Origin of the sequence: Candidatus Phyllobacterium onerii (genome assembly GCF_028331445.1) — a bacterium.
Lineage (GTDB): Bacteria > Pseudomonadota > Alphaproteobacteria > Rhizobiales > Rhizobiaceae > Phyllobacterium > Phyllobacterium onerii.
Map to the genome: position 1 here is coordinate 229325 of NZ_JAQMHX010000002.1, position 57088 is coordinate 286412.

The 57088-nt window shown below is 55.6% G+C and carries 56 protein-coding genes and 1 pseudogene (2 of these 57 cut by a window edge); 35 read left to right on the top strand and 22 right to left on the bottom strand.

Annotated features, from left to right (window positions below):
• A protein-coding gene (locus tag PHA01_RS06695; RefSeq protein ID WP_271894155.1) for an acetyltransferase crosses the window boundary here: on the bottom strand, positions 1–389 show its 5' portion. The gene continues 244 nt to the left of window position 1, outside the view; the window shows 389 of its 633 coding nt (coding positions 1–389); it begins with the start codon at positions 387–389; its stop codon lies off the left edge, out of view.
• Between the two features lie 382 nt (positions 390–771).
• Between PHA01_RS06695 and PHA01_RS06700 the strand changes: the two genes are divergently transcribed.
• Positions 772–918, top strand: coding sequence for a helix-turn-helix domain-containing protein (locus tag PHA01_RS06700; protein ID WP_271894156.1), 147 nt, complete (start codon positions 772–774; stop codon positions 916–918).
• Between the two features lie 505 nt (positions 919–1423).
• Here the strand turns inward: PHA01_RS06700 and PHA01_RS06705 are convergent.
• Positions 1424–3505 (bottom strand): TgpA N-terminal domain-containing protein, encoded by a 2082-nt coding sequence (locus PHA01_RS06705; protein WP_271894158.1) that lies wholly within the window; start codon positions 3503–3505, stop codon positions 1424–1426.
• Between the two features lie 557 nt (positions 3506–4062).
• Positions 4063–5145, bottom strand: coding sequence for a class I SAM-dependent methyltransferase (locus tag PHA01_RS06710; protein WP_271894159.1), 1083 nt, complete (start codon positions 5143–5145; stop codon positions 4063–4065).
• Between the two features lie 920 nt (positions 5146–6065).
• Here PHA01_RS06710 and PHA01_RS06715 point away from each other — a divergent pair.
• The 3 genes from PHA01_RS06715 to PHA01_RS06725 all read left to right on the top strand — a co-directional run bounded on the left by PHA01_RS06715 (position 6066) and on the right by PHA01_RS06725 (position 8939).
• Positions 6066–7106: a hypothetical protein gene (locus tag PHA01_RS06715; protein ID WP_271894160.1), complete on the top strand. Its 1041-nt coding sequence runs from the start codon at positions 6066–6068 to the stop codon at positions 7104–7106.
• A gap of 13 nt (positions 7107–7119) precedes the next feature.
• On the top strand, positions 7120–8244 hold the full coding sequence (locus PHA01_RS06720) for a hypothetical protein (RefSeq protein WP_271894161.1): 1125 nt from the start codon (positions 7120–7122) through the stop codon (positions 8242–8244).
• Positions 8245–8342: 98 nt separating this feature from the next.
• Positions 8343–8939 carry a hypothetical protein gene (locus tag PHA01_RS06725; RefSeq protein ID WP_271894162.1) on the top strand — a complete coding sequence of 199 codons (597 nt, stop codon included), beginning with the start codon at positions 8343–8345 and terminating at the stop codon, positions 8937–8939.
• 268 nt (positions 8940–9207) lie between these two features.
• Here the strand turns inward: PHA01_RS06725 and PHA01_RS06730 are convergent, their stop codons facing one another.
• Positions 9208–9630 carry a putative metallopeptidase gene (locus PHA01_RS06730; RefSeq protein WP_334312006.1) on the bottom strand — a complete coding sequence of 141 codons (423 nt, stop codon included), beginning with the start codon at positions 9628–9630 and terminating at the stop codon, positions 9208–9210.
• Positions 9631–10454: 824 nt separating this feature from the next.
• Between PHA01_RS06730 and PHA01_RS06735 the strand changes: the two genes are divergently transcribed.
• A complete protein-coding gene (locus tag PHA01_RS06735; RefSeq protein WP_271894163.1) occupies positions 10455–10943 on the top strand; it encodes a BA14K family protein in 489 nt (162 codons plus the stop codon).
• Positions 10944–10955: 12 nt separating this feature from the next.
• Entirely contained in the window at positions 10956–11270 is a 315-nt protein-coding gene (locus PHA01_RS06740; RefSeq protein ID WP_271894164.1) for a hypothetical protein, read from the top strand.
• Between the two features lie 42 nt (positions 11271–11312).
• Here PHA01_RS06740 and PHA01_RS06745 read toward each other — a convergent pair whose 3' ends face one another.
• From PHA01_RS06745 to PHA01_RS06755, 3 genes are all read right to left on the bottom strand, one after another.
• Positions 11313–11588, bottom strand: coding sequence for a hypothetical protein (locus tag PHA01_RS06745; RefSeq protein WP_271894165.1), 276 nt, complete (start codon positions 11586–11588; stop codon positions 11313–11315).
• 18 nt (positions 11589–11606) lie between these two features.
• Positions 11607–12794, bottom strand: coding sequence for an MFS transporter (locus tag PHA01_RS06750; protein ID WP_271894166.1), 1188 nt, complete (start codon positions 12792–12794; stop codon positions 11607–11609).
• Positions 12795–12907: 113 nt separating this feature from the next.
• Positions 12908–13789, bottom strand: coding sequence for an AraC family transcriptional regulator (locus PHA01_RS06755; protein WP_271894167.1), 882 nt, complete (start codon positions 13787–13789; stop codon positions 12908–12910).
• 261 nt (positions 13790–14050) lie between these two features.
• On the opposite strand from PHA01_RS06755, the gene PHA01_RS06760 reads away from it, so the two are divergent.
• Entirely contained in the window at positions 14051–15037 is a 987-nt protein-coding gene (locus PHA01_RS06760) for a class I SAM-dependent methyltransferase (protein WP_271894168.1), read from the top strand.
• Between the two features lie 431 nt (positions 15038–15468).
• Here the strand turns inward: PHA01_RS06760 and PHA01_RS06765 are convergent, their stop codons facing one another.
• The 4 genes from PHA01_RS06765 to PHA01_RS06780 form a co-directional block, all read right to left on the bottom strand.
• Positions 15469–15942 carry a helix-turn-helix domain-containing protein gene (locus tag PHA01_RS06765; protein WP_271894169.1) on the bottom strand — a complete coding sequence of 158 codons (474 nt, stop codon included), beginning with the start codon at positions 15940–15942 and terminating at the stop codon, positions 15469–15471.
• Positions 15943–16643: 701 nt separating this feature from the next.
• Positions 16644–17309 carry a thermonuclease family protein gene (locus PHA01_RS06770; RefSeq protein ID WP_271894170.1) on the bottom strand — a complete coding sequence of 222 codons (666 nt, stop codon included), beginning with the start codon at positions 17307–17309 and terminating at the stop codon, positions 16644–16646.
• Between the two features lie 247 nt (positions 17310–17556).
• Positions 17557–18183, bottom strand: a complete 627-nt coding sequence (locus tag PHA01_RS06775) for a hypothetical protein (protein WP_271894172.1) — start codon at positions 18181–18183, stop codon at positions 17557–17559.
• A complete protein-coding gene (locus PHA01_RS06780) occupies positions 18180–18632 on the bottom strand; it encodes a hypothetical protein (protein ID WP_271894456.1) in 453 nt (150 codons plus the stop codon). The genes PHA01_RS06775 and PHA01_RS06780 overlap by 4 nt, the downstream gene beginning before the upstream one ends.
• A gap of 85 nt (positions 18633–18717) precedes the next feature.
• Here PHA01_RS06780 and PHA01_RS06785 point away from each other — a divergent pair, with 85 nt between their 5' ends.
• Genes PHA01_RS06785 through PHA01_RS06845 form a run of 13 tightly spaced genes read left to right on the top strand, consistent with a single transcriptional unit; the run spans position 18718 to position 31137 of the window.
• Entirely contained in the window at positions 18718–19230 is a 513-nt protein-coding gene (locus PHA01_RS06785) for a lytic transglycosylase domain-containing protein (protein ID WP_334312001.1), read from the top strand.
• A gap of 16 nt (positions 19231–19246) precedes the next feature.
• On the top strand, positions 19247–19585 hold the full coding sequence (locus PHA01_RS06790; protein WP_271894173.1) for a TrbC/VirB2 family type IV secretion system protein: 339 nt from the start codon (positions 19247–19249) through the stop codon (positions 19583–19585).
• Positions 19586–19588: 3 nt separating this feature from the next.
• On the top strand, positions 19589–19888 hold the full coding sequence (locus PHA01_RS06795; protein WP_271894174.1) for a VirB3 family type IV secretion system protein: 300 nt from the start codon (positions 19589–19591) through the stop codon (positions 19886–19888).
• 5 nt (positions 19889–19893) lie between these two features.
• Positions 19894–22308 (top strand): VirB4 family type IV secretion/conjugal transfer ATPase, encoded by a 2415-nt coding sequence (locus PHA01_RS06800; protein ID WP_271894175.1) that lies wholly within the window; start codon positions 19894–19896, stop codon positions 22306–22308.
• On the top strand, positions 22305–23387 hold the full coding sequence (locus tag PHA01_RS06805) for a lytic transglycosylase domain-containing protein (RefSeq protein ID WP_271894176.1): 1083 nt from the start codon (positions 22305–22307) through the stop codon (positions 23385–23387). The genes PHA01_RS06800 and PHA01_RS06805 overlap by 4 nt, the downstream gene beginning before the upstream one ends.
• 10 nt (positions 23388–23397) lie before the next feature.
• Entirely contained in the window at positions 23398–24099 is a 702-nt protein-coding gene (locus PHA01_RS06810; protein ID WP_271894177.1) for a type IV secretion system protein, read from the top strand.
• Positions 24089–24301 carry a hypothetical protein gene (locus tag PHA01_RS06815; protein WP_271894179.1) on the top strand — a complete coding sequence of 71 codons (213 nt, stop codon included), beginning with the start codon at positions 24089–24091 and terminating at the stop codon, positions 24299–24301. The genes PHA01_RS06810 and PHA01_RS06815 overlap by 11 nt, the downstream gene beginning before the upstream one ends.
• Positions 24302–24310: 9 nt before the next feature.
• Positions 24311–25336, top strand: a complete 1026-nt coding sequence (locus PHA01_RS06820; protein ID WP_271894180.1) for a TrbL/VirB6 family protein — start codon at positions 24311–24313, stop codon at positions 25334–25336.
• A gap of 34 nt (positions 25337–25370) precedes the next feature.
• A complete protein-coding gene (locus tag PHA01_RS06825) occupies positions 25371–26063 on the top strand; it encodes a VirB8 family type IV secretion system protein (protein ID WP_271894181.1) in 693 nt (230 codons plus the stop codon).
• Positions 26063–26875: a P-type conjugative transfer protein VirB9 gene (virB9, locus tag PHA01_RS06830; RefSeq protein ID WP_271894182.1), complete on the top strand. Its 813-nt coding sequence runs from the start codon at positions 26063–26065 to the stop codon at positions 26873–26875. Before PHA01_RS06825 ends, virB9 begins: the two co-directional genes overlap by 1 nt.
• A complete protein-coding gene (gene virB10, locus PHA01_RS06835) occupies positions 26875–28134 on the top strand; it encodes a type IV secretion system protein VirB10 (protein ID WP_271894183.1) in 1260 nt (419 codons plus the stop codon). The genes virB9 and virB10 overlap by 1 nt, the downstream gene beginning before the upstream one ends.
• A complete protein-coding gene (virB11, locus tag PHA01_RS06840) occupies positions 28097–29122 on the top strand; it encodes a P-type DNA transfer ATPase VirB11 (RefSeq protein WP_271894184.1) in 1026 nt (341 codons plus the stop codon). The genes virB10 and virB11 overlap by 38 nt, the downstream gene beginning before the upstream one ends.
• Positions 29119–31137, top strand: coding sequence for a type IV secretory system conjugative DNA transfer family protein (locus tag PHA01_RS06845; RefSeq protein WP_271894185.1), 2019 nt, complete (start codon positions 29119–29121; stop codon positions 31135–31137). Before virB11 ends, PHA01_RS06845 begins: the two co-directional genes overlap by 4 nt.
• Before the next feature lie 435 nt (positions 31138–31572).
• On the opposite strand, the gene PHA01_RS06850 is transcribed toward PHA01_RS06845, so the two are convergent.
• From PHA01_RS06850 to PHA01_RS06860, 3 genes are read right to left on the bottom strand one after another with little or no spacing between them, the layout of a single operon-like run.
• A complete protein-coding gene (locus PHA01_RS06850; RefSeq protein ID WP_271894186.1) occupies positions 31573–31734 on the bottom strand; it encodes a hypothetical protein in 162 nt (53 codons plus the stop codon).
• An 11-nt stretch (positions 31735–31745) separates the two neighbouring features.
• Complete coding sequence (locus PHA01_RS06855) at positions 31746–34103, bottom strand: conjugal transfer protein TraA (RefSeq protein WP_271894187.1); 2358 nt, start codon at positions 34101–34103, stop codon at positions 31746–31748.
• Positions 34103–34501 carry a plasmid mobilization protein gene (locus tag PHA01_RS06860; protein ID WP_271894188.1) on the bottom strand — a complete coding sequence of 133 codons (399 nt, stop codon included), beginning with the start codon at positions 34499–34501 and terminating at the stop codon, positions 34103–34105. The genes PHA01_RS06855 and PHA01_RS06860 overlap by 1 nt, the downstream gene beginning before the upstream one ends.
• Before the next feature lie 487 nt (positions 34502–34988).
• On the opposite strand from PHA01_RS06860, the gene PHA01_RS06865 reads away from it, so the two are divergent.
• The 3 genes from PHA01_RS06865 to PHA01_RS06875 all read left to right on the top strand — a co-directional run bounded on the left by PHA01_RS06865 (position 34989) and on the right by PHA01_RS06875 (position 37741).
• A complete protein-coding gene (locus PHA01_RS06865) occupies positions 34989–35699 on the top strand; it encodes a ParA family protein (protein ID WP_271894189.1) in 711 nt (236 codons plus the stop codon).
• Positions 35696–36076 (top strand): hypothetical protein, encoded by a 381-nt coding sequence (locus PHA01_RS06870; protein WP_271894191.1) that lies wholly within the window; start codon positions 35696–35698, stop codon positions 36074–36076. The genes PHA01_RS06865 and PHA01_RS06870 overlap by 4 nt, the downstream gene beginning before the upstream one ends.
• Positions 36077–36538: 462 nt before the next feature.
• Positions 36539–37741, top strand: a complete 1203-nt coding sequence (locus tag PHA01_RS06875; protein ID WP_271894192.1) for a DUF1173 domain-containing protein — start codon at positions 36539–36541, stop codon at positions 37739–37741.
• A gap of 599 nt (positions 37742–38340) precedes the next feature.
• On the opposite strand, the gene PHA01_RS06880 is transcribed toward PHA01_RS06875, so the two are convergent.
• Complete coding sequence (locus PHA01_RS06880; protein WP_224510503.1) at positions 38341–38652, bottom strand: DUF736 domain-containing protein; 312 nt, start codon at positions 38650–38652, stop codon at positions 38341–38343.
• 465 nt (positions 38653–39117) lie between these two features.
• Between PHA01_RS06880 and PHA01_RS06885 the strand changes: the two genes are divergently transcribed.
• Positions 39118–39303, top strand: a complete 186-nt coding sequence (locus PHA01_RS06885; RefSeq protein ID WP_271894193.1) for a hypothetical protein — start codon at positions 39118–39120, stop codon at positions 39301–39303.
• A 59-nt stretch (positions 39304–39362) separates the two neighbouring features.
• On the opposite strand, the gene PHA01_RS06890 is transcribed toward PHA01_RS06885, so the two are convergent.
• Positions 39363–39656, bottom strand: coding sequence for a hypothetical protein (locus tag PHA01_RS06890; protein WP_271894194.1), 294 nt, complete (start codon positions 39654–39656; stop codon positions 39363–39365).
• Positions 39657–39730: 74 nt separating this feature from the next.
• On the opposite strand from PHA01_RS06890, the gene PHA01_RS06895 reads away from it, so the two are divergent.
• Positions 39731–40531 (top strand): DUF1194 domain-containing protein, encoded by an 801-nt coding sequence (locus PHA01_RS06895; protein ID WP_271894195.1) that lies wholly within the window; start codon positions 39731–39733, stop codon positions 40529–40531.
• 34 nt (positions 40532–40565) lie between these two features.
• Positions 40566–40915, top strand: a pseudogene (locus tag PHA01_RS06900) (IS66 family transposase); the annotation flags it as partial.
• Positions 40916–40924: 9 nt separating this feature from the next.
• Here PHA01_RS06900 and PHA01_RS06905 read toward each other — a convergent pair.
• Positions 40925–41227 carry a putative quinol monooxygenase gene (locus PHA01_RS06905; protein WP_271894196.1) on the bottom strand — a complete coding sequence of 101 codons (303 nt, stop codon included), beginning with the start codon at positions 41225–41227 and terminating at the stop codon, positions 40925–40927.
• A 547-nt stretch (positions 41228–41774) separates the two neighbouring features.
• The gene (locus PHA01_RS06910; RefSeq protein ID WP_271894197.1) at positions 41775–42527 is read right to left on the bottom strand and encodes a Crp/Fnr family transcriptional regulator; all 753 of its coding nucleotides are present in this window, start codon (positions 42525–42527) and stop codon (positions 41775–41777) included.
• A gap of 145 nt (positions 42528–42672) precedes the next feature.
• Between PHA01_RS06910 and PHA01_RS06915 the strand changes: the two genes are divergently transcribed.
• The 3 genes from PHA01_RS06915 to PHA01_RS06925 all read left to right on the top strand — a co-directional run bounded on the left by PHA01_RS06915 (position 42673) and on the right by PHA01_RS06925 (position 45438).
• Positions 42673–42951, top strand: a complete 279-nt coding sequence (locus PHA01_RS06915) for a hypothetical protein (protein ID WP_271894198.1) — start codon at positions 42673–42675, stop codon at positions 42949–42951.
• 339 nt (positions 42952–43290) lie between these two features.
• The gene (locus PHA01_RS06920) at positions 43291–44481 is read left to right on the top strand and encodes an epoxide hydrolase family protein (protein ID WP_271894199.1); all 1191 of its coding nucleotides are present in this window, start codon (positions 43291–43293) and stop codon (positions 44479–44481) included.
• A 594-nt stretch (positions 44482–45075) separates the two neighbouring features.
• Positions 45076–45438, top strand: coding sequence for a hypothetical protein (locus PHA01_RS06925; RefSeq protein WP_271894200.1), 363 nt, complete (start codon positions 45076–45078; stop codon positions 45436–45438).
• Between the two features lie 240 nt (positions 45439–45678).
• On the opposite strand, the gene PHA01_RS06930 is transcribed toward PHA01_RS06925, so the two are convergent.
• Positions 45679–45993 carry a YnfA family protein gene (locus tag PHA01_RS06930; RefSeq protein WP_271894201.1) on the bottom strand — a complete coding sequence of 105 codons (315 nt, stop codon included), beginning with the start codon at positions 45991–45993 and terminating at the stop codon, positions 45679–45681.
• Between the two features lie 389 nt (positions 45994–46382).
• On the opposite strand from PHA01_RS06930, the gene PHA01_RS06935 reads away from it, so the two are divergent.
• From PHA01_RS06935 to PHA01_RS06945, 3 genes are all read left to right on the top strand, one after another.
• Positions 46383–46859 (top strand): Hsp20 family protein, encoded by a 477-nt coding sequence (locus tag PHA01_RS06935; protein ID WP_271894202.1) that lies wholly within the window; start codon positions 46383–46385, stop codon positions 46857–46859.
• A 120-nt stretch (positions 46860–46979) separates the two neighbouring features.
• Positions 46980–47174: a hypothetical protein gene (locus tag PHA01_RS06940; protein WP_271894203.1), complete on the top strand. Its 195-nt coding sequence runs from the start codon at positions 46980–46982 to the stop codon at positions 47172–47174.
• A gap of 937 nt (positions 47175–48111) precedes the next feature.
• Positions 48112–48702, top strand: a complete 591-nt coding sequence (locus PHA01_RS06945; RefSeq protein ID WP_271894205.1) for an SOS response-associated peptidase family protein — start codon at positions 48112–48114, stop codon at positions 48700–48702.
• 297 nt (positions 48703–48999) lie between these two features.
• Here the strand turns inward: PHA01_RS06945 and PHA01_RS06950 are convergent, their stop codons facing one another.
• From PHA01_RS06950 to PHA01_RS06960, 3 genes are read right to left on the bottom strand one after another with little or no spacing between them, the layout of a single operon-like run.
• The gene (locus PHA01_RS06950) at positions 49000–52266 is read right to left on the bottom strand and encodes an error-prone DNA polymerase (protein WP_271894206.1); all 3267 of its coding nucleotides are present in this window, start codon (positions 52264–52266) and stop codon (positions 49000–49002) included.
• On the bottom strand, positions 52263–53786 hold the full coding sequence (locus PHA01_RS06955; RefSeq protein WP_271894207.1) for a DUF6504 family protein: 1524 nt from the start codon (positions 53784–53786) through the stop codon (positions 52263–52265). The genes PHA01_RS06950 and PHA01_RS06955 overlap by 4 nt, the downstream gene beginning before the upstream one ends.
• Positions 53701–54462 (bottom strand): ImuA family protein, encoded by a 762-nt coding sequence (locus PHA01_RS06960; protein ID WP_271894208.1) that lies wholly within the window; start codon positions 54460–54462, stop codon positions 53701–53703. Before PHA01_RS06960 ends, PHA01_RS06955 begins: the two co-directional genes overlap by 86 nt.
• A gap of 165 nt (positions 54463–54627) precedes the next feature.
• Here PHA01_RS06960 and PHA01_RS06965 point away from each other — a divergent pair, with 165 nt between their 5' ends.
• The 3 genes from PHA01_RS06965 to PHA01_RS06980 form a co-directional block, all read left to right on the top strand.
• Positions 54628–55008: a hypothetical protein gene (locus PHA01_RS06965; RefSeq protein WP_271894209.1), complete on the top strand. Its 381-nt coding sequence runs from the start codon at positions 54628–54630 to the stop codon at positions 55006–55008.
• A 257-nt stretch (positions 55009–55265) separates the two neighbouring features.
• On the top strand, positions 55266–55496 hold the full coding sequence (locus PHA01_RS06975) for a hypothetical protein (protein ID WP_271894211.1): 231 nt from the start codon (positions 55266–55268) through the stop codon (positions 55494–55496).
• Positions 55497–55996: 500 nt separating this feature from the next.
• Positions 55997–57088, top strand: partial view of a hypothetical protein gene (locus PHA01_RS06980; RefSeq protein ID WP_271894212.1) — the 5' portion only. 270 nt of this gene lie beyond the right edge of the window; 1092 of the gene's 1362 nt are visible here — the first part of the coding sequence; the start codon lies at positions 55997–55999; its stop codon lies beyond the right edge, outside the window.

Here is a 57088-nt window from a genome sequence, read left to right on the forward strand (position 1 = left end):
GATCCAAAATTGACGATAACGTTGTCTGCTAGTCTTACTCCCGAAGAAACTACTGTGTTCGCAAATATTTGAGCCGCCCCGCATATTGTTGCGGATGGAGAAATCAAGGCACGGGAACTTATGAAAGAGCCGACTGTCAAACCGAGATCGCGAAGCTTTTTGAGAACAGTCTTACGGCCAGCAATATTCCCGATTGCAATGTACCAATTTGCATCAGGAAAACGTATGCGAGCATCATCACGAGAAAGTACAGGAGTGCTGTCGAGATCAAAACCGGATCTAAAATCATCGATAAATGCCAGAACGGATGCTCCCTCCGCCTGCAGTTGGAAGTGCAATTCACGGGCGTGACCGCCAGCACCATAGATAATAGCTTTGGAAATCATCATTCACACTCAAGTATGGTTGGGAGACTTCTAGATCGATCAATGTATGATGGCTAGTCTTTTATGACATATGCCTACAAATTAACCAGTAGGCCTGGCGTTCCATTCTGCGAAAATGTGCCAAGTGATTTTCGCAGATCGCGCACGACGGAGCCGAGAACCAGAGCGTGGTCGGATACAATCTGCGCGGCATGGTTTTTCTCAGGACAGTCCGATATTCGGCGCGCCATCATAGGCCCGTCTGCGGTGACCTAACCGATCTCATCCTCGATCTGATCGAGTAGCGGTGGCACTTGCGCGAGATAGTCAGTGTCCTGTTCCTGGGTGGCTTCTTCGAAGGGCCACTTTATAGCGTACCAATCGTTTAACCCATCAAAGGAATCTCATGAATGGACTGCTACGGCGCCCCTATCCCCAAATCACTCTCGATGAACATCGCAAAATTGAACGCTGGCACGCGGATAAGATCAGCGCTGACGTGATTAGGGAGAAACTCGGACGACATTGTTCGACGATCTCTCGAGAACTGTAGCGCAATTGCTTTGTTGTCCGCGCAAGTGGCCAATCGTCTGAATCTGGAAGGCGTCCGGAATGGAATGAGGCTCTGTCACGAAATGATCTACCGATTGCCTATTCGAAGGACGGTCAGGCAATTAAACTGTGGCATCGCATACCGGAGCGACGCGCCCGGCTGCGGGTGCATATGCCCGCGCCGCCACGGCCACCGATTCAGCCCGCATCCAAGCATTTTGCATTGGCTAGATATTGTGCGGTAACGTCAACAATCTGGGTGGCGCCGGGAGGCCGTCTGCCGCCGATGCTCCCCCACCCCGCGCCCTGTTCTATCGAGAACTCCGTCCATATCCTTCAGCGTCCTGGTCTTGCTCAGGCAATGATGGACGCTCTCACGCTCGTGCCGAAACTTCACTTCGGAGATGATGCCTGGTCGCCGACGGTCAATGCGGGGTACCTATACGAGTCCCATTTGCTGTACCTATGCTCTGCGCAAGCGCGACCTAACTGACTTGCTGTGCCCATCATGACATCTTCTCGAAGCGAACTGTTAGGTGGCCGCAGTCAGTATCACCTTGCTTGTCGACAAGGATGCTGAGATTGCCAGTTTCCTTTGGAAGTTCGACCTCAGTCGATCCGCCAGGGTTAATCTCCCCTTGCCAAATGGGAGTGTCATTGAATGTCAGCGACACGTCAGCGCCATCGCTCGCCAAGCAACTTGCCGACACTGTGTCGGAGATAGAAAGGACGACCCCGCCGTGCAAGTCGGTCAACGCAGGATCCATCGGGATAGTGGTAGAACTCGGCATTTTTAGGCCGGGGCGCATTAGAAGTGTCGTTTCATCCGCTGCCGGATAACTCGTGCCATACACGTCACCAAGCCTGTCCTGTCGCAACGCAAAGGGTAGAGCCATCGTTTTTTTGAACTGGGGCCAAAAGTCTTTGTGATAGGATGCGCCTAGCTCGTTGATGAGATTTACAACTTCGGGTTTTGTAACGGGCCGAGTACGGCGAAACAAATCTGCAGTCTGCCCGCCTGATAAATTATAGGTACCGAGTTTTTCGAATCCCGAGCCGATTCCAGTTTGTGAAAGGATCATCTCCGCGGGAATACTAAGGTGCTGCCAAGTCGGTGGAACAGTCCGTCGTCCGGGATCGGATCGAACTAGGGCATATTCTGCTCTCAGGTTGTCGGGGGTTATTAGGGTGACAGTCGGCGTATAAGACACATAGCTAACCCGCGGAAGTAGCGCAGGATCGAGTGCAACCAACATCGCATCTGCCATTTCAAAACTATAGCAAAAGCAGACAATTTTGGCGTTCGAATCTAGCATCCTGTCTAAGTCGCCTACCAGCCTTTCGTACTCGCTATAATTGTCCAGATGCAACGGGAAACTAGAGGATTTTGGTACCAGTCCTTCAATATAATTCCCACCCTTGTTAAGTCCTGGGACGATGCTGAGAATGAACACGGCCAGGCCGGCCGCCACAAATGGGCCCATCCGAACTACTTCAGGTAGCCTTGTTAATTGCCGTCCTAGCCGCTCCGTTGCCACGACATAAGGTACCAAAAGCCAAGCGGCGATGGGAAGAAAATGGTGGAAGGCAAGCGTTTGGACACGAATAAACAATAAGAATGTTAAGGTCGCCGCGAGAGTGCAAAAGATGGCTCCCGGATTCAGCGTGATGAAAGATAAACCGACGCCTAAGACAATCGCGGAAATGAAATACCAGCCGAGAAATCCGGGGAATAACATCATGTGAGATTTAAAGTCAGTCTGCCAACCCGCGTGAAGTTCGGAGTAGTTGGTGGTCAGAATGCGCTCAACCAAATCAAATTGAATTAGCAACACTAAGACGGATGCTACTATACCTGCTAACCCTAGCAAGAAGGCCGCGGCCATTACGGCGCGTGGCATCGACTTGCCTTCTCGAAGTCGTTGGATCATCACAAATAGAAATGCGAGAGCCATAAATGATACAATGCTAAAAGCGTACCATCGTCGAAAAAGAAATGGCAAGTAAATAAGAATGCCTAAAAGTAAGGAATTGTAGAGCGCATTGCGCGATAAGAAGTTTGTGCGTAGCAGAACCAGGGTCGCCAATCCCAGTGGGATAAGGCCCACAATGTCTACCATTCCCCGCAAACTTGGCGTCCAAAATGGAATGTAAGTCAGCACCATTATAAATACTAGTACAGCATTGGCACGTGGAACTACTTGTTTTGAAAGTAATGAAAACACGAACGCCGCCGGCAGCAAGTATACAAGACAAATGCCAATTACGTATGCGGTACGAGTTTCTCCGCCGATTAGGTATACCGGGTAAAGGAGCACCGACGCCAATGGGTTATAGTCTAAAGTCTCAATCTCCCTCCCGAGCTGTGTTGGCCACCCATTTGCCCCTGAGCTAATCAGGTGTGCATAGGTTTTAAAATATTCCCAGTAGGCACCGTAATCCCAAACGTATGCCGGATTTTCAAAGTGAACATAGGCGGCAACGAACGCGGAGATAAGAGGCGCGGCCATAGCCACCGCGATGATCAACCACCGCGTCTGCGGGTCGTTTGAGCGTTTAAATCGCACTTTTTTGAATTCCAATTGCATTTTGATTCTCGGATTTGCTGACGGGGATAAAAGAAACTTTCCTTAATAAAAATCAAGTCAACATGTCCATGGTTGGTCCGAGCCGTTTACTTCTCTGGTCCGGGCTGGAGGCCCAGTAGTACGCGTCCATTAGCGGTAAGTTGCTGAAATTTTTTGTTGGGGTGATCTGCGGGTAAAGTCCGGGATTTCAAGTGCACTGTGCGATCAAGTCACTGCTCTCAAAGAAAAACTCGCAACCGCAGCAGCGACAATGCTAAGAACGCACCGTCCTGGCAAGCATATTCGATCTTTTCGCCGAACACCGGCGCGGATTGAAAGCTATGCCGCAGTGACTGCACGCGCACTGCGAGGTGCTGAGCCAAGTGACACGGGGCATGTGCAGCCACACACGGCGACTACGGTGGAACTGACTGGACGCCTTAGGACGGCTAGCCGATCGCCTCAGTTCGAGCGTTTCGAGCCTGTATGGGACGTAGACAAAAAAGTCTTAATATGGCGGTAGAGTTGCAGTGATATGGTGCTGGCCTTATGAGGAAGAACTATATGGAGTGAGATTTTTATTTCCGTATTTTGGCTACGACATTTCCTAGAGCTCTTAGCGGGCTGGTGATACGCCAAGATGTAGACTTACGTAGGGATTCAAAGGCATTTTGCAAATTCGCAATTTCTTGACTGTGCCGGCGCTCCATGTGTTCCTTGTCCCACTGGGCCGACGATATAATTCTAGAGGTTTCCTCGCGCAGCAAATACACTGTTTTTTCCGCATCATCCTTGACGGACTTGATTGCCTGGGCTGCATCATTCTTAACGTTTTGAATTGCCAATCCCGCTTGGCCGTTGGCCACTTCGATCTGCAACGCATGCTCTTTCTTTTGTTGGATTGAACGAGATTCAGAAGCCCATCGATCGCCGGCAAACTCGAACCGGGTCCGAAACTCATCGGTATCGGCATCGTTCAATGCAAACAATTGGCGTAGCGTTTCCGGCAAGGCGGTGCCGAGCGCTAAAACACCCAAGCCATGACTATGGAGGAATTCGAAACCGGGATAACGTTGCGTTACCTCATCCCAGAACTTCCAAACGCCAAATCCCTCAAAATGAGCATTGGTGTCATGGAAGAGCACAACACCGCGATCTGATAGTTTCGGGCGCCAGGTTTCGAAATCGTGGGATACTGCCTCATAGGTATGAAACCCATCGATGTGCAGCAAATCGATTGATCCGTCGTCAAACTGGTTGACTGCCTCGTCGAATGTCGAGCGGAGCATGGTCGAAAACGTCTTAAAAGTTGCGTCATGGTATTCTCGAAGGTGCCAAAAGACGTCTTCTGAATACTTACCGGCGTGTTCGTCGCCTTCCCAAGTATCTATGGCGAAGCATTTCGTTCCGAGGTTTTCTCGCACAACAGCATTGCAAAACGCCGCGTACGAAACGCCAGCATGCGTCCCAAGCTCAACAATCACCCTGGGCTTGGTGACGGCAACAATCCAGTGGGCGAAGGGCACATGACCGAACCATGTGCTTGGCCGGTCAATCAACTCCGCATCCCAGAAAATCGGTGCAGCGCTTTTTGCGAGCACATCCTGCACAGCACTTCCGCTTGTATTTATCTCCGCCACCCTCGTACTGGAGTTTTGCATACGGCCCTCTTTCCTGTTTTCTCAGGAGTGAATACTGTGGTCCAGTCCTGGTCAAGATGTTTCCCGACGTCTATAGAACCGCGTGTGACTTCCTTTAGTGCGGCATTGACAGGTCCCAGGAGCCGACGACGACCGAACCAATACTGACGGTTCGGATCTCTATTTATCGAACAAGCGACAGAGAGAGTGGTCAACCGAACTTTGTTCGCTGATACGCACGTGCTTTCGGCAACTGGCTGCGCCCCCTAGTCGCGGTCTTTTTGGTGGGCTTATCGACAAACTGGATGGCGAACCATGTCGACATTTACGAATTGCCTGATATGACCGATTGCTTTTGTTACGCGATAGCCATGCAATGCGCGGCCAAAAGGCTGGCTAGTATATCAACTTCTCCTCGCATCAGACGGCGAGCGGCTTTCCTTCCGGAACCTCCCACGGTGAGGTCAGGTCAACTCGATTGAAAACAAAGCGTGGTTCATGCCGGACTTCAGGCAGCAACACTGGTGACGGACCTCCAGTGTGCAACTCCGCTGCGATGGAGTGAATTGCCGTGGCGGCGCGTCTTGTAAGGCGGAAAGCGATTGCGGACCGCGGAGACAGCCGAGAGGAACGTTGAGGCTCCCGAAATACTTCCATCTCCCGCTCCGGCTGTCGCAGCGGGAGATGTGGGTTCGCGCGCGCTAGTCCCTTCTTTTTCAGCAGACGAACAGCAAGCGTTTGGTTGCCTCGATATCGGCGGTTGTGAATGATTTTGTCGAGCACGTAACCATCCCGATCGTCCGCTCGCCAGAGCTTCCCGCGACGATGGTGCATTCCTACAAACTGACGAAATGCTTCGAGTCCCCAAGTGCACTGTAGCGCCCTGGGCATTGATGCGATAATGAACTTTATTGTGTAAGCTTGGGTGTTGATCAAACCAAATGAAGAATCATCTACTTATTGCTGGAACAGGTCGCGCTGGAACAAGCCTTCTTGTAAAATATCTGACAGAGTTAGGACTCGAAACACACGTATCTGTTAGCGATGTTGTGGGTTGGAGTGACGACGCTAACGCAGGGCTAGAAGATAAGGTTTTGCACGGGAACGGGAAGGAACCTTATGTCATCAAATCCCCGTGGCTATTTCAGTCTATCGATGAAATTTTGGCGAGCGGTGATGTCAAAATTGACGGTGTGATAATCCCAGTTAGGGATTTGTCCGAGGCAGCAAGCAGCAGAACCATCCTCGAACTACAGAACATACACAATCAATACCAGTGGTTTACTGAGGAAATGGCTCCGTGGCAGGCATGGGGAACAACGCCTGGGGGGACAGTGTATTCCCTGAACCCACTCGACCAGGCGCGTTTGCTTGCAGTTGGATTTCATCACCTAGTGGAAAGGCTGGTAAAGGCGGAAGTGCCAATTTATTTGGTGGCCTTTCCTCGATTTGCTGAGGACCCTGAATATCTTTATCGCGCTCTCAACGGATGCTTGCCTTCATCCGTCACCAAAGAAGCTGCGATTGCCGCGCACAACAAGCTCGTAGATCGGAAAAAAGTGAGGGTAAAAAAGGAGATTGGCGGCGAATTTTTAGCATCACCAGAACACCCGCCGTCGCTCGAAAAAGCCGATAATGCGGCACTTAGGCGTGAACTGGTAAAAAGCAGAGCAGCAAATGCCGCAACGGAAGAAATGCTTAGTCAGGCTATAACGGCGAAGCAATCTGCCGCAACTGAAGTCATGGCCCTTCAGACACAACTGATGGATGCGCAAAACGCGTTGGCAAACATGTCTGAAACAATCTCGCTGCAACACTCCGAAATTAGAGGCTGCGACGAAAGAATTGATATGCTTTATTCCAGCACTTCATGGCGCATGACTAGCCCGTTGCGAAGTATAGTAAATGCGATGCGGGGTGTGTTAAGGTTTCGAGGAGTTGCGCCAGGCAATGAGCCAATCAGACTAGCGCGCCGAGAATAGGATTTCTCCCAAATTGACGTTGCAGCGAGAGACGTTCGAATTGTTCGCCTATGCTGGTATCGGCATTGCAATTGCGGTGCTTCCGCTATTCTTGGTTCTCGCGTTTCTAATACAGCAACCATCAATGCGGCGGTATAGTTATGAGCCGTCGACATGGTCCACAGCCACTCTAGGTTTCGCGATGGCTGGTGCTTTGTTCTTTTTAACATGTATCCAAGCCACGCCAGCACGCATCGCCTGCGTGGTGGCGCTTGCGGTGCCATTTCTATTACTTCTCCTAGTTCCCGGTGAGCGGCACCGATCCGTTTTGTGCGCCGCGATACTCGCAGCGTTTACTGCTATCGCGTTCGTGCTCAACTTTTCGTCCGGTCCCTATGAACCGGATCCGACCAACACGACTGGCATCAAGTTCTTTGAAAGCGGTTGGTATCATTGGAGCGCTTACCTGGCCCCGGCAAAAAGCCTTGGTGCGGGGCTAGTCATCTACAGAGACTTCCCTTCCCAATACGGACTCGTGCCACCCCTGCTCATGGCAGCTGCGTCGAAAATGGGATGGGTCGCTGGCACGTTCTATGTCTTCGGCGTGCTTCAGTTCTTATTTTGGTTAAGTCTCACCTGCACAGCCCTGGTCGTTGTCAGGCGGGCTAGGGATTACAACCCTTTGATTTGGTTGGCCGCGCTATCAACGGTGCTTGCTACGTGCTTCTTTTGGGCCGGTGGGCCGAGCTTCGCGAATATAACCCCGTCGCTGGGAGGCATCAGATATTTTCCTGTTGCGGTGCTGGCTGCCGCAATAGTCCTAAAAAGCCCCAGTTGGCTGCTTCATATCCTTTGGGCCATCGGAGCGCTGTGGTCTATTGAATCGCTATTCATGGTGTCCTTCGTTTGGTGGCCGCAGTGCATCCTCATCAATCTACCGCGCGGCGGCACACCATCGGCGATCCTCTGGAGTTTTATCCGATCTGCATTAGTGCTGATTGGGGTCGCCCTTGCCACACTCGTGATGGCCCTGGCGTTATACTTGGCTCTATACGGAGTGTTACCAGACCCGAACATGTTGTTTTCGTTCGGCATAAACCCGCCAGGGGCGTTGCAGTCAACCCAATTGGTCCAATTCTCGTCGTTGTCTTATCACTGACGTTCGCGATCTACACGCTCGTTTCCATATATAGACGGACGGGACTGGACCGCGAGTTTCAGAACCTCTTTTGCGTCATCTTGTTGAGCTATGGGGCCATGATTTACTATATAGGCCGCAGTCACGATGCCAACGTCCTGTCACTCTTCCCATACTATGCATTGATCTTGATCTACCTGGCGCTCAATGCCACGGCGACAATCATTCGCGTATGGACGGCGAGCACGTTGGCGCTGTGGATTAGCTGGGTTTTGGTTGCTCAGTTCGCGCCGAGCCCGAACCGCTATGACAATATATTGACCTTTAACGGTGGAAACCTCGACAGGGTCATGACCGACTATTTCGAGAATCCGACCAAAACAGATCGCGGCAAGGCGATAGACTACATCACAAAAACATATGGCGAGGGGGTTACCGCCTTCGATGTGATTGCGGACATTGTTATAACTGAACCGCAAACGCAGTGGACTTCCTACACGAACTTCACCAGCTTCTATTTCCTGCCAACCGAGACACTAAGGCTTACCGTGCACCGCGCAAAAGAGCGGTTGATGCAAAATGGATGGGTTATCATTTCTAACAATGATCCGACGATGTCGGCATCTGTACTCGATCTTTTTGCAGCCGATTACGATATTATCGAAACCAAGAGTTTTGGAACGTATAAAGGTTATCGTTTTTCTCCCAAACCCTAAGATCGCCGCCACACCTCCCGTTATGTTATCGAACGAGGAGGAGTGCATATCGTACGGCGTAGACTTGTCCATTGAGCCGTTTGAGGACGAGCAATCCTTTCCTTGGGCACACGAAGTAAACCGGCGGTCGGGACTCCTTACTCTGACCGAGCTTGGATGGGAATGACTGTTGCTACTAGCTCTGTGGATCAAGTAGGACGCTTTAGTTTTCAGTGGCTCGCGCTTGAGAAACTAACGTTCCTCGAACGTTTTAAGCGAGGAGCTTGCTTCAGCCATCTGAGGATTTGGGCGTCATTGGATGAGAGAAATGTCCCACGTGCAACGCCGCTTCTTGAGTATGAAGCCAAGCCGACGCAGCGTCAGAGCTAGGCAGCGCGCAGCTGACATGTCCCGCAAGCATGAACGATACGGACATTCGCGACCTCTGGCCCTGCGTTGGCAGCATCAACCAGTGCGCGAACATGTGAAGCATCTGCCCGTAACGACGGACGACACCGATGAACTCTTCGATGTCATGTCCCCTGAGAATGAACACTGGCAATCCCGTTGACTTACGGAACTTTGGGGCACCGAATGAATCGCGGTCCTGACCAGCGTGATAAAGCTCATGTTCAATCAGCGCGCAGCTCGCAGCGACGGCGGCCGGGGCTGCGGCAGGTGCAGTGGCAGGCGGGGCTGCCGGCGGGCTTATCGGCTTGCTGACGAGTGCCGGAGTGGATGAAGATGAAGCCCATGTTTATGCAGAAGGTGTTCGCCGGATCGCGCCAAAATGTATCGCCCGCTTTAAGCGAAATCTAATAGAGGCCTACGCAGCAGAAGCCGGCCGCGTAGGCCTGATTTTAGGTTTTCTGCGGAATTGGTTAGGACGGGTCCGGCGCATTCCGAACGCGCAATCGTGATTGGTTGCAGGAGCCGGATTGGGAACCGACGGCATGAGCCGAGCGCTACCGAATGCGCCATCCTACGAAACTGATTTTGGAGAATAAACCTCCATGTGCCGCAAGCTATCTGCTTGGGCTGGGTTTATGCGCAAGCTTCTCGTCACCGCCAATGCGCTCGTCAAAGCCGATCGCATGTGGCGCGAAAAACATGCTTGATCACAAGGGAAACTAATCGCGCTCTACCTATCATGAAAAGAACCTCAATTGAGAGCCTTAAATCACCGCCTCGAAGAGCTTCGAACATTTCTTCGAAAGCATCGACGCGCTGCTGTGACAGAAGGCGAACATCGGCTTCTGTCGAGTTCCTACGCTGCCCATAAACCGCAGAACTGTGAGTGGATCGCGTTGGTCACCGGATCGAACGAGAACCACAATACGAGCGTCCGCCATCGACGAAATGCATTTTCCGCGCGGGGCGATGCGACACCGGAATGGGTCCATTTTGAAGGAAAGCTACTAATGCATAATTTTCTCGAGTCAAAATCGATTTTAGGGTAAAATTACGCAGCGTATTTAAAGGTAGCGTCCTTGCGCGCCGTATTCGACGCAGGATGCTGCAGAGGAATGATAGCCAATGGAAAGGTTAGCAATCTTTGCCCTGTCGCTGGTGACGGCGCTGACGAGCGTCCCGGCGGCCATGGCGTTTCCCACCGTTGCCGTGCCGAAGATCGAAGTCGAAGAGGCGCAGCCGGTCCAGTACAGGCGTTACCGCGGCGGTTACAACCGTGGATACTGGGGCGGCTATCGAGGCTACCGCGGGCACAGATACTACAATGGTAACGACGATTGGGCTTGGGCACTGGGCGGGCTCGCGACTGGCGTAATCATCGGCGGATTGCTGGCACAGCCGAGGTATTATGGCCCCAGCTACTACGATGAGGGCTACTACGGGTCGACCTATTACCGTCCGCGCTACTACGCGCCACGCAATTACCGCCGGGTCTATTATGGCGGTACACATACGCGCTGGTGCTATGCGCGCTACCGGTCCTATAGGGCTTACGACAACACGTTCCAGCCCTACTACGGTCCGCGACGGCCGTGCGTCTCGTCCTATTATTGATTGCGAGCGTAGTTGGCGAGCCACCTGGCGCTTTTCCCCGACGCGCAGGCTACCGGATTCTTCGGCTTCTCCTCAAACGGCTGCGCATATTTCCCCATTGTGCATGATGAATGCCACATTTTTCTGACAGCACTCATGGTGAGACAAAGTGGAGCGGCCATGAAGCGCAAGTGCAAATCCCCGGAGAGCCCCTTAGACCAACACACTGTGCAAGAGCTGGAACTTCAGGAGCGTCTGATTATCAAGTACATGAAAGAGGGCATGACGCGCGAGGAAGCGGCAATGCATGCGCCCGCCGAATTGCGGGAGAAAATGGATCGGGGCTGAGACTGTTCCATATCTCATGCGGCTTAAGCCTTTGCAGAACTACTAGTCGATTTCTGAAGAGCCTGCCGGTGGCGGCTGCTGAGGCTCGGTTAGATATGGCAGCTTATCCGCCGCTGGCGTGCCTGCCAGTTTAAGGAGTGCCACCATTACCGCTGTAAAATTGGCATTATTGCCCAAGGCAGCACGTGGATTCGCTGCAAGGCCAAACAACGCCACTGTGTTGGCATCTTCAACCGCGAACGAACCGTCAAAGAGACCAATTCGCAAGCTGCGTCCATTATGTAGAACGAATACCTTCTTAATGTTCCAATGGGTCATCAAGCCAAAATTCGCTGTTCAGTCCTTGTGGTTCCAATCGATCCGCAAAATGACCAGGGCGATTGTACTCACAGCGAGAATCCCGGCGAATACCAGAAATATTGTAGAGGGGTATATCCCACCGGAAAACACTGCCCCGATTCCGAAAAGGACCAAACCGAGCAACATCCCGGTACAATGCAAAGCGCCTTTTGCCCGCCCCAAGGTCGATCGTGGAACGCTCGATTGAAGCGTGACCTCAACGGCAACCCTGCCCAGATTATAGAGTACGCCAAGTACAGCAAATACGAGTGGCGCCCACGGCAGATCTACCATTTTCAAAGCCGCAAACGAGAAAGCGGTAAGGGCGACGATGATCAATTGCAAGATCGGAACCTCTATGATCCGGACCAGCGGTATAAGAAGTATAGCACCCAGAATGGAACCAGCGGACCAAGCGCTTTCAAGCTGTCCAAAATCTATTGCGCTGCCTTTAAGTTCTTCAAACACGAAGCTCGGGCCAATAACGCTTACCAACATGCCCCCGAGGTACAGAAGTGCGTAAATGGCGCCGAGTCGAAGCAGATGGCGGTCGATAAGCAGTTCTGACTCGTTTGTATTTCGTGCATCCTGAAGGGAGAGCGGTTCTCGTCGGACGAGACACATGCAGCATACAGATATCGCAAAAGCCGCGGCTATTGCTGCGAGCGTAAACGTCGGGGTCCAGACGTAGAGCAAGACACCAGTGAGCGCTGCTGCCACCAAACTTCCTGATTGCGTCAAGAAGCACGCGATGCAGTTTGCTGTCGACAGCGGGAAGCCAGCGCCAACGGATGGTATCATTGACTGAGACGCCGTAAGCGCAATCCGGTCGAACGCCGCGAACGGAATTGTCGACAGCCAGATCGCCCAACGCAAATCCGGCGCTAGCATGATTGCCCCCAGAGCCAACGCGGCTAAGAAGCGAACGAAGTCGGCTATCAAACAGAGAGCGCGTCGATCGTAGCGATCAGACATCCATCCTGCGAGCGGGCTCGCGATCAATTCTGTCATGCTTAAAGATGCGAAAAACACCGCCACGGCTGATACGCCGCATCCCGAAACAACGAGAATCCAGGCGCAAGCAAAGTTGTACGCGTTGCGCCCTACGGCCGAAGCAAACGTGCTCGCGAGGTACCAGTTGAACGAACACGATCCATGGACTGCAACGGAACAGGATCGGGGCATTTGGCAGCTTTCGGGAAATGGCTATGCAAGCATCAACGGCAATTTCCGGCGGTCATGCTTTCTGATTTGTGCCGGACTTTCAAAATCGTGCCAAAAAATCTTGGACATGCGCATCAACTGCGCCACCGGCGGCGGAACTCGGAGGGGCCGGTGCCTAAGGCTTGTTTGAAGGCAACGGTAAAGTGACTTGAACTCGCAAATCCGCATCCCAGTGCAATGTCGGTCGCCGAAAGATCGGTGGTACGAAGGAGATCGACTGCACGTTTCAACCGATGTTCTGCAACGTATGAATGAGGCGTTTTGCCTGTAGATTGCTTGAACGCGCGAAAAAAGTGCCGTCGACTTACGCCAATTTCTCGAACAAGTTCCTCCAGGCTCGGCGGGTTCGCCGGTCGGCTCTCGATGATGGCGTTTATACGCTTGAGATTGAGCGGTGTGAGACCACCTTTGGCTGGCTCCAAACCAACGCCGTTGAGTCTGAGTAACTGTACGAACAGTTGGACGGCTTGGCTTTCAGCCATAGTAACACTGATTGGATCGGGATTATGGAGCTCCGCCGCGATCCTTTGAAGTGCGTCCTCGATCATGTTGTCGCGAAACCCGATGGCCGGCTTCAACCCCACCAGGTGCTTGGAACCGAGGGCTTCCTCAATGAACGTGGTATCGACGGAGACGAATAAATACGAACCGGTGGCGTCTCCTTCGTCCCATCCAGTCCATTCACGGTGAGCAGGTACGAAAACGACGGAGCCCGGACGGCGGGGAGTGAAACCAACGGAACGGCCCTCAACGAAATCCTCACCAGACCGTGCCCCGCCTTTCAGGTTTATCAAAAACGAGTGCTGGTCAGGCGCAATGCGCGTCTCCTGACGTGCCAACCCCGTTCTCTTAACGATGTGCGCTCGAACCATACCCCAGTTAATATGTTGATGGACGAGGGTGCTGTGATCCGATCGACGGACCTCATCAGGTTGAAAGTCATATGTCTCCGTCAAAGAGGCAATCCCTTCCAAGTTAACTAGTCACAACGAGTTATAGATGAATCTTGGGTTGCCAAACAATCCGCGATCAACCCAGGGTTGGTCGATGATGGCACTTTCATGAAAAAACGGCATGGCGGTGAAAGCGCGTTGTCGAGCAGCCGTCTACCAACTATCGGACGACGCGCTGGCGGCAGATCGGCACTAGACCGCAGAATACCCTCTTACAGTCCGGCGGCATCGTACCTTGGGGTGCAATCATGGAGGTGTACGACGATGCAAGCTTTCACAGACTTTATCGCCGAATGCGACCGCGGCCCGCGTTTGAACAAACTCGCCGGATTCTTTGCGGAGACCGCGGCCGGCAAGGGTGGAATGCCCATTCGCAAACCCGCCGTTGATACGCGGCTTCTGCCATATGACACACTCCTTCATCGGTTTGTCGAACTGCATTCGCGCCGCCAAGGTTTCTTCGACCAACACTATCACAGTAGCATTCCGTACCGCCTGGAGGAGGAATGCCGTATGGCGCACGCACTCCTGCGATACAGTCAATTGAACACGAATGACGTGTTGCTCTACAGTCTTGGCACTGCCGAAGGCACAATGGCTCGCACGCTATCCGAAATGAGCCGGGGGAGTATCCGATCCTTGTCGTGCAGCCCGAACGAGGAGAACTACAAGTGCTTTATGGCTTTTGGTGAGCCCACTTACGCCAGCTTTTTCCTGGGTCCCTTTCATCGGTTGACCAAGGAGCATCTCCATTCCGACAAAAAGCTTGAACCGTTTTCGGAAGGGTTCGACTTCATCCTGGAAGACACCACGTTTCAGATGTATTCACCCAATCGGCAAAAGCAGATCGAGTTTGTCGCTCAACATCTCAAGGCTGACGGCATCCTCTTGCTCTTGGAGAAGTTCCGGGCCGTTGATCCCGAAGACTACCAGGGACGTGAATCTCAAAAGGACTTTGGCTTCAAGACACATTACTTCGGCTCCAAGGAGATAGCGCGGAAGACGAAACTCGTGCTCACAACAATGCACGACGGCCAAGTTACCTTGGCAGAGATGGCGAGCGCCATATACGCACAATTTAGCCACTGCATCGTCACATGGAACAGCGGAAACTTCTATGGTCTGGCGGCCAGCAACAGCAGGGAGAATCTTCGGCGTTATCTATCCTTGATGGTTTATCCTGCGATACCTCTCGAATACGTCTATGAGCCGGAGCCATACACCGACCTCGCAAGGTGGGTGAGAACCTGATGATCAGGCTCCGGTTTGAACCCCTATCCATCATTCTGGTCAGTAGCAGTCACACGCTTGAGGAAACAGGCATGCAGGCGATATCCCGCAAAGCGCCAGCAAGAATATCGGAAAAGTGCATGGATCAGGAGCTTTGGGCAATTTTGGATCGGCATGCTCGCCTATCGACATCTATTCAAGCGTTTCAAACGAAAGTGCCCGCAGCAAGCGAGGCAAGACAAATCCTCGCGATAAAAATTCTTGAAGAACAGTTCCTCCGCAAGCAGCTGATTGACATTCGCCCGTCTACAAACCACGGAGCCCAATCGAAATTGATATATCTTAGTCTAATGCTAGCAAAGACCCGAACCTCCATGAATGAAAGTACCATGGCGCGAGTCATGAGATCGGTGGAACGTTTTCTTTAACCGCAACGCTGCGAACCGCCTCGCCTAAGTCTCGTCCACCTTTGCCTGGAGAACTGCAACAGTCTCAAGCAGCGTTGTGACGGAAGCCATAGTTTCTGCAGGAAGATCCTCCAGCAATTTCATTATCCGGAATCTGCGTTCAGCTTCCACTTCCGACTTACCCCACAAGTGAGGTGCCGTGCTGAACAGCATGGAAAGTGGTGATGCGCCAAGGACTTCGCTGAGGTGGATCAGTCGGCTGACGGTCATTTTAGAGGAGTTTCGTTCATAGCGTCCGTACACCTGTTCGCTCAGCCCGACGAGTATCGCTATGTCCGCCCTGCTAAGACCTTGTTTTTGACGACAGCGCCGCAGTGCTTCGCCGAGCCTGTCATCCAGTTCTCCAAATATCGCGATACCGTCGAAACCTGGTCTTCTGTAAACCGGTTTTTCATTGTCGGGATCAGTGGTTTGCACCAGTTTCAATTCCGCGATGTGCTCTTTTAAATCCTTAGTCATTTCCCCCAATCACCAAAACGTTGCGCTTATGTCATACATCACGACGCCGCTCAAATGCTATGCATTTCATTCAAGTAGGCGCTATCCATCAAGGTAGTCCATACGTTTAGCGGTCGGGATCATCTGTCATTTTCGCAAGTTGAACCAGAACCGGGTGAGTTGACCTGAGATGTCCTCCTTCATATCGAAATAATATGGATCGCGCCGCAATGGCCTCTGCATGTATTCAGTGAAGGCGCAGGAACGACCATCTGAGAAGACCCGCCTCACACCGTCAGAGGCGACCGTTCGGCTACCCGAGTATCGCGACGAACGATAGCCGGGCCGGCACGTCGTTTGGCGTCGCATGCACTGGGGCAGTTTCGCGGAGGCTTCATCGCGGACACTGTCACCGGCAATCGGCTGCCAGCCTTCCGGGCACTCTGCGTATCGTTCATATCCAGGCTTGCCGGTGCCGGCTCCCTGGCAGATCGGCCAGGAGAACCCCGGCCTCTTCATGGCCGTGATCAGTTTCTCCATCGGGGGGCGGCAGCTTGCTACGTCCTGCCAGGACGGGTTGGAAGATGCAGCGCATAAAAGGACTTCACAACCCCAATCGCTGGCTTGAGAGGGCGATGTAAACCAAAGGGCGAATGGAATTGTGAGCATTGATGCAAGGATAAATTTCACGGAAAATCCCCCTAAACCTGTTGTTGAAAAGCCTACCGGTCTCGGCGGCTTGGTTGACGGCGTGCATCGGCGAACGGAGGCGTGATCTCGCTTTGGCGCTCGGAAAGCAGGTTGATGTCGGCAAATGGTCTGCGTCCGAGCGTCCTGTCCACTGCCTTTTGACGCCACTCCGTCATGTCGAGGGCATAAGTTGCCCACATCCCATAACGCGCGCCGATTGCGCGACGCTGCGTTGCGAAATAGCGAGGGTTGCTTGGAGAAGCTGTGGTCAATCGCGCCAACCCAACTCGCAGCATTTCATCGGCGAGATCCATGTCACCGGCATAACAAATTCCGCTCAGGTCATTGGGGCCGGGAACGGTCACTATTCTACAGGTAACCGCACGGCTACCAATGCTCCGCTTTAACCAAGCTTTGGCGAGAGCACCGCAAGGCACCGGGGACAGAAATCTTCTATTGTCGTTCGGCTCCGGATCAAAGGCCCATTGCGGCAGATCGCAACTGTCGATTTGGTTCAATTTTACGAGAATACGCCGGTTGGCGAACCACAAGGTTCGTCCGTCTACGACTGCCACGCGGTCAGTAATTTTGTTTGGGCCGACCGTTTGGACCTGGGCCAAGCCAATGGGCAAGTCAGCGGCTCCGCCGTTGCGCGATCCAAAGATCAAAGCCAAAGCAAGTGCGAGGGGCCGGATCATCGGACGCTCCCAGAATCCTTTGTCACCCTGCTGAGGAGCATTGCTGTGTGCTGAACGCGCTTGAACTGCCGGGCGGCCCGCTCCGCAGTGGCATGAGGCATATGCACCGCAAGCCAATCGAGCCGCAGGCTGAAGAAAACGTGCTTTGCCCCTGCGAAGTGCCGCCAGGGCCGTGGTGGTCCCCAGGAGGGTTCCGGCAAAGATCCCGAAATAATTGGCAGGTCCTGAACAATGAGGAATAAATTTATCATTGGCCACGCACCCTTGGGTCCCCCCACATGCCAAAGCCACCGCGACCAATTTTTTCCGCCTCCGCAAGATCGGGCCGCATCAGAGCGCCATCCGGCTTTTTTGCCAGGCGGAGTGCACCCACCGAAACGAGTTGTTCTTCGAGATTGTCGACGGTGTCGAGTGACCCTGGATAGTAGTAGTACCCGAAACAGGTCACATCTTGCCGGGGGGCCTCCCGCTCCGTCAGGAAGGCGCGGCAAAACAGGACTTTTGCTTCCTTAACCATGACTTCAAGCTGTTGCCGGGCAAAGTCGGCGCATGTGCCGGCAAAACCCTCTTTGCGGTTGGCCATCTCGCCGCTACAGGTTTCCAGCCCGTAAAGATGAAGCCTCGTTTTCTGGTTTATTTCGATATCAACGGGCGACACGGCCAGGAAACCCCCAGGTGAGGCAAATCCCTTGCGGTCGACCACTTTCCCGGCCGGATCGTAATACTCGACCACGGCCACCGTCTTTCCTGGGGCTGCCAGGGATTTGACGTAGGCGGGGTCGATCGCGCCGGCTGCCCATGAGTGACCTGCAAGCACGCAAATCGCCAAAGCCACCGTCAACTTCTCATAGAACTTTACCAATTCTATTCTCATTTTTTTGTCTCCTGGGCCGATTTTGTACTTTTCAATCCGACATTTCGCGTGTAGGTATGAACACAATCGGTAATACAACTAAAGCATGATAGCAAGTTCTGTCGATAGCTCTGGCTGCAAAATCTAGCGTGGTCAGCACCGGAAAGCAAAAGCGAGGTGTATATGAGATCGAAGGAGATCGCCGCTTTCGCAGGCATCAGCTTCTTAATGACCTGCTGCATAAGTAAAGCTGATGCCACTGATATCTCACGTTTTTCATATGACCAACTTGCCGCCGCGCGGCCTACCGAGATCGTAGTTTCGACAAAGGGCGCGATTTCTAAGAACGAGTTTGTGTTGCGATCATCAGGCGCGTTGGCGAAATCCAGTGGCGGCAACATTGTGAACATAAGCGATGACATGTCAGCCAGCATGTCGTCCTTTTCTGCGCTGACCGGAGGGAAATCCATCGCCAAGCAACCGACTGAGATAGCGAATATAGTATATTCAAACCAAACGTCACCTTCGGTGGTGCCGGAATGCGGCCCCTCGCCGTTGAGCCCAGCAGAAATCGAAGCTTTGGTCGGCGCGACGGCAGCGGCCTACGCGATCGACCCTCATTTTGCCAAAGCCATTGCCTGGGCGGAAAGCCGATATGATCAGGTTCGCAACAGTCCGAAAGGTGCGCGCGGTCCGATGCAGCTTATGCCTTCCACCGCAACGGCTCTCGGTGTGCAGGACCCGTGTGAGCCGAAATCCAATGTCGACGGCGGCGTTCGTTATCTTAAAGCGCTGATCGACGAGTTTCAAAACCCGTTGCTTGCGGCTGCAGCTTACAACGCCGGAAGCCGCGCTGTGTACGACAATGGCGGGATTCCGCCCTACGGCGAAACCATTCGCTACGTTGCGGCGGTCATCAATCACCAGCTGGGGATCAAACCTGAGCAGGGGAAAGCTTCCTCCCGGAGGGCCATTGCGAGGAGGGACGGAGGCGGTTCCAGCGCACAGGCAAGCGATGACTCGAGCAGATCGGGCAGTCGGTTCGTCAAAGGCGTCATGCATTTCTAGAGTCAAGGAGACGTGAATGAAAACCACCCTTTCCGATCGGCAAAACAGGACGAGGCAGATAACGGTGATCTTGTTGATGCTGGCCGTGTCACAACTTCTTGCCAGCAACATCGCCATGGCACAGGCAACCAACCAGGCCTTTGCGCCGCTGCAGACGGTGGTTCAGGCGGTCGTGGATTTCATCACCGGCCCGTTCGGGCGCCTCGTCGCCATCATCGCGGTTATCGGCCTGGGCTTTCTGGCTTTTGCGGGCCGTTTGAGCTGGTTCACCGCAGGCGCAGTCGTGCTTGGCATTGGTCTGGTATTTGGAGCACCAGCGATCGTTGACCAGTTGATGTCGACAGTCGGGAACTGAGCGATGGCTGAATTTGAAGACGACAAGCCGGTCCTGACCCCCCTCGTCATCGGCTTGACCCGGTCGCCGACCCTGTGGGGCGTTCCGTACATGGCCGTCGTCATGGTAATCGGCCTGACGATCATCGCGTGGCTCGCCACAAATACCGTCTGGGCGCTGCTAACGGCACCTGTCGCCTACGTGATGCTTTTCACGCTGTGCACCTGGGACAGCCGGATCCTCGACGTGCTGCAGGTCGCAACACGTCTGACACCCAAGACCCCGAACAAATCATTTTGGGGTGCCAACTCTTACGGACCTTGACCGTCATGCTGAAGCTCATTCGAGAAGAACTAGGGTTTGGTAACAGACTCAGCCGCGAAAAACCAATGGCGAAGCATATACCCTACCTGCGACATGTCGCCGACACGGTCATAAAGCTGGAGAGCGGCGCCCTGCTCTCGGTCATTCGCCTTAATGGACTGCTTTTTCAGACCGAGGATCAGGCCGAGCTCAACATGCGATCCGCAGTGCAAAACACGATGATCAGAGCGCTCGGATCCAGCCGCTTTTCCCTATGGTCGACTGTCATCAGACGTCAGGTCGAGAGCGATCTGGACGGCGATTTCGCTGACCCGTTCTGCGACCTGCTCAATCGTCGTTACATGGCGCAATTGAGCGAAAAGCGCATGTTCACCAACGAACTCTATCTGAGTGTCATACGGTCTGGAATGCGCGGTGCCCTGGCACTTGGGGATAAAACGCGGCGCCTCATCTACAAATCAAGGTCGCGAGATGCCATCGACAACCAGATGCGTGAATCGGTGAGTGAGCTCGAAGAACTTGTCGGCAACATCTGCAAGGATCTCCAGAAATATGACGCACGCCCCCTCGGAATTGTCCATCGCAGGCAAGAACCTTATTCAGAGCCGTGCGAGTTTTTCCAGACGATCCTAAATTGCGGCATTCCCCGCCGGATGCGCCTGCCCCGCATGAACATTTCCAACTACATCGGAAGCTCGCGGCTGCATTTTTCCAGGCGCACGATGCAGGCTCAGGGGCCGACCAAGGGCGAGGATCGCCTTGGCGCGATGCTGTCGATCAAGGAGTACCCTCCTTTCACCGGTCCGGGCATGCTTGATGGATTGCTGCAGGTCAATCACGAATTCATTCTGACCCAGTCCTTCACCATCACGGACAAGCCGATCGCCCAGGAGCGCATTTCGCGTCTGAAACGGCAGATTGCGGCCTCAGATGAAGCCGGTAGCGATGTCGAAAACGATATCGACTTTGCCCTGAACAGCTTGATGAACCAGGAGGCGGTCTTCGGCCTCCATCACATGAGCCTGTTATGCCTGTCTCGCGATCTGGATGGCATCAATAAGTCTGTCTCCGACCTCGGCGCCTGCCTCACAGACATGAACGTCAACTGGCTGCGGGAGGACCTCAACCTGGAGGCCGGGTTCTGGGCCCAGCTTCCCGGCAATCATAGTTACATTGCCCGAAAGGCGCTTCTCTCCAGTGCCAATTATGCCGGTTTGTCGTCCATGCACAACTTTGCCACCGGCCAGACCGAAGGCACGCATTGGCACACACCCGTCACCATCCTGGAGACGACCAGCCAGACACCCTACTGGTTCAATTTCCACCGCAGGGACATCGGCCATTTCCTGGTGACGGGACCGACGGGCTCCGGCAAGACCGTCGTCTTGACCTTCCTCCTCGCTCAGGCATTTCGTGTTCGACCCACCCCTAAAGCCGTTTTCTTCGACAAGGACCGGGGCGGCGAGATCTTCGTGCGGGCCATGAACGGTGCCTATGAGGTGCTGACGCCCGGCACATCGTCCGGATTCAATCCCCTGCAGCTTGAAAATAGCGGACCCAACCGCGAATTCCTGCTTCGCTTGCTCAAGGCCATGCTTAGACACGGCGATGGCAGGGATTTCGACCAGGAAGAGGAAGACATTCTCGAAAGGGCGCTGCTCCGCCTGATGCAGGAGCCGGCAGCCCAGAGGAACCTAGCAAACCTCTCCGGTCTTCTGATTGGTCGCGCCCGCGCCGGCCCCAACGACCTGAGCGCCCGGCTAAGGCCGTGGATCGATGGCGAGAAGGCCTGGCTGTTCAATGCCCAGCACGATGTCCTCACCTTCTCCGAGCGACAGATATTCGGGTTCGACATGACCAGCATCCTCGACAATGAGGAGCTCAGGACGCCCGCGCTCATGTATATTTTCCATCGTCTTGACGAGCTTCTCGACGGCAGGCCGGTGATGATTTTCATGGACGAAGGCTGGCGCCTTTTGCGGGATTCGACGTTCAGCGAGTTTATCGTAGACAAGATGAAAACGATCCGCAAACTGAACGGCATCGTCGGCTTTGGCACGCAATCGGCCGCCGATATTGCCCGAGCGCCGGCATCACACACATTAATCGAGCAATCCTCTACGAACATCCACTTTCCCAATCCGCGAGCGGATGAGGAAAGTTACATCAGGCGCTTCGGGCTGACGGTGAAAGAATTCAACTTCATCCGGACGACACCCCCGGAAAAGCGGACGTTCCTGATCAAGCACGGCAATGACAGCGTCATTGCAAGGCTTGATCTCAACGCTATGCCGGACATAGTCAAAGTCTTGTCCGGCCGCAAGGAAACCATCGAGGAATGCGCGCGACTGAGAGATGCGCTGGGTGATGACCCTCACGTTTGGCTTCCTCAGTTTTGCGGCTGGGAGGCATGGCCATGAATCTTTTTGCCCTTCCCTTATTGGCTGTCGCTGTTTTCGAAATTCCCGTACATGCCTCGGCCGACGTCCCCGTGAGCGACAAGAATGTTTTGAAAGAAGACACTGCGCGCGCCGAGACGACGCGCAAAATCGAAACGGCTGACAAGGATCGCCATACGATCAATACCTCGGTCACCTGCTCCATGTACCGCCCATCCCGCCGCAACGATCCGGTTGGCGCCGCGGAGCAGAACGCTGAAATCTCCGGCCTCGTACGCCGTGTGGCCCGAGAAGTGGGCGTCAATGAAAACGAGTTCCTGGCGCTGGTTTATCAGGAAAGCCGGTTCAACCCTTGCGCCAAATCCGGCGTCGGCGCCACAGGCCTGGCGCAGTTGATGCCGGGGACTGCGGCCGAACTTGGCGTGAACGAGCACAATATCGAAGAGAACCTGCGCGGCGGTGCACGTTATTACAAGCAGCAGCTGTGGTGTTACAACGGCAATGTGGCTCTAGCGCTTGCCGCCTACAATTCCGGTGCTGGCAATGTCAATAAATATGGCGGCATCCCGCCCTTCAAGGAAACGCAGGGCTACGTGCGCAGTATCACACAGGATTGGCTCCCGGCCTTCGGTGGATCAGACAAATCCGGCATTCCACTGAACTTTGGTGGTGGCGAGACTGCTTATACAGGCATGCGAAACTCCACGCTGAACGCCATGGGCACGACCACAGCCACCACGGAAAGTCTCTCGAACGTTGGAAGCTGGTACCAGCAGTTGGCGCGGCTCCAGACCAGAACCATTCAGGACAGTTGGGACCACAATTCCACAGCGCGCAACGCCAATCTGGAAATGATGAACAACGTCATCAAGCTCGGCACCGTCATGGCCAACCTCATCAACTCGCGCAACGCCGTTACGATGTCCAACCTCTCGAGTTCCTCGCAATCGGCATCGAAAGACAAGAGTGAGGACAGGCCCGGGGACACCACAGATCTGTGCGATTCAAAACTAAACCTCATCTGGGATCCCGACAAACGAGCCTGCATCGAGAAACGGGAAACTGCTTCGAACGTGCAGTTGATGCTGCAACCACAATAGGAGCCAAATCATGAAACTGTTGAAATTGACTGCTGCTCTCGCCTTCTTGTCGCTTGGCGTTGCCCATGCCGATGTCCCGGTGATCGACAAGAAAAACTACGAGATCGCCAAGGAGACGGCGGACACAACCACGAAGATCCTCGACACCAACGCGAACATTCTGAAAACTGTTGAGGACACCCTGAAGGCCGTGACCGGTGAAAGAGGCAGCACGTCTCAACCAATGCAGAACCTTGCCATCGGACAGGGTTTCAGCGTCGCTTCGGTGCCCTCTCTCGACAGCCTCATCAAAGGCGGCGTTCCCGACTTCGGCAATATGAATGGTGACATCTCCAGGGTCGCGACGACTTTCATCAACGGCCTGCAATTGGTGAAGTCGCTGTCCGGCAAGGAAAACAGCGATTTCTCTGGGGATAAATCCTACGAGCAACTGGTCAATACTGTCCTTGGTGTTTCCGCCCTGATCAACGGATCGCAAAAGGCCACGGAAACGCGGCGCAGTGCGTTCGAGGCGGCCGGACAGAAGATCGGCACGGCCGAAGACATCAAAGGCTCTATCGACCAGAATACGCAGTTGCAGGTGCAATCTGGATTGACCCTCAACGAAATGATCGGCGTGATGAACGGGGCGGTGTCATCGCTGCAGGCGGATAATCAGCGGCGACTGACCGACATTTCCAACAGCAAAAAAGCGCTCGCCTATGGCGACTAATAGCCCGTCGCGATTTCTCCCTCTGGGCTTCCTGGTTGCAGCGGCACTTTTGACAGGCTGCGGGAGCGTGAAGGAAAAGACGGCCCCGTGCAAGCGGCCGGCTGAACTTACGTCCTATGCAGAGGATCGCCGGCAAAACTGTGGGCCGATGCGCAGTGTAAACGACCCAGCCCTCGCCTTTGCTGCGATCAGGTTGGAATAGAGGGCGGCGATGGAAGACTTTCTTGGAGATCTGCTTCAGCGCATCGAGGATTCGGGAACGTCGTTTTCCGAACAAGCCTACACCGTCGTCGGACAAGAGGTCATGCCCCTCCTGCAACTTATGCTCGTTGCATATGTCGCCTATTACGGCCTCCAGCTCTTCCTTGGGACCGCGCGTATTGGCGTGTCGGAGGTTGTCGGTCGCATCGTCCGCATGATGATCATTCTTGCTCTCGTCAGTTCATGGGCGAATTTCAACAATCTGCTCTATCAGTGGATCAATGACACGCCCGAAGACGTTGGCCGCGCAATCCTGGCCGCCTCCGGAACAGGAATAACCGAGCCCACCAACGGCCTTTCGCAGATCTGGCGAACCGCCAATCAGGCGGCGTCTACCTTCGCCGAGCAATCGGGTTATTTCTCGATCCTTCCCAGCATGATCGGCGTTTTAATCATGGTCGGCGCGGGGATCTTCATCGCCGTTGCACTGGCGATCCTGATCCTGGCCAAGGTGATGTTGTGGGTCCTGATTGGCACAGCGCCGATTTTCATCGCCTGCATGCTGTTCGAAAGAACCCGTGGTTATGGCGTCGGGTGGTTCAACCAGGTTCTCACCTACGCACTAATCCCCCTGTTCATCTATGTCGTCGCCTCATTCCTGATTGCTGCGATGAACCCAGAGTTGACGAAGATCCATGCGGCGAGCGGCTCAAGGACCCTCACGCTCGCCGATATCGCCGGGTTCCTCCTCCTGTGCGCCGCCGGTGCCTTCGTCATGCTTTACGTCCAGTCGATCGGGCAGGGCATCGCAGGCGGTATTTCATCCGGCGTTGGATCATTTGGCATCGGGATAGCCAGGAGATTCGGCGTGACTGTTCCGTTGACAACCGTGCGCGGAGCAAGTTCGGTCGGCCGCTCGGCCTACCGTGGTGGCCGTGCACTTCGCGACAGGTACAGGTCTGGCGGGAACAGCGACAGTTCGGGCACCAAGGCCGCGATGCAAACGAAGATCACACAAAACAGTACGCCTGCGTAGGCGGGTGCCAACGTTCGAAGGGCATGAGTGGGCAATGGCAGAAACGAACGACGAACGCTTGCGAACCTACTACCAGAGCGGCGACATCTGGGAACAGGAAGTCGTCAAAAAGGCCAAACGGTCGCGAGCGCTGGCATGGTTTGTCACGACCATCTTTGGTGCGATCACGCTCGTGAGCCTTGCGACGCTTGCCATGCTGGTGCCATTGAAGAGCTTCGAACCCTATATCGTCGAAGTCGACAAGAACACCGGCTATGTCGAGGTGAAGACCGGGCTCACAAGACCGACCAACCTGACCGAGCAGCAAGCGATCACCCAGGCCAATATCGTTCGCTATATCCGGTCGCGCGAAGGCTATGATCCTTTTGCCATCGAGCAGAATTTCGGCATGGCGGCACTTCTGTCGACTGGCAACGCAGCCCGCCAGCTCCAGGACCTCTACAGCGCTGCCAATCCACAGAACCCTGCAAGAATATACGGGCGCAACACGCGGGTGACGACGGAAATCGCGTCGGTCACCTTTCCCAACACGAGCACCGGGATCGTCCGCTTCACGACTGTCGAACAATCCGAGACCGAGTCCATTCCGCGGCATTGGATCGCTGTCGTGCGTTATCGTTACACCGATACACCGGCGACCAACGAATGGCGTTTTGAGAACCCGCTTGGATTCCAGGTCTACGACTACCGCCGCGATCAGGAGACGGTGACCGAGGGCGGTCGCTGATGATTCCTCGCATCCTTCTCGCCGCCACTTTGACGACAATCGGCTCTTTCTTGCCTGCCATTGCTGCGCAGACGCCAGCAGCTGGTCGGCTCGATCCGCGCGTCACAAGCGTCGTCTACCAGCCCAACAATGTTGTCCGTGTCTTTGCCACCTATGGCATTTCGACGATGATTATTTTCGACGAGGACGAGAAGTTCGAGACTGTCGCGCTCGGCGACACCGAAAGCTGGGATGTTGTGCCGACGGACAAGGGCAATATTCTCTTCGTCAAACCCAAAGCCAGACAGGTCACCACCAATATGAATGTGGTGACGACCAAGCGGATCTACTATCTCGAGCTCAATGACTACGCGCCCGAAGACGGCAAGAAGGTCTTTGGCATCCGGTTCGTCTATCCTGAAAAAGATCTCAGCGCCTCTCTTCGCAAAGAGGCTGAGGCGCGGGCCGCCAATCCAAACATGGCGGGCATCGACAAGGCCAACGTCAATATCGACTATTCTTTTTCCGGCGACGCAAAGCTGAAGCCGTCAATGGTGTTCGACGACGGCAAGAAGACATTTTTCAAGTTCGGCGCAACCGTTCCGGCAATCTTTGCTGTCAACGCCGACTTCTCAGAGACCCTGCGGAACTTCCGACGTGAGGGCGAATACATTGTCGTCGATGGGACTGCGACCCAATACACGCTGCGTGACGGCAACCGGTGGACCTGCATCTTCAATTTGAGAAAGCCTGACTTCGGGGCGCCTGACCCCGATATCATGGCGCCGAGCCTGGACGATAAGGCGAAAACACGCCGAAGGAGTGGAAACTGATGCAGCGGTCTCCAGAACTCGAAGCGATGCTTGCCGGCGATGAGGTTGACGTCAGAGACAAGCGCGCCCGACGAAAGCAACGACTGGGACGGGCCGCTCTCCTCCTATGTGGAGCGGCGCTGGCCTATGTCGTCGTGTTTGCTCCCGAGCAGCACAGGCCGGAGAGCGTCAGAGGCGACGAAGAGTTCACCACAACGACCTTCCGTCCACCATCGTTTCTTCGTGAGGGTGAGAAGCAGCCTGAAAAGAAACCTGAGCCGATTATCAAGCTGCCTGATCCCCCCATCGAGGAGAAAAAGGAGGAACCCTCAGATACGACAAAGTTCGAGGTCCCTGCTCCGCCGGGGACTGCAGAAACGATCGACGAAACAGCCACCGAGCCCGAAAAAATCGAGGAGTTTCCAAAAAGGTTCTTATCCAAGCAGGTTGTGATCGATTCGAACAAGGGCGAGAATGGTCGCGACACGCTGGGAGCAAGCAGTGCCGAGGGCGGACCGGCCGTGGCGGGCGAAGATCGAAACAGCAAGTTTCTGGCTTCCGCCTCAGCCATCGGCGACCGATCAGCCAAAGCCCGGCAAGTCGACCGCATTGATGCCATGATCCCCGAGGGAACTTTGATCCCCGGCGTCCTTGAGACAGCCATCAATAGTGACCTGCCTGGGCAGATCCGCGCCATCACCTCCCAGGATGTCTATTCCTTCGACGGTCGCCGCATCCTGATCCCGACCGGAACACGGCTCATCGGTGAATACCAGTCCGAGGTCACGCGTGGACAGAAACGCATATTTGTCATCTGGACGCGGTTGCTGCGAGACGACGGCGTGGCGGTTCGGCTCAACAGCATCGGCACGGACAGCCTGGGACGAACCGGCCTGACAGGTCTTGTCGACAACAAATGGCGGGAACGTTTCGGATCGGCAATCCTGCTTTCGATCGTTGGGGCGGGCTCCTCCTATCTGACAGGCTATGGCAGCAACCAATATAGTTCGGGAAGCGGCAACAATGGATCTTCGGACTCAGACCGCGCTGCGGAACTCGCGCGCGAGACGATCGCGCAGACCTTTTCCGACATGGCCAACCAGGCACTGGCGGAGAACCTGAAAATTCCCCCGACGATAAGTGTTCACCAGGGTGAGCGCATCTTCGTCTACGTCCGCCAGGACCTCGACTTCTCCGCAATGTATCCGGACCCGGTCGAGGAAGCGCTGAAGGAAATCAAGCATGAGCGAGGCATCCGCCAAAATCAAAGCCGCCGATAGTCCTTACTATTTCCTGTGGCGATCGCTTGACCCTCTTTCCGACTTTCTGTCCGATCCGGCAGTCGTGGAAATTTCGGTCAATCGACCAGGACACGTCTATATTGAACGGCTCGGCGCCGACGTGATGGAACATCATGAAATTCCATCCCTGACGATGGGCGAGATCGAAAACATCGGCGAACGCGTCGCCGGCGCGACGCACCAGTTCATAAGCCGGGCAAACCCGATCCTTTCCGCAGCCTTGCCAACGGGTGAGCGGATCCAGATCGTTCTGCCGCCGGCTGCAGCGGACGGAGGCGCCATCTCGATCCGCAAGCAGGTGACGAGTGACTTCACCCTCGAAGAGTATCGAGACAATGGCTCGCTGGCGAAGGTCTCTGTCGCATTGGGCGGCCTCAGCGACGTTGAGCAGACCCTCATCGAGCATCTTAAAGCGGAACGAATCTATGAGTTCATCGAGTCTGCCATTCGACAGCGGATCTCGATCCTGATCAGTGGTGGGACGTCGACGGGAAAAACGACCTTTCTCAATGCCTGCCTCAAGACGATTGACCCTTTTGAGCGCATCCTGACCCTCGAAGATACGCGCGAACTCTTTCCGCCACAAAGGAACGCCGTTCATCTCCTGGCGTCGCGTGGCGACCAGGGAACGGCGCAGGTCACGATTCAGTCGCTCCTCGAAGCGTCCCTACGAATGCGTCCAGATCGCTTGTTCGTCGGTGAAATCAGAGGATCCGAGGCTTTCGCCTTTTTGCGCGCCATTAATACCGGTCACCCCGGAAGCATGTCGACAGTTCATGCGGACACACCTCTCGGCGCATACGAACAACTCGCAATGATGGTGCAGCAAGGCGGTATGTCGGCAGGGTACTCCAAGCAGGATCTGATATCCTACATCCAGATGGTGATCCCGGTTGTCATCCAGTTGCGACGCGAGGGCGGCCGCAGGGGCGTTTCCGAAATCTACTACGCAAGGCATACGGCATGAGCAGGACATATCTTGCCGCCTATCTGCTGTTTTGCGTGCTAACCGCTGTTGCAGTCTGGATCATCGGCTATGGCTTGATACTTCAGTTCGTCTACAAGGACAGCCGCATCCTCCAATTGACCGTCACGGCCAACCCGTTTGCTCCGCTACAGCAATTTTGGCTCTATTCCGACCATCGAGCACTCCAGATCGCAGCGGTAGGAGCCCTCCTTCCCGCAATTGCGGTTGCCACGGGAGCCGGAGTTTTTGGCTTGCGCCGTCCTTTCAACCCGCTGGGAGACGCAGCGTTCCAGGATACTGCCTCGATCCGGAAGGGAAAGTGGTTTCGCAAGGAAGGCCACATCTTTGGCAGAATAGGCCACAACATCCTGCGGCGGCTTGATGATCGGCATCATCTCATCATTGGCCCGACTCGCTCGGGAAAGGGCGTCGGATATGTCATCCCCAACGCCTTGATGTTTCCAGGCTCAATGATCGTGACCGATCTGAAAGGAGAGATTTTCCAACAAACGGCAGGTTATCGGAAGGCAAACGGACACCAGGTGTTTCTGTTCTCGCCGGGGGCTTCAAAGACCCATCGATGGAACCCGATGGATTTTGTCCGGCAGGATCGCGGCAACCGCACCATCGACATCCAGAATATGGCAAGTATCCTGATTCCGGAAACGCCAGGGTCGGACAATGCCGTCTGGCAAGGAACCGCCCAACAAGTTATTGCCGGCGTTATCAGCTATGTGCTCGAAAGCAGCCGCTACCGGAACCGTCGCAATCTCGGCGAGGTCAACAGTATCTTCAACGCGGGCGTCGATCTGCAGGTCCTGATGAAGCTGATCAACGAGAAGGAGCCGGATCTTTCACGGTTTACCACGGACAGCTTCAACGCCTACATCTCCCTCAGCGAACGGGCGGCCCGCTCTGCGCTCCTCGATATCCAGAAGGCGATGCAGCCGTTTCGCAATGAACGCGTCATTGCAGCGACGAATGTGACGGACATCGACCTGGCTTCGATGCGCCGGCGGCCAGTTTCGATTTATCTCGCACCGAACATCAGCGATGTCACCATTCTGCGGCCTCTCCTAACCCTCTTTGTTCAGCAGAGCATGGACCTCCTCACCCGCGAGTTCGATCCCGGCGCCCTGCCCGCTTACTTCCTGCTCGACGAATTCCGGCAGTTGAAGAGGATGGACGAGATCATGAACAAACTCCCCTATGTCGCTGGTTACAATATCAAGATGGCCTTCATCATCCAGGATCTTAAAAGCCTGGATGAGATCTACGGAGAAACGTCCCGCCATTCTCTTCTCGGCAATTGCGGGCTGCAGCTCATTCTCGGCGCCAACGACCAGGCTACAGCCGAGTACGCCTCGCGCGCGCTTGGCAAGAAGACCATCCGCTATACGTCGGAGTCTCGAACCCGGGAACTGATGGGACTGCCTCGCCGGACGAAAGTTGAACAGATCCGCGAACGCGACCTGATGATGCCGCAGGAGGTTCGGCAGATGCCGGAGGATCGGATGCTCCTGCTCGTCGAAGGGCAGAGAGCTATATTTGGACAAAAGCTTCGCTTTCATCAACTGGCTGCATTTGAAAGTGCGGCGCGATTTGCTGCTGAGAACCAGCCGGCCATCCCGGAAGTGGATTTTGTCAGCCAATTGCAGGTTCCGGCAGTTGGTGAAGAGTATGGAGGTGTCTCGACGTCGGCAGAAGAGGAAAATGGACGGAACGAGGCTGCTGGTGGAAATGCGCCGACCGTTGTCGCCAAGGCAATGCAGTTGGCCCCTATCACGAAAATCGGCAACAAGCTGGACTCAGGGTTCACTGAAGGGCTTGGCGATGCAACAGATAAGGAAGCCGCAAAAATAGGAGCACGACTAAAGCCTACCGCAGAACGGCTGCGCGCGACGATCGATGCAAAGCTAAAGAAGGCTGAAGGCGTTTCATCGCGAAGCAGACAAAGCATCGCCGAGATTTTGAAGCAGACAGTCCCGGATCCCGCCGACGTCGGGCTCGTGTGAGCAGCGCGAAGCTTGTTGGGTACAATGGGCCCACGCACGGTCATGGAGGTTTACAGGCAGCACCATTCATTCGAGATTGTTCTGTGCACCGGCTATCTCTTTCCACAGGAGAGGCAGCATCGCGCAAGTCAGTGCTGAACGGAGACGTTGGATGAAGAGCTACTTTCCCTATATCATCGGTGCCCTTGTCGGAGCGCTGCTAGCAATTCTCCTATCGAGCCTATTTAGCCTTCATGGAACACCTCAGTTGATGCTGTTTGGATGCTTACCTGCACTAGGCGGCGCCTTATTTGAGCGCTACGCGCAAAGGCGCTCTTAAGTTGTTCCAGCTCCTAAGCGGCAAAACTTGCGATGTAGCAGGGATTAGAACTCTCGCGACATGGGCAGGAGGTTTCTACGCCGTGAAGTCATTCCCGACCCCCAACAAAGCGAAACTCATTTGAGCCATGCCGACACGGTTGCCCACGCCACTGTGAGACCGCGATCGACCAGTGCGAGTATCATGACAACAAAAAACAGAACGCCGAACACGCCGGCCACACCATCGCTGCTCTTGTGGTCCTCCTCAACCACGATGATTCGTCTTTCGTCACGCATGACGTTGTCTCCTATCGTTCGCGATCATCGTTCCGATGTTTCGTCTGGCGTTGAATTTCTTCCAGGCGAGGAACATGTTGTTTCGCGGGATCGCTCTTGGTCGTATCGCTGGTTTCTTGCCGCGACGCAGAGTCCCTCACACTTTCTGGACCTCGGGCATCGCGATCATCAGGGTGGGTCTGCTTCTCAACTTGAGGCATAGTGCGATTGGCAATGGCGGCTTCGTCAGATTGTGTCCTTGCGGGGGATTTTTCATTCTCACGCTTCTGACGATCACGTTCGATTGATTGCAACGCAGCTTTCAGGTCGTCATCGATTTCCGCCACCTCGCGAATGATGCGGTTCCCGGACGCACCGAGCTCCGCAGCCTTGGTGATATGTAGGTCCAGATCCTTCTTCAAAGCCGGGACTTCGTCAGGCCGTTCCGCGGCATTGCGCTCGATCGCTTCTCGTGTTCTCTCGATTTCGAGGAGCGCCTTGTTTGCTTCGTCGGCGGTCCTGAGACCATGCCGCGCCACAGCAGCATCCCAATGTTCCTTGCCATCCTGCGGATCGCCTCTGCCCTGGTCCTGAAATCGGTTGTCCGCCTTGCCCGCTGCCGATCGCCCCTCAAGCAGTTCGACGATCTCACGGCGAACATTGACATGCTCGCGTGCCGCCTGGGCAATCTCCTCGAAATCCTTGTGCGCTTCGGGTGGCAAGGTTTTTTCCGCCTGGAACAGTGCGGTCTCGACCCGCTTTTCATAGGCCTCAAATTCCGGTCGCGTCATGTGGCGCATATCGTCACCCTCAGAAACAAGCTCAGTCAACTTTACCAGATATGTTCGAAATTGCGAGCCGGGATTTCCAGCTTCCTGATGAGCGGTACCGCGGCTTCCTACCGTGGTTCTGGGATCCTCCAGCCGGACCATCTGCGAACGGATGAAGTTCTGTTGCGTCCGAGAACCTCGAGACTGCCGCACTTTCCGCCACTCTCCGTATGCCCTCTGCATATAGGCCAGGCTGCGTGCCGTTGCTGAATAACTGGGCAGATCGTCTCGTTTGGCGCCGTAACGCTGCTCGGCCGCAGCACTGGTCCCCTCATGCTGCGTACGACCGATTGTGTTCACCGGACGCACCTGGTTCCTCGAATAGGATGGCGCGCTCGCACGATCACGGCGATCGGTCATCTCCATGTTGATGCCGTGCGCGCGCGCCCTTTCGGCCATTGTCAGCCGCCACTCCCGAAAGGCCGGGATTGTCGTCTCGATCCTGTCACCAGCGTCCGATCGCATGGCGATGATGGCGTGGACGTGAACGTGCGGCCGCTTGCCGCCTGTTTCCTCCGTCTTCGGGTCACTTGCAGCATCGTGAAGTGAGAACACATAACGGTGCCCGGCAAACTGCGTCCCCAGGAAATCCCGCGCTGCTTCCCGAAAGGTCGACGCATCGGTTCCGGCGCGCGCCGACAGGACAAGATGCATGACATCGCGCGGTTTGCGGCTATGAAGCTGGCCGCGCCATTCAAGTTGAACAAGCTCTCCGGCCTGCTTGGCATCTGCGATCGACCGTCCCTGCTCGTCCTGAACCTCGCCCTTATGCGCAGCCACCAGTGATCGCACGTGGCTGGTGCCGTAGTCCGTGCCGTTGCCGTAGCCGGTAAATCGAAAGACCGCGTCCGCCCAAGCGCTCTCCATGCGCGCCTGCACGATCGCTGCAGCCTTGTCGTCGGCCGTCAATCGCTCACCACTGGAGTTTCTCAGTACCGTCACGCCATCGATGTCGTAGCCGCTCCCATCAGCCCGTGCGGTCACCGTGAACACAAAGGCGCGGTCACCCAGGCCGCGCTTCACAATCTCCTGGGCTCGGCCAAAGAGGTCGTCGTCAGCGCGCCATCCGCCCTCGGCGACGGCGATCTTGAACAGGCCAATATCCCGGCTCTCAGCCCGGTTCTTCATCAGGTGATCCCACTCGCTTCCCACAGCAGACAGTTGATCGCGTCCGCGGAGTTGATCGCCACACTCGTTCTCGGCCACCACTTCGCCATTGCGCGAAACATAGTTGATCATCGCTCCCAGCCGCGCGCTGCCGCCGAACGAAGCCAATTTCACGACGGCCGGCTGACTCCCCGAGGCAAGCCCGGCAAAGCGTGCGCGCATGGGCCGGTCGGCGCGCCACTGGACGCTGCCCGGATGACCTTCCCCTCCCGTCCGAAATCGAAAGCCCGACGACTTTACCATCCCGGCTGGCCCCCTCGGCGCGACACCCCCTCCCCGGCGGCGGCGCTCATCCTCTTCCGGCAAGGAGCGGCGCCCGAGCGTCAGATCATGGAGGAAAGCTGCCTTGCGCTGCTCCCATTCTGAGGTGAATGCGCCGAGAAAAATCTCCATCACACGCTCCCGACGCGCCTGCGAGCGCGGCGCTCGGCAAAGGTCTGCAGTTCAAACAGCACGATAGCAACGACGCGTTGAACATCATCAATCACCCTTTTCTCGTCTTGCGACGGGCCAGTTTCACCGCTGTTGCGCGCTCGCGCCAGTTGGTTGAGATTGACGCTGACTGCTTTGATGTCAGACAGAAGCAGGGAAAGCACCGCCCTGTCCGCATCGGTCAAGAACGGGCGCACCCCCGCACCCTCCAGGATGAGAGAGCGCATAAACCCCGAGACGGTCATCCCGGCAGCCCCGGCAGCATGCTCGATCCGCTCGATTTCGGTCTTGCTGAAACGCGCATGGACGACTTGGTCTCTGCGCTCCCGCCTACGGTCATTGCTCGTAAACGCACCCATCGAACCTTCCCTTGAAGCCACCGCAGGCCTCATCGACGGCTTGTCCGTCGATCGTCAGCAAATTTGTATCACAAATTTGCGTATCCTGCCAAAACAAATCTTACTAGTTCGGTAACATTTTTTCAAGCAGTAAACTTTTGTCGCACGATATGAGAACGGTTCGAACACCCCCTCAATGCGCCGCAGTCAAAGGTGTGCGATACCGGCGGACGCTGTTCGCCGGCCGCATCAGACACACAAAACGTCACCACCAAACAATTGCTTTGTATCAATTTTTTGTATGTCTCAATTACCAATCGCTACACTGATGCAGTGTAAAAACAAATTGGGTTTGTGGGATGTGGAATATATTCCACACTGTATTCCTGAGATCTAGGCCTTCAAACCCGATGAATTGAATGAATATCTTATGTGCATTTTTTGCTTGCATTGGCCCCTGGGTTCGAAGCACAATGTCCATCCCGAAGCAGGACGCGGAAACCATCGGATGACCCGAACCTACGCGGCAGTAAGCAATAAAGGCGGTGCTGGAAAAACCACGCTGGTGACGTTGCTCGGGGGTGAGTATGCCCTTCGCGGGGAGCGTGTTCTTTTGATCGACGCGGACAACCGGCAGAACCTGTCCGGCTGGTGGCGTCTCTGTGCAGAGAAGAACAATGTGCCTGACAATATGGAAGTCACTGTCGCGTCGACGCAAAGATCCATTGAACAGGCAATTGACAATCTCGGGCGGGGATTCGATCTCGTTATCATCGACGCTCCCGGGGTCGACAGTTCGCTTCAAACCACCATTATCCGCTCCGCTGAACTGGTGATCTCTCCGATCCAGCCGGCAATCAAGGAACTGGAAGCAGCAGGTCAGGCGGTCGCGGCCGTGAACGAGATCAATGACCGGTTTGGTCTGTCCATTGATCATATCAACGTCCGGACACGCATTTCCGTGCCCGGTCGCAATTTGGAAGCCTATCGCTATATCCGGCCCTTCGTTGCGGGTCTGGTCGAGGGGGACTATCGAACGCGACTGCTCACCACCGAGCTTTTCGAACGGAATATCTATCGGGAGATTCAAAATGGCCTTGGCACCTTGCAAATGCAGGAACTGACAGATCCGGTGCACAAGGCGAGAATTGAGGTTGATGCACTGGTCGACGAAATCGAGCAACACAGGAGCTTCGGGCGCGTAGGGGGTGCTGCATGAGCAAGGCACGGCTTGAATTATCGGACCTGTCGATCGCGCCCCGTAAGGCGGAACGGCAAACGGGGGTTGCTTCCAGCGCGGTCGCGTCCGTCACGCCTCCAGCGGCAGACAAAGTCGCCGCACAGATGTTGCCGAACCCGACTGAGACGCAACGTCGTGAAACAGCCGAGGCGCGCGCCATCGCGCAGGAGGATGCGCGCTACAGCCTCAAAAATCTGAAACGCTCCAAGCAGCGCAATGTCAAATTCTTCATCAACGTTGCTCTCGATTACGAATTGAAAGCGCGGTTGCAGCGGGCCGCTGCAGAGAACGATCTCAAAATGACCGCTGTGGTGAAGGCAGCGCTCGACTACTACCTGACGGAGAATGGGTATTGAGGGCGCCCGGCGATACCGGCGCCGGTCTATCCGGGAGTGGGCTCGCACCCATGGCGGAAATCTGGCGCCAAGGCAGGCAGGGACCATGTTCTCGCGCAAGACGTCGAGTCCCCGGTCAGGGCGGCCAGTTCCGCCACGATCGGCCGCGGTCGACTGCTTTGCGAGGCTCGGCGCGCAGTTCTTCGATGTGGCGTTCGATCGTCATCTTCGTGTCCTTGACGTATGTGAAAGATGGAACCGACGCGGCGCGTAGAGAATGCCGGGCGCCAGCGACCGGCGGAGCTCAAGCCGATTGCGTCGGAACAAAGCGCAGCCAAGATTGGAGGGGCGGCGCGACCTTGAATCGGTATTGTCCTTGCGCCACACCCGCAGATCACAGGAGACAGGTATATTCTCGTGTGGCGCCTCTCGGGACGGCGAGGCAAGGCGGCAAGTAAGAGATTGATTGGAGGTGCAGGCGCCGTGAGCGGACGCTACCGGATAGGTCAGGCGATACTGACACAGGAAGACGCCGGTTTCGGCCCCGCTCTTGCCGAAGCATATCGGGCCCGGCAAAGGCCGGTCTGCCTGTGCTGCGACCAGGGTGCGGCGATGTATATCGCGCGCATAGGCGAGCAGTTTTTCGTCAAGCGCATGCCCCTATCGGGCGCTGACCACGACCCGCATTGCCAATCCTATGAACCGCCCTATGAGCTCTCAGGCCTTGGTCCATTGATCGGCGGAGCGATCCAGCTTGATCCGCACAAGGGCATGGCGGCGCTCAAACTCGATTTCTCTCTGTCGAAGCGTGGCGCGCTGAAGAGCACGGGTGGCGCAGTGCAAAATGAAAGGCCGGTCAAGAACGAGATCAGGAAGCTGTCGCTACGCGCGTTGCTGCATTATCTCTGGCATCAGGGAGGCTTGACCGAGTGGACGGCGCATTGGGCCGGCAAGCGCCACTGGTTTCAAGTCCGAAGCCATCTCATCGATGCGGCGGCGACGATGACTGTCAAAGGTGGGGCGCTGACGGAACGCTTGTTCGTCCCTGAGAACTTTCGACTGGATGACAAGGCGGCTATCGACAAAAGAAGGGCTCTTGCCCTTGCAGGTATCCGCGCGCCGGCGGCTGGGCCGAGGAAACTGATGTTGCTGATCGGCGAGGTGAAGGAGTTTGCGTCAGCCCGCAGTGGCCAGAAGATCATCGTCAAGCATATGCCGGGCTTTCCATTGATGATTGAGGAAACCGTCTGGCGCCGGCTGCAGTCACGCTATGCCGCGGAGCTGCAACTTTGGCAGGCGAATACCACATTCCATCTCCTCGTCATCGCGACGTTCGGCATGACGCAGTCAGGTCTTGCCAGTATCGACGAGATCGTCCTGATGTCGACAAGTGAACAATGGCTCCCGATCGAGAATGCTTACGAACAACAACTGGTCGAACGCTTGTCACGGCTCAGTCTGAAAAGCGTCAAGGGCTTGCGGTTCAACCTGTCCTGCAACCAGCCAATTGCAGCGGCCACCCTTCCCCATCGTCGGCCGGCGCCGGTAGCGCTCTATATCGTACCGCCGGATGCCGACGAAGAATTCGAGGCCGCGCTGGCGGATATGATTGCGGCACGGACCGATGTCGAACCCTGGATATGGCGTGTGGCCGAAGGTGAGATGCCTCCCTTTCCTATCGGGTAGCAAGCGTCTTGATATCACTGCGGTGAATCGATCCCCGGCGACCGATTCAAAACTCTTCTGTAGGTGCCGCCCGTGATGCAAGAAGATTTGATCTGAATGTGCGGGTGATCAAGTGCGGACTTCTGTAAGGTCTGTATCTACGGCATTCCCAGAAGCCGTTGGCAGGTATGGTGATTGGCAGATCAGATCCAAATCCCATTGTCGAACTTAAGTCCTCACGAGTTATGACTGGTTTTCCTGATCCAGATCTGTTCGATCACTTTGCCCGTTCGGTCGCCTTCTTTCAACCCCGGCGTCAGCCTTGCGCAGCCCTTTGGTCAGGCTGCGTCCTTTCCATTTTGTTGGCTGATGCGATCACCACGAGCATCCGCTGCTTGCGCAACATCATCTGCGCCAGCCAGGAACTTCCGAAATCGATTTTCGGCCTATCCAGTTCAGACGGGACATGGCCCCCATAGTCAGCAGTCTTCGGATATCGGTTTGCCCAGCTTTGGAAACGTCACAAAGCTGGCGTTCACAGCAGCCAAGGCGCTGAAGGATGCGCTCAACAAGCAACATGATGAAAGCCCCGCTCGGATCGAGCGGGGCTTCGTTGCCAATCAGCTGCGGCTGTTGCGCGACCAGATGAGCTGCAGACCTTCCTGGCCCTGAACTTCAGTGAGCGTCGCGTAGATCGGGGCAGGAAAGCTCGGGTCGTCGAGCTTGACCGAGATGTAGTCTCGCTCGGTCTCCCGGGCCTGTTTCTGCCAGCCTGCGCCGAACTCGACATTGCCGGCCAGGACCCGGAAGTCGGGAGCGTCTTCGGAAGTGCGTTCGACCCGGATGATCTTTGCCTTGACGTTGAGGTTGAGGGTCTTGATGGTGCCGGAAAAGCCGTTTTCCGAAGCGGTGAAAGAGCCGATGGTTGCCATTGTCTTGATCCTTCTCAGTTGCTCGGGCCGCGCCCATCGCGGCCTCGATGGCTGTCGATCAGACCGGGGGCGATCGGCCCGCACCTGAAAAGGCCGAAACGAAGTGGAGGACGGCCTTAGGACGAGGCTTTCTTGTTTCGCGAGGAATGGACGCGAACCGGGGTCCTCACATGGCCTGTCATGTGGGGTGGTTGCGGCCAAGGGAAGAAAACGAGCCGGCCGTTGCGGATGCCGATCGAGCTGAACAGCGTGAGGCGCCCTTCGGTCAGACATGCCCCATCGAGACCGCAGGGGACGTGCCACGCCCATATAGAAACGAGGCAATGGCGGGCCGCGGCGTTACTCCGCCAGCGACTCTGCCGCCCATCGATATCTTGCCTCCCTTGACGCGAGCTGATTGACATTACCAACGCGCGACGCACGCCTGCGAGTTGCCGGGGCGCCGCCCGTTTGACGGTGCTGGCGATGGACTTGAGAAAGGCAGGGCTAAAGCTGCCAATCGGCGTGATCGTCTCGAAATCGATTGCCTTGTCCAGTTCAACCGGACCACTCGTCGAGAATGATCCAGCAGGGAAAATCCAGTCCGGCGCGATGATCTGGCTGATGGCAAGGGACACCCGGGCGGTGTCGGGTAATTGCGACGTGAGGTGAAACAGAAACTTGACGCCCGGCACAGCGACGGTGGGAACGACGACACAAACCGGTCTCGCCTAGCGGCCGGCTCTTCTCCCGCCGCCTGCCGGCTCCACGATTAAAATAACCGTGCGATCTGCCCCAGGCTCAAGCATCGCAGTCCCGACAATATCGCCAAGACCGGTCATCAATTCCTGATGAATGTCTTCCGGCGCCTCGAACATGTCGCAGGGCTGGGCGTGGGAACGACGGATAAGCCTTCGATATTGCTCGGCCGTCATAATGACAAGTTTGTCCTTGCCTCGCCGCGCGATGATCGACTTCCATTGGGATGAAACAGAGGCTGGCAGCATTGCCAATTGGAGATACACTCGGTGCTCGCGGCTCGTTTGAGACCAAGGGCTCTGCTGCCAGATGGCTGAATGAGGTAACTGGAGATAAGATAATGAGACGGCGATGGCCGCTTATGGCCTGCTTTTGTGTTTTAAGCGGAGGTTCTTTTGCCCAGCCGTTTCCCGTGGCGGTCGATCTGGAACTGGTGATTGCCGTTGATGTCTCTTATTCGATGGATAGCGAGGAACAGAGGGTTCAAAGAGAAGGCTATGTGAATGCCTTTGGAAGCCCCGAGGTCGTCAGAGCCGTACTCGGCGGACCGCGGGGAAAGACCGCAGTGACGTTCGTCGAGTGGGGTGGCTCAGCGGTTCAGGTGGTGCCGTGGACTTTGATTGACGGTCCGCAGTCCGCTGCCCAATTTGCCGAGGAGCTGCGCCGGCAGCCGATAAGACGGATATCCTTTACATCGATCTCAAATGCGCTGGCGTTCGCGCGAGAGCTTATCCGAACCAGTCGATTTTCGGCGAGCCGACACGTCATCGATGTTTCGGGCGACGGGCCCAACAATGCCGGGGCGCCGGTGCCCGTTGCCCGCGATGCGGCGATTGCGGATGGAATCACCGTCGATGGTCTCCCGATCATGTTGACGACCGAACCGGGTCCGGCAGCGATTCATGACCTTGATGCGTACTACGAGGCATGTGTCATCGGGGGAGACGGGGCATTTTTAGTGAAGGTGACAGACGTCAGTCAATTTGCCGAGGCAATTCGCAACAAGCTCGTTATCGAGATCTCGGGGTTCAAGCTAAGTGAACTTCACGAGCGCCAGCTGGCCGCCGCATTCGTGCAACACCCACAACCCTATAATTGCCTGGTCGGCGAAGAGTCTCAGGAGCGCGCCATTGGAAAGTGATTGCCGCTAAGCTGTTCGATTATCAGCTGCCCACATCAGCGGCAAGACCGATCTGGCAAAGGCAATTCGTTACACCACACTGCGTTGGGATCAACTGACACGCTATACGACTGATGGCCGTCTCGAAATGAGTAACAATGCTGCTGAGCGTTCGATCCGCCCATTGGCTCTGGGCCTGAAGAACTATCTGTTCGCCGGCTCCGATGCTGGAGGCAAACGCGCTGCTGCCATCTATACCCTATTGAGACAGCTAGGATGAATGACCTTGATCCCGAGGCTTGGCTGGCCGATGTAATCAACCGTATCGCCGACCATCCGATCAATCGGATCAGCGACCTGCTCCCGTGGAATTGGCAGCTATCTGCAATCAAGATCGCGGCATGACCCGATACCTTACGGATTCTCCTCACATGCCGTGATATTATAGTCACGCGGAATAGTGGACGTAGCAGAGAACCACTCGGACGCGCGGGTCCGCTGCTGATGGAAATCGAAGGCAGCACGATCTATAAAAAGCTCTTCCACTCGCCACACCAGAGCATCATCGGTCTGCGACACATCAAAGGAGATGCAACCCGGCTCCGCTCTGGTAAGACGAAGATGATCTGGAAGATACTGCTTAACCAGGTCGATATCCTTTATCGATCCGCAACGTAGGAAACCGGACAGTTTAACCGCACCTATTCTGTCATTCATACTACACCATCTTATTTTGGGTTGTGCTTCACTCGACCTGCCACAGTTGTCTTTTATCCGCTAGCTTTGAATATGATAGAAGTCCAGCGCCGCAATGGCCAAGAAATCGGCACTCCCATAAATCCGCCCCAAATCGCCATTGAGAGTTACTCACGCCGAATTCAAGTCGAAACAACAGACAACTTTGAAGCTCCCGTTGAACGTGTGCCCCTAATCGCGGTCATGATCCCGCGGTTACCTTTAACGGCTTGCGGCTTCGCTTTCCCTTCAAAAGTGTCTTCGTAGGGAGGCACCTCACAATCCGTGCCGTTGCAGTCCTTGCACCTGAACTTGACGCTTCTGATCTCGCGGCCATGGCCAAATAACCCGGCAACGCTTCCCGCGGTAAAGCTGGCTGTCTTGCTGCATTTGCGGCAGCGGGATCGCACGAGCATGCCGTGGCGAGCAGCCTGTCCCAATGTCTTTATTGTTCTTGCCATAAGACAAACTGAGAACACAGTCCTAAGTCGTCAAGAACGAATATGCCGAAGATGCTATTCCGCACACCTTATCGTTGTTGTCGCGACAGCCGCTCTCCGAGTAGCTTTTGATATTCTCGCTCGGCTTCACCGTAAAATCCGTTAGCTTCGGCCATCAAACCCGCGCGATCAACAATGGCGACCTTGCCACGGGTAGAACGTATATGGCCTTCGGCTTCAAGTGAATGCAGGGTTTCTGTCACCCAGGGACGCCGCATGCCCAGCATCACCGCCATGAACTCATGGGTTAGGGATAGATCATGGCCCGAGGTGCGGTCATGCACCATCAGCAGCCATCGGGCCAATCTTGTCCGCGCTTCGGCCTGAGCGTTGACGAGAGCAGTCGTGGCGGTTTGAACAAACATCGTCTGTACGTAAAGAAGAAACACCCGCTTCAGCGACCGACTTTGCTCCAGCGCCGCCTGCAATTTGCCCGCAGCAATCCGGTGGCCGGAACCGGGCAGCTGGATATAGATGGAGAGCGGCGCGCTGGGGCTGCCGAGGACGAGCGAGGTCCCCGTCATTCCATCAAGGCCGACCAAAGCAATTTCGATATCGCCGCCGGTAGGGCTTTTTGCTACAATCGATGCTATGCCGTCCTCGATAAACAGCGCGGCGTCAACAGGTTCCCCCGGACTCTCGATCGGATCCCGCAGCGAAAATGTCACGTATTCGAGATCCGCAGCGAGCAGCTGGAAATCAGCCGGTGACAACAATCTAAGGAGTTTGTTTTGAACAGCGGATTGAACCAAGGTCATGTTGCTCCTTCCCGCGAGGAACAAACTGACGATCCAGCGCTTTCAAAAAAACTATAAATATCAAGATAAAAACCGGGAACAATGGTATGTCCTCCAGAGGACAATCCGGGAATATAGGCCACTCGGAGAATGTCGGTTAAAACGGAGCCGCTGCGCCTGAAAGGTCAGGATGGATCGAAACGCCATATATCGCAGGCTTCACAGTGGTGATGATACACCCGTTGACACAGTTCGCCTAAGGATAATCGAAAAAGACGGCCGACCGCTCGCCGAAGTCGAATGGCCGGAAAATAGCCTGACCAACAAAGGCGACTACTTCTATGCCACACCTGTGCCACTGGCGCTTGAACGGGCGATTGACGTTAGAGACAATTACGGTTTTCGCGAGATTGTCATCATTATCGACGATCTGACGCTTTGGAACGAGGCGTGGGGAACTGTCATTTGAATGGGATGGTTGCAAAGCTCGGAAAAGCCTCGGTCCTCCTTCCGCGCACATAGCGCTGTGGCGCCCATTGATCTAAAACGCCAATTTACGTTTCTCTCGCACTATGAGGCTATGCAAAGCTTGCCTGGGTCTACTTCCAATTCGACACAGATGTTACTGTAACATCCTTGTGTTTTGTCCGCTAGAAGACCATCGTGCTGCCCACGCCGCTCAGTCCGTCTACCAGCATCTCGGCGCGGACCTCCACTGGCCACATCCACCGAGCACATGAGATGCTACGGGCGTTCGTTGTGAGGAACATGTCTCTCTGTTTTTGGCCCGACCGACAGGAGCATACCAATGGCAGACCAAGCAATAGTTGAAGCTCTTCGACCGTTTGAAGTGAATTTTTCGGATGAGGCACTCGCGGACCTAAAACGGCGGCTGTCCCAGGCGCGCCTACCCGAGGAGGAACCCGTTGCCGACTTTTCCCAAGGCGTGCCGCTCAAGACTGTCCGGCAGCTCTTGGCTCACTGGCGCGACAAATATGACTGGCGCAAGGTTGAAGCCCGGCTCAACGCCGTGCCGAACTACCTTACTGAAATCGATGGACTGGATATTCATTTTATCCATGCTCGTTCGAAGCACGAAGATGCCCTTCCGATAATTATCACGCATGGATGGCCCGGCTCCATCATCGAGCAATTGAAGCTTATCGGTCCGCTGACAGATCCGACTGCATACGGCGGGCGTGCCGAGGATGCCTTTCATGTGATCATACCTTCGATGCCGGGTTACGGCTTTTCTGGCCAGCCGACCAAGACAGGCTGGGGACCAGAGCGCATCGCCGACGCTTGGATCACCTTGATGCAGCGGCTCGGATACAAGAAGTATGTGGCGCAGGGCGGCGATTGGGGCGCAGTCGTTACCGAAATGATCGGTGTGCGAGCTCCCCCGGAACTGGCCGGCATTCACGTCAACATGCCTGGAGCAGTCCCTGAAGATATCAACGGGGCAGCTTTCGGAGGAGCACCAGCGCCGGTTGGCCTCACCGACGAGGAAAGAAGCACGTACGATCAGCTCGTCTCCTTCTATAAGAAGGTCTACTACGCATTCTGGATGGCAACGCGCCCACAAACAGGGGTCGCGTTTGCGGACTCGCCCATTGGTTTGGCAACCTTTTTGATTGACCATGATCACGAGAGCTTGGCCATGATCGCGCGCTCGTTCGACGGACAGACTGAGGGCATGACGCCTGACGATGTTCTCGACAACTGCACTTTGTTCTGGCTGACAAATACGGGCGTTTCAGCCGCTCGGCTTTACTGGGAGAATAAGCTTCCATTCTTCACCCCCAAGGGCGTAAAGGTTCCGGTAGCCGTGACCGCATTTCCAAACGAACTCTACCAGACACCACGCAGCTGGGCGGAGAAGGCATATCCAAACCTGATCCACTACAACAAAGTTGAAAAGGGCGGTCACTTTGCTGCTTGGGAACAGCCGACGCTACTGTCCAAAGACCTCTGGACAGCATTCCGATCGCTGCGTTGACACGAAGTGTGGGACGGCGGGTTACATCACGCCGTCCTGTGCTCACCCGTAATGCTATCAAATCGTTGGCGTTTAGGTTTCCAAGACAAGTTTCCTATCCGTTTGTGGAATCTGTGGAAACCAATGATGGGAACTTAACACCGCTCTTGTCGTAATTGCTTGTTAGCCTTTTTAGAGCTCTCAGAACCGATGTTTTTGGTAATCCAAGGGCGCATACATAAGAATGTGTAGGTCTTTTGATTTTTTGCTCGTAGGCCTTTAGTCCGATCTCGCGTCGCCTGATTAATGCTATCCTTGAGGATACTGACGCCCCTCGTCGGCAAGGGCCCCAAGGCCAAGAGCAAGGTTAGCTACCCTTGAGACTCCAGTTGACCGGGCGTTTAAAAAGAGCAGCTACAGCACATTTATGAAATCGATACATTGCCTTATCCACATTGGCGGTGCTCGAAAGTCCACCGCCTTTTTGTTGGTATGATGAATTTCACTCCGGTCGTTGTGGCCGAAAATCTGCTGACGCTGTGGCGCGATATGTGGGACGAAATGTGGCCCAAGGCGCTGACCGTTTCATGCGCCTGAAATTGACAACAGATACGCATGACAAAAGGCGATGATACGGCTAGGGCCGACAAGAAAGCTAAGGCGGCTGCAAGACTGCGTAAATGGCGCGCGGCCAATCCGCTGACTCCCGAACAGAAGGCGATGGCGATTGCGAGGGTCCGTAAATGGCGGGCGGCCAATCCGCTGGCTGCCAATCCACCGAGTCTCGAGCAGAAGGCGAAGGCAGCGGCTAAGGCGGCTGCAAGGATACGTAAATGGCGCGCTGCCAATCCGCTGAGTCCAGAGCAGAAGGCGGAGGCAGCGGCAAGGTCCCGGAAGTGGCGGCAGGCTCACAAAGAGCGCTACAGTGCGGACATGAAAGCTTTGCGCGATGCCAGTCGCGAACAATCCGACCTTTAGCGCCAGGCTCTCGCTCCAAGGACGGCATTTCCGGTTGCGCGTTTTATTGGCATGCGCGATCTACCGTTCCCTTATGTAACATCACTGATCAATTCGGCGAAACCAAGAGCATTCGATCTGTTATCGAAGCGGAGATATGGCTTGTTGCACATTGGCCGATAGGGAACGGCGACAATTCAAGGCAGCAAAGCGCGCTTGCTATGGCTTGCTCTATTTGGCGAGCTGCTATGGAGCAAAGCCTTAGGCTCTCGTCGGAAATAAAATAACTGCGGCACCTACCAGGCAGATCAATGCCACGGTCACGTCCCATCGATCCGGCTTGCTGTTCTGACCAGCCACAACCACGAGATAGGCAACAATATAAACCCCACCATAGGCCGCATAGGCGCGTCCTGCTGCGGTAGTGTCAACCAAAGTAAGAAAGCAAACGACGCCAGTGAGACCATGCCGGGCATGATCCACAGCGGCGACTTGTCGAGCATGAGCCACGCCCAGAGAGAGGCACCCGGCGATCTTCGCAAGGGCGGCGCCGGCATAAACGAGAATCGTCAACATGGCTTCCACTTATAGATGGTTCCGCAGCGCGGGCTAGAGGCACTGTCATGGTGCTTTCTTCCCCACGTTCCGCCCGTTTTCATCAGATGAACTTCGGTGTGACAGGCCGATCGATTGCCCTTTTAAATCAACAAACGTTTCGAATTTCCGTTTGCTACGACGGGTGGCAAACGCAGCAAAAGTTGAAACTCGATCTTCGAGTTATAAGTCCGATGATAGCCACTTCTCCACTTCGTATATTTTTTGTTTTGGCAACTCGCAAAACCTTGACACCGCACAGCTCAATACCCAAATTTTTGCCGTCGGTCGCACTGTTTGGGCCGACAGTCAGGGAGCGCCAAGCTTCTTGGCGCGCCTCATTTCTATGTTGCTCAAAGGAGGACTTAGCTATGAGAAGCAACGTCGATTTTTCCCCGTTCTACCGGTCGAGCGTCGGTTTCGACCGCATTTTCAACTTGCTTGAAAACTCCGCCCAGCCTCAGGGCTCGGACAAATGGCCGCCCTATGACATCGTCAAATTTGGCGAAGACAAATACCGGATTATCATCGCTGTAGCCGGTTTGTCGCAAGATGACCTGTCGATCACCCATGAGCCTAATCTGCTTGTGGTAGAAGGCGAAAAGTCGGGCGAAGAGGAATTGCAGTACCTCCATCACGGATTGGCGCTGCGGCCATTCGTTCACCGGTTCGAACTTGCCGACCATGTGACGGTTATCGATGCGCGTCTAGACAATGGGTTGCTAAGGATCGAACTCAAGAAAGAGATTCCCGAGGAGATGAAGCCGCGTCGGATTGCGATCGGCAATACCGGCAACACTATAGTCGGCGAAAGCTCCAAGCAGGTTAAAGACAACTACGCGGCGTGATCATCAGAGCAAGCTAAGATCACCTCCCGCCTCGGATCATCGGGGCGGGAGAGTATCAGGAGAACGTACAACAGTTAGCGGCACAGGCACGCTTTGTTTTGTCTTTGGGAGAGATACAGCATGCAAGCTACGATAATAAAACCATCGGGAAAACTGCCCGCCCCGCCAGAGCTTCTGCAAAAGATAAGGGCACAACAAGCTCCAAGTGATCCACCCCCCGCGTCGGTCGATCATTTGGATCGCATCGACGAATGCGAAGCTGCATTGAAGGCTGAGTTTCAAGGTCTGACCGAAGCAGCGCTGGAGGCTCGTTGATATGAAGTTGCCGTTGCTTTGGCCAATCTGGGTGATCGGTTGGTTGATGAAACGGCCAGGACCGCCGGTTCCCAGGCTGACATTGCAATTGCCAAAGCGCTTTTCGAAATAAACGAGCGTTCTCCTGATAGCCACAGACAAGCCGACGCGGTGGCGCAAAGCCAAGGCTTGGTGTCGGTTCTAAGTACATTGTCCGCTGGCAAACATGGCATTGACGCACTCCAAAATGAGCTTTTATTGTCTACGTCGCTGGACCATGTAGTGGCGCCCCGTGATTGAGAGATGCCATGTGCTCCCGCCTAACACTAGTGCGGGAGGGATATTATGCCCCGTCAACTCAGGAAGCTGATCTACTCCAGTGAAGACTGGAGCCTAATGCAGAGTGCACTCCTGAATGCCACCAAAAAACTGAACAGAGATCAGGGCCACGAAGCGGGCGAGAGTCGCCGCTGGCGAGAAGTACGAAGTCGATTATCTTATGAAATCCGTTAATCTGGGGCGAGCAACTGATAGCCAAGTGTACGAAGGCAACAGGCAGAAAATAGAGGCGGAGGTGTCGAAGAGAAAAAACGTCCGAAAACCTATGCTCACCTCTAAGAGTTCCTTGCAGCTGCGCGTCACTTTGGCGTCGCTTCGAGACTGCAATCGTGGTCATACAAAAAGTTGATTGCATGGGGTGAGCTTCGAGAAGACCAACGTCACTATAATTTAATCGGCCGGGCGCATATGGCCACCGGATACCGATTGCACTCGATCGATAAACGTTTTCAGCGGCTGCTTGATCGATTGGACGATGCGGAACAAGCGCAATTGGTGCGAGACGGCCAAGCTTGAGAATTCGTGTCCAGTTATCCAACCTGTCCTGGCCTATGTCGACTTTAGACTCATTCCCTCCCCTCGCAATGACGGCAAAGCTGAGCTAGGTTGGTTGACAACCATGTGCAACGACTATGAGCAGCATATCCGTTGGGCCGAATACTGCGATATGATGCAGAAGCTAGAGCTTGGCATTCCTGCGCATCAGAGCGAACTCGATCTTCCGCGGGCCGATGACGTTAGGATCAACGATATGGCTCCCGTGATGCACGCTACCGGAGACAATATCGCACTATCGCAAATGAATTTCAGTTTCCCACCAACCGGGCGTGGTGGCCCCGTGTTCAATTTCCGGTCGGAGGGCCGTCAGTTTGCCAATAGCAAACGTTGCCTTATCCCGGCGAGCGCATTCTTCGAATTCACGGGCAAGAAATATCCGAAAGCGAAGCATCGGTTCACGTTGAACGATGCAACCTTCCTGGCGATCGCCGGCATCTGGCGCGAGGGACAGGGCAACCATCCCGCCGCCTTTACGATGTTGACAACGATGCCGGGACGTGACGTCGAACCGTATCACAATCGCCAAGTGGTCGTGCTTCGCCCTGAAAACTGGGCCGCCTGGATTTACTTGACGAAACCCGAGGCAGAACTGCTGCGACCGCTCCCGGGAGGGTCACTCATCGCTGAGACGGTGCGGGCTGGGATCGACTGACTTGCAAAGGATCGTGCAGCTGAAACGGCAAGCCGAGGCGAGAGCTATCTTTCGAAGACGGAACGGCATCTTCTACTTTTGGCAGGCGGGATCGGGCGATCCGGGGCAGAATTCTACGCCTCAGTCTCCGGGGTGGACGTCGGACTAAAACCGAAACCCTTGGTTGCATTGAACGATTTCACAGTACCGGTTACCACGATTAATCCTCCCGATAGCAATTCAATAGTATCGTTATCGCTCGACGCATCCCCTATCAAGCCTTTGCGCCGGGTAAGTATGATCTTGCGATCCCCTCCTCTATTTGAAATCGCGGGTCTTCACTTTGATCGTATCAATGTGCCCATAGGGATCAAAGAAGTCGCGCGTCTTCATGCCCTTTGGTACCGAGCGCGGATCGGCTGCAGGAATGCTGTGATGGAATTCGTCGCCGCGTCCATGCGGCAACGGAAATTCTGCATCCCGATCGCCAACACTTGCGAGTTCCGACGACAGATCCGTCAACCTGTTGGCGACGAGGTGGACGACATCGCCTTCCCGCTGGATCTTGCCCTTGATGGCCATCATGCCTGCAGACAACACGATGTGACGATATTTTTCGAATACCTTGACCCAGACGACCAGATTGGCGATGCCCGTTTCGTCCTCGATTGTAATGAACATAACGCCCTTGGCCGATCCAGGGCGTTGTCGAACCAGAACCAGACCCGCCGTTTCAACCCATCGTCCGTCACGCGACTGCATGGCTTCGGCGCAAGATATGATGCGGCGATGACGCAGGCTCTGTCTCAGGAAGGCGATCGGGTGATCGCGCAGGGTCAGTCCGACATGGCGATAGTCCTCAACAACCTCGCCGCCGGCCTTCATGGGCTGAAGCTGGACGGTAGGTTCCTGCAGTTCCGGCACTGTTTGCGCTGCGCGAACTGACGCGCTCGCAAACAATGGCAGCGGTTCATCGCGCAGTGCCTTGATCGCCCAGAGTGCTTCGCGCCGTGCCAATCCGAGGGACGGTTGAAAGGCGTCGGCTTCCGCCAGCTCCACCAAAGATGACGTCGAGACCCCTGCCCGTCGCCAGAGGTCATCAACGGAAACGAAGGGCTCGTCGCTGCGAGTGCCGATGATCTTCGCAGCCTCCTTGTTGGCGAGTCCTCGAACGATCCGCATGCCGAGGCGTACGGCAAACCTTTCCTCGACGTCTGTCGGTTCCAGCGTGCAGTCCCAGCGGGAGGCATTGATGCAGACGGGTCTGATCTCGACACCATGATCGCGGGCATCACGGACGATCTGCGCCGGAGCGTAGAACCCCATCGGCTGCGCATTGAGAAGCGCCGCACAGAAGACGTCGGGATGCCAGCATTTCAACCAGGAGGAGGCATAGGCGATGAGGGCGAACGACGCTGCGTGGCTTTCCGGAAAGCCATAGGAACCGAAGCCTTCAAGCTGTTTGAAGGTACGTTCGGCAAACGCGCGCTCATAGCCGTTGGCCACCATGCCCTCGATGAGCTTGGTGCCAAACTTCGAAACGCCGCCCGTGTGCTTGAAGGTGGCCATTGCCCTTCGCAACTGATCGGCCTCGCCCGGGGTAAAACCCGCACACTCGATGGCAACCCGCATCGCCTGTTCCTGGAACAACGGCACCCCGAGCGTCTTGCCAAGAACCTTTTCCAGTTCAGGCTTGGGATAGACAACCTCTTCCTTGCCCTCACGCCGTCGCAGATAGGGATGCACCATGTCACCCTGGATTGGGCCCGGGCGCACAATGGCGACTTCAATGACAAGGTCATAGAAGGTGCGTGGCTTGATCCGCGGCAGCATCGACATCTGCGCCCGGCTCTCGATCTGGAACGTGCCGAGCGTGTCGGCCTTGCGGATCATCGCATAGGTGCGCGGGTCCTCAGCGGGAATGGTTGCCAGATTAAGATTGATGCCTTTGTGCTCGGCAAGAAGATCGAAGCCGCGTTTCATGCAAGACAGCATGCCGAGCGCCAGGCAGTCGACCTTCATGAATTTGAGGATATCGATGTCGTCCTTGTCCCATTCGATGACCTGACGGTCGGGCATGGCTGCCGGCTCGATCGGCACCAGCTCATCAAGCCTGTCATGGGTCAGCACGAACCCGCCCGGGTGCTGCGACAGGTGACGCGGCGCTCCCGCCAGTTGATGTGCGAGATCAAGTGCCAGCCGCAAACGTCTGTCGGACATGTTCAAATTGAGGTTCCGGGCATGTTTGGCCTCAACATCTTCGCCCCAACCCCAGACCTGTGATGACAGCATCTTCGTTACGTCTTCAGGCAATCCCAACGCCTTGCCGACATCGCGCAAGGCGCCCTTGGCCCGATAGCGAATGACGGTCGAACAAAGGGCAGCGTGATTGCGGCCATAGGTTTCGAACACCCATTGCATGACGATCTCACGGCGCTCGTGTTCGAAGTCGACGTCAATATCGGGCGGCTCGCGTCGTTCTTCCGAGACGAAGCGTTCGAACAGAAGATCGTTGCGTTCCGGATCGATCGAGGTGATGCCAAGCACATAGCAGACGGCGCTGTTGGCAGCCGATCCCCTGCCCTGGCAAAGGATGTCACGCGAGCGGGCGAAGCGGACAATGGAATTGACCGTCAGGAAGTATGGCGCGTATTCGAGCGTCTCGATCAGCTTCAGCTCGTGCTTCAATGTTGCGATGACTTTGTCGGGCAATCCTTCCGGATAGCGCTCAGTGGCGCTTTCCCAAGTCATTTTCTCCAACGCCTGTTGAGCGGACAGTCCCGGCAACGTACGCTCCTGAGGATATTGATAGGCAAGTTCGTCGAGGGAGAAATGGCAGCGGCGGGCAATCTCATGCGTTCTGGCCAGCGCCTGCGGATAGCGGCTGAACAGCCGCGCCATTTCTTCCGGCGGCTTCAGATAGCGGTCCGCATGACGTTCGCGCCGGTAGCCCGCATCGTCGATGCTGACATTGTGGCGGATGCAGGTAACGACATCCTGCAAGATGCGGCGGTCGGGAGTATGGAAGAGCACGTCATTGGTGACGACAGTCGGAACCTGTGCGTGTGCCGCCAAATTGGACAGGCCGTGCAGCCGCAACTGATCATTCGGCCGTCGTCTCAGCGTCAAAGCCATGTAAGCCCTGTCGGAGAAGAACTCCCGCAGCTTGCGCAGCTGGATCGCACAGAGATCGTCCGCCTGTTCCGGCAACAGAACGGCGATCAAGCCTTCGCCGTAAGCCACAACATCCGACCAATCGAGAATGCACCTGGCCTTGCCGCCGCGCTTCTTGCCGAGCGACAGCAGACGGCAGAGACGGGAATAGGCTGGTCGGTCTGTTGGGTAAACCAGGATCGACATACCGTCCGTGAGGTCGAGACGGCAACCGACGATCAATCTGACCCCTGCGTCCTTGGCGGCCTGATGTGCGCGAACGATCCCGGCGAGGCTGTTGCGATCGACTATAGCCAAGGCCTCGATGCCGAGCATTGCCGCCTGACCGAACAATTCCTCGCAGGAACTGGCTCCCCGCAGAAAGGAGAAGTGCGACGTCACCTGCAATTCTGCGTAGCGATGCTCGTTCATCCGAACAATCCGTGCATGAACCAATGATGTGACCCTGTCTCGGTATTTTCGCCGTCGCCTGACCTATAGATCCAGAACCGTTCGCCCGCCTCGTTCTCGACGATGAAATAGTCCCTGACAGCAACCATCTCCGCATCGCGGTGCCACCACTCACCGAACACTCTTTCTGGTCCATCGGCTCGTTTGACGCGGTGGCGAATGCCCCGCCAGGTGAACGAGGCGGGAGGATGATCGGGCAGCAACGCAACGGTTTCGATGCGCTCGGGAGATTTCAGCAACCGCGTCGGCCGCGGCCAATCCGCGGGCCAGTTCTCCAAAGTCTCGGGCGACAGTGCCGCGATGCGTTTGACCGAGCGTTCGGGCACGTCACTCGGAACGGCAGCAACGCGATAAATGCGTGTTTCGCCGACACGGTTGGTGAGCGTGTCAACTAATCCCGAAACATCAGCCTCGGGTTCCGCAATCAACGAGGATATGGTCTGCTTCATGCCGAGCGGCTCGGCGACCGCCGCGACGAGATTCATGATCTCGATGCCGAAGCCCGGATCGATCGTGCCGATCTTGTCGCAGAGCAGCCGTGTCAAACGCTTCACATCGCGGACCGGAAGCGCTGTTGCGACACGGACCGCTTCGATACGGTTGTCGACCCGGTGCAGCAGCAGATCGAGACGTCTGGCTCCAAGACCCCTTGTTTCCAGCAAACCGCAGAGTTGTTCGACCAGTTTACCGATGTAGCGGGCAATGGTTTCGGCGGCACCGATCGGTTCGGCGAAGGCGCGCCGCACCTCGATCAGGTCCGGCGTCCGGATCGGGTCGATTGGTTCAGCCAAACTTCCAAATGCCTGATCAAGCCGCCGCCCGATCTCGGGTCCAAAACGCAAGGCCAGCGGTGCGCGGGGTGTTGCGCCAAGTTGGCCTATACTGGAAAAACCCAGGACCCGCAGCGCCTCGACGGTATCAACAGTCAAACGCAGCGCGTTGATGGGCAACTCCGCCAAGGCTGCTGCGTTGGCACCCGGCGGCACGATCAGCGTCGGGGAGGCACAGGTACGCGCAACCGCGTGTGCCGTACCCCATGTGTCCGCGATCGCTGCGCATGCGGCGATACCTGACGCGCGAAACCTCTGAACCATTTCATCGAGCATCGCCTGCTCGCCTCCACGCAAGTGGTCAGCGCCGGTGGTGTCGAGAACAATGCCGTCGGGATAGTCGGCGGCAACGATCGGCGCGTAACGCTGCATCGCCCACAGCGCCATCCGTTCAAGCGCTTCAGCATCCGCTTTCGGATCCGCATCCATGGTAATGAGCCCACTGAACAGGGCCTGTGCCTTGGTTGCCGCCATGCCGACGCGCAATCCCGCCCTGAGGGCTGGCGTGTTGACGGCGGTCACCACCCGACGACGTGCATCGCGACCGATGAGAACGAGCGGAGCCTCAGGCGGAGGCGCGGCGTCGCCCAATTTCCTTCTGAGGCGATCCGTAGACCACCTCGGAAGGAAGAGCGAGACGACCCTTGTCATCGCAGGCCTCCACTTCGAAATCGGCTGATTCTCCGGCACGGCAGCGGATCAGTTCTAGCTGCCAGCGCGCACGCCCGACGCCGGGCACGGGCAGAGGTGATGATGGCAGCGCAGACACACGCCACCGCGTGACGGACGCCGTCGGCTGGCCAAAGTCTGCTGCCTCGGTCTGCCGCCGCCAGCGCCGCACTGCGATGCCAATGGTGCCGGACCCTTCTGCGGCGAGTTGGAGCCGACGGGATGATGTCATCGACAGCCGCGCAACCTCGGCGACAACCGCACCAAGACCGCCATGGCGCAGGCCCTCTTCGAAGCAGGCAAGCACGGCCTTTTCGTCGCCAGCCTCTACATAGATGACGCGATTGCTTCCCAATCCAACATGGGCGATCGCCGGAGCAAAGAGGTCCTGCCGGGTGATGCACCACAGGACCTTGCCTTTGGTCCGCGCCGCGACGCCTGCCGCGAACAGCGCCGCAGCAGCACCATCAATCGCTCCGTTGCCTCCGCCGGCCACTTCGTGCAGGCAGCCGAGGGTAAGGCCTCCACCCGGCAACACGCGATCTATCGCCTTAAGGCCGAACGGCAGCACCTCGGCCCCGCGTGCCCTGCCCCCCTCGAGCCGCGCTATGCGCTCACGAAGTTGGGCAATGACGGGCTTGGTGACGACGTCGTTCACGCATGGTCCTTTCAACGCAGCAATGCATATGGGATTAAATTGTTCCTCTTTTGTTCTTATTTTGTGTCTAAAGAGTCAACAGGGTTGGCAGACCGGATTTGCTTCACGAAGGCTAAGCCACGGATTCACAACAATCTTATATTTAACGAGGTAGACGCTGGCGGAATGTCGGAACCGATATTATGGGATTCAGCATGGGAATATGCTAATAATCGAGCTCCTATGAATTGCAGCCATAATTATAGCCATCGCTCTCACGCCGGCAGTTTTGAAAGCTACGAGGAGGCTTTGGCCAAGGAGCTACATGCCACTCACAGGCCCGAGCCATCCAAGGAACATGCTGATCGGTTCGCCGAATGCCAACGAGCAATTGAAGATCGAATGCTTGAGTTGCTCGGCGATGCGCAGGTAGCGGGATGGACCAAGGAAGAGGTCTTGGCTGCAATGATCGAGGTCGCGGACAATACCGCTCTGGCTATGCAGCAGAATGTGCTGCTGTCGGTGGAAACCGAATTGCGCAAATTGATGAAGAAAAAAGATGTCTGAGCTGTCTGTCGCAAAGGTTTTCCCGCTCGCCTTGTCGTGGTCATAGCGTTCAGCCGCGCAGACAATGCGCAGCTTGTGCCTGCATACGATCCGATGCAGTTCGATACTTCGGAAGACGCCACGCGAATGGCGCGCTATCTCGCGGTAAAATGTGCGGGCGTTTTGGCTTGGAGTCGGGAAGCCCAACCTGCTATCGGTGAATACGGGCCACCGACGATTCTGTTTCAATCCGGCGACGTGCCGGAGCTGGAGTAATATTGACGCCTGAACGATTTAGCGAATGCCTGAAGCTTCTACGATGGTCCCAACTTGATCTGGCCGCAGCCCTGGAATGCGAGGTGTTTCTGGTCAACGCCTGGAGCAACGATATGGAACCCGTGCCTGAAGACATTGCGGCGTGGCTCGACAAGCTCGCGAAAGCTCATGCCAAGGCAGGGATTCCCCAGAACTACAAGGGCGTCCACCTGAAGATGAAGATCGGCAAATGAGCGAAATCCCAAAGCCTGCCTATCCCGATCATATGGAAAAAGCCCCAGCCGGCCTTTTTGAACACTACTGTATGCACGAAGGCTGCAATGCGTGGGGATCATTCGGATTTGAGAGGCGCTACGGCCAAGAATGGTATTGCGGCGAACATAAAGGTGATGCGGACGCTGCTTGATAGGGAGATAACAAAGGGGGGAATATGGGCGGACAAATTTGGACTGTTCGCGGAATGGCGATTCTGGGAGCACTGCTCGGGCTAGCCGTGGGAAGCGGGCAACTACGTCGATGAGCCCGAGCGCAGACCACCAACGGCGAAGTCCTTTCGGTGGCAAAAGAACAAGCCACGGCGGCGTGCCTAACGCAGGTGTCCACAGGCAGACATAATTCGCAAGCTGACTGCTGGCGCAGTATTTTTTGCCAATCTCTTAAAGTTTTAGGAGCGTCCTTAACTCAGCTCGCGGTAACCGCCTCGTATTGAAGACAATCGGCGGGGGCGGGATTGATGTTTACATTTACAGGTTATCTTAACCAGAGGCGCTTCGCGTATGCAGCCGGGTTGAGAATAGGGCTTTTTGTAGCAAGCATCCTCGCATTCCCTTTTGCGCTTTATGGCCTGAAATTCCTGACCAACTGCCGAAGCGTTGACGGAACCTGTGGCGCAGTTGGTCTCGTCGGAGCAATGGCCTTCAAACCCCTCGTCGCCTATCTCTTCGTACTCTCTTTTTTAGGGATCTCGTTGCGCCGCTCACGGGATGCGGGTCTGCCCGCATGGATCGGTCTGGCTATACCATTGCTGCTGGCTGCGGATTTGAACAACCTCATCGTGATTGGTGCACCATGGTCCTTGGCTTTTTCGCAAGGTATTGGCACAAGTTGGCCGAGATTTGCTGTTCAGGCTCTGGCTTGCATATTTATCCTTTGCCTGTTGCCTTCTCGTGAACCGACCTCTGGGACCAGCTTCCCTTTCGGTAACGCCGGAAAAATGGCCTTCGCATTGGGATTGTACATCAGCTTCTTCAACGTTCTCTCCGTGCTATCCGGTAATCGCGCCCTCGATCCATATATGCGTCCCATCTGGATGATGATGCCCCGGCCGGCATCGAAATGCCGAACAAAAAAAATATGGTCCGCCATCATCGTCTCGTTCGTCGCATATGCATTGATGGTGGAAACAGGCCCCCTGTTGCTCATTTCGTTGCCCGTCAACCTCACAACGATCCTGCTCCCGACTTTCCTGCTTTACCTTGCATTAATCTGGACGATTGTCAGAAGCACCAAGGCACGAACAATTGGCTCCTTCCTACTTGTCGCACTTGCCGCCTCTCCCTTCCTTCATTGGGGCTATTCCCGGTGGGTGGTGTCGCAAGCTGAGGTCCGCGAAGCTGCAGAGATCAAGGCCATCCCAACGATCGCGCCGGGATTCGTGCCTCCAGTGCTGGTGGTGGAATCCCAAGAGAGTGTCGGCCCTGTATGGGCGGTTCCCCAGATACAGCGTGTCATTTGGAAAGATGGATATCCCGAAAAATTCCGACAATTGGAAAGATCAAAACGCCAATCCTTCTACCCTGCCGCCGTCATTGACGGTGTGCCCGAT

Bases quoted from the DNA above. Each gene is read 5' to 3' on its own strand.
- PHA01_RS06700 (WP_271894156.1), top strand. From the start codon at position 772: ATGAATGGACTGCTACGGCGCCCCTATCCCCAAATCACTCTCGATGAA.
- PHA01_RS06705 (WP_271894158.1), bottom strand. From the start codon at position 3,505: ATGCAATTGGAATTCAAAAAAGTGCGATTTAAACGCTCAAACGACCCG.
- PHA01_RS06710 (WP_271894159.1), bottom strand. From the start codon at position 5,145: ATGCAAAACTCCAGTACGAGGGTGGCGGAGATAAATACAAGCGGAAGT.
- PHA01_RS06715 (WP_271894160.1), top strand. From the start codon at position 6,066: ATGAAGAATCATCTACTTATTGCTGGAACAGGTCGCGCTGGAACAAGC.
- PHA01_RS06725 (WP_271894162.1), top strand. From the start codon at position 8,343: ATGATTTACTATATAGGCCGCAGTCACGATGCCAACGTCCTGTCACTC.
- PHA01_RS06735 (WP_271894163.1), top strand. From the start codon at position 10,455: ATGGAAAGGTTAGCAATCTTTGCCCTGTCGCTGGTGACGGCGCTGACG.
- PHA01_RS06745 (WP_271894165.1), bottom strand. From the start codon at position 11,588: ATGACCCATTGGAACATTAAGAAGGTATTCGTTCTACATAATGGACGC.
- PHA01_RS06750 (WP_271894166.1), bottom strand. From the start codon at position 12,794: ATGCCCCGATCCTGTTCCGTTGCAGTCCATGGATCGTGTTCGTTCAAC.
- PHA01_RS06760 (WP_271894168.1), top strand. From the start codon at position 14,051: ATGCAAGCTTTCACAGACTTTATCGCCGAATGCGACCGCGGCCCGCGT.
- PHA01_RS06765 (WP_271894169.1), bottom strand. From the start codon at position 15,942: ATGACTAAGGATTTAAAAGAGCACATCGCGGAATTGAAACTGGTGCAA.
- PHA01_RS06770 (WP_271894170.1), bottom strand. From the start codon at position 17,309: ATGATCCGGCCCCTCGCACTTGCTTTGGCTTTGATCTTTGGATCGCGC.
- PHA01_RS06775 (WP_271894172.1), bottom strand. From the start codon at position 18,183: ATGAGAATAGAATTGGTAAAGTTCTATGAGAAGTTGACGGTGGCTTTG.
- PHA01_RS06780 (WP_271894456.1), bottom strand. From the start codon at position 18,632: ATGGATTTCCCTCCGGTCAGCGCAGAAAAGGACGACATGCTGGCTGAC.
- PHA01_RS06790 (WP_271894173.1), top strand. From the start codon at position 19,247: ATGAAAACCACCCTTTCCGATCGGCAAAACAGGACGAGGCAGATAACG.
- PHA01_RS06795 (WP_271894174.1), top strand. From the start codon at position 19,589: ATGGCTGAATTTGAAGACGACAAGCCGGTCCTGACCCCCCTCGTCATC.
- PHA01_RS06800 (WP_271894175.1), top strand. From the start codon at position 19,894: ATGCTGAAGCTCATTCGAGAAGAACTAGGGTTTGGTAACAGACTCAGC.
- PHA01_RS06805 (WP_271894176.1), top strand. From the start codon at position 22,305: ATGAATCTTTTTGCCCTTCCCTTATTGGCTGTCGCTGTTTTCGAAATT.
- PHA01_RS06810 (WP_271894177.1), top strand. From the start codon at position 23,398: ATGAAACTGTTGAAATTGACTGCTGCTCTCGCCTTCTTGTCGCTTGGC.
- PHA01_RS06815 (WP_271894179.1), top strand. From the start codon at position 24,089: ATGGCGACTAATAGCCCGTCGCGATTTCTCCCTCTGGGCTTCCTGGTT.
- PHA01_RS06820 (WP_271894180.1), top strand. From the start codon at position 24,311: ATGGAAGACTTTCTTGGAGATCTGCTTCAGCGCATCGAGGATTCGGGA.
- PHA01_RS06825 (WP_271894181.1), top strand. From the start codon at position 25,371: ATGGCAGAAACGAACGACGAACGCTTGCGAACCTACTACCAGAGCGGC.
- virB9 (WP_271894182.1), top strand. From the start codon at position 26,063: ATGATTCCTCGCATCCTTCTCGCCGCCACTTTGACGACAATCGGCTCT.
- virB10 (WP_271894183.1), top strand. From the start codon at position 26,875: ATGCAGCGGTCTCCAGAACTCGAAGCGATGCTTGCCGGCGATGAGGTT.
- virB11 (WP_271894184.1), top strand. From the start codon at position 28,097: ATGAGCGAGGCATCCGCCAAAATCAAAGCCGCCGATAGTCCTTACTAT.
- PHA01_RS06845 (WP_271894185.1), top strand. From the start codon at position 29,119: ATGAGCAGGACATATCTTGCCGCCTATCTGCTGTTTTGCGTGCTAACC.
- PHA01_RS06850 (WP_271894186.1), bottom strand. From the start codon at position 31,734: ATGCGTGACGAAAGACGAATCATCGTGGTTGAGGAGGACCACAAGAGC.
- PHA01_RS06855 (WP_271894187.1), bottom strand. From the start codon at position 34,103: ATGGAGATTTTTCTCGGCGCATTCACCTCAGAATGGGAGCAGCGCAAG.
- PHA01_RS06860 (WP_271894188.1), bottom strand. From the start codon at position 34,501: ATGGGTGCGTTTACGAGCAATGACCGTAGGCGGGAGCGCAGAGACCAA.
- PHA01_RS06865 (WP_271894189.1), top strand. From the start codon at position 34,989: ATGACCCGAACCTACGCGGCAGTAAGCAATAAAGGCGGTGCTGGAAAA.
- PHA01_RS06870 (WP_271894191.1), top strand. From the start codon at position 35,696: ATGAGCAAGGCACGGCTTGAATTATCGGACCTGTCGATCGCGCCCCGT.
- PHA01_RS06880 (WP_224510503.1), bottom strand. From the start codon at position 38,652: ATGGCAACCATCGGCTCTTTCACCGCTTCGGAAAACGGCTTTTCCGGC.
- PHA01_RS06885 (WP_271894193.1), top strand. From the start codon at position 39,118: ATGGACTTGAGAAAGGCAGGGCTAAAGCTGCCAATCGGCGTGATCGTC.
- PHA01_RS06895 (WP_271894195.1), top strand. From the start codon at position 39,731: ATGAGACGGCGATGGCCGCTTATGGCCTGCTTTTGTGTTTTAAGCGGA.
- PHA01_RS06905 (WP_271894196.1), bottom strand. From the start codon at position 41,227: ATGAATGACAGAATAGGTGCGGTTAAACTGTCCGGTTTCCTACGTTGC.
- PHA01_RS06915 (WP_271894198.1), top strand. From the start codon at position 42,673: ATGGATCGAAACGCCATATATCGCAGGCTTCACAGTGGTGATGATACA.
- PHA01_RS06920 (WP_271894199.1), top strand. From the start codon at position 43,291: ATGGCAGACCAAGCAATAGTTGAAGCTCTTCGACCGTTTGAAGTGAAT.
- PHA01_RS06925 (WP_271894200.1), top strand. From the start codon at position 45,076: ATGACAAAAGGCGATGATACGGCTAGGGCCGACAAGAAAGCTAAGGCG.
- PHA01_RS06930 (WP_271894201.1), bottom strand. From the start codon at position 45,993: ATGTTGACGATTCTCGTTTATGCCGGCGCCGCCCTTGCGAAGATCGCC.
- PHA01_RS06935 (WP_271894202.1), top strand. From the start codon at position 46,383: ATGAGAAGCAACGTCGATTTTTCCCCGTTCTACCGGTCGAGCGTCGGT.
- PHA01_RS06940 (WP_271894203.1), top strand. From the start codon at position 46,980: ATGCAAGCTACGATAATAAAACCATCGGGAAAACTGCCCGCCCCGCCA.
- PHA01_RS06945 (WP_271894205.1), top strand. From the start codon at position 48,112: ATGTGCAACGACTATGAGCAGCATATCCGTTGGGCCGAATACTGCGAT.
- PHA01_RS06950 (WP_271894206.1), bottom strand. From the start codon at position 52,266: ATGAACGAGCATCGCTACGCAGAATTGCAGGTGACGTCGCACTTCTCC.
- PHA01_RS06955 (WP_271894207.1), bottom strand. From the start codon at position 53,786: ATGACAAGGGTCGTCTCGCTCTTCCTTCCGAGGTGGTCTACGGATCGC.
- PHA01_RS06965 (WP_271894209.1), top strand. From the start codon at position 54,628: ATGTCGGAACCGATATTATGGGATTCAGCATGGGAATATGCTAATAAT.